A 56,831-nucleotide genomic window follows, 5' to 3' on the forward strand; every position below is an offset into this window, starting at 1 on the left:
CCTGGCCGTGCCCCGCCAACGCGCGGCAGCGGAACTGGCCGACGCCCACCAGATCGCCACCTGCCTGCCCGCCACCCTCGCCGCCCTCGACCACGGCCACCTCGACCTGGACCGCGCCACCGCCATCGCCCGCAAAGGCGCCGGCCTGGCGCCCGAGGCCTTGGCAGGGTACGAAGCCAAGGCCGTTCCCGGCGCCGGGGCCATCACCCTCGAATCCGTTCAGGCCCGGGCCCGCACCGCCCGCGACCGGCTGCACCCCGAACCCCTCGAAACCCGGCACCGGGCAGCGATGGAACGCCGCACCGTCCAGTACCAGCCCCAGGACGACGGGATGGCCGAGCTTTACATCCGCACCAGCGCCGACAAGGCCCTGCTCGCCTACAACCTCATGCAGGCCCACGCCCGCAGACTGCAGACCGCCGACGAAACCCGCACCCTGGGCCAACTCCGCGCCGACGTCTTCACCGACATGCTTCTCCGCTACCCCGGCCACGCCTACCAGCCCGCCACAAACACCAAAACCACCGAAACCGCCAACGGCGAAACAGCCGCCAACGGCGAAGCAGCCGCCAACGGCGAAGCAGCCGCCAACGGCGAAGCAGTCGCCAACCAAGCGGCAAGCGGTCCGGGAACAGCAACCGATTCCGGAACGGCAATCGCCACCGGCGGAATTGCCCCCAGCAAAGCATCAGCCGACCCGGGACTAGCGACCGATTCGGAAACGGCGGCCGGATCCGAAACCTTAGCCGCCACCGCGCGGACTGTACCGAGCACCACCAAAGAAACAGGCTCAGAGGTCCCGGCCGCCACCGGGACAGCGCCAGACGCCGCCCGAGGGACCGCAACCACCGGGATGGCAATGCAGGGGCGCTGTACCTGCGGGGGCGGGAACGTGACCGCCTCCGTCGCCGTCACCGCGCCCCTGCACACCCTGCTCCGACTCGCCGAAGAACCTGGCGACCTCACCGGCTATGGGCCCATCCCGCCCGGAATGACCCGCGACCTCGCAGCCCTGGCCAAGTCCTGGCTGACCGTGCTCACCGACGACCACGGCAAGGCAGCCGCCGCCGCCAAAGACCTGCGCCACCCGCCCGAATGGCTCAAACGCCTCGTCCGGCTGCGCGACCGCCACTGCCGCGACTACGGCTGCACCATCCCCGCCGACCACTGCGACATCGACCACACCATCGCCTGGGAAGACGGCGGCAAAACCGTCCCCGAAAACCTCAGCGCCAGATGCAAACCCGACCACAAAACCAAACACCACGCCGGCACCACCGTCACCCAGGACCCCGACGGAACCCTCCACTTCACCACCCGCTCCGGCCACACCCACACCACCACCCCCGACGACGGCTGGACACTCACGCTCCCCTCGGCGCCCAGCGAAGGAAATGCCACGGAAAGCCCCGACGACGGAGCCAACAGCTCCCAAAGCAACACCGGCGGCGACGGAGATGCCACAGAAAGCCGGGACGAGGGAGATGCCACTGAAAGCCCGGACGACCGGGCAAACAGTCCCCGAGACGAGAGCGGTGGCGACGGAGCCGCGGACGCGGACGACCCGTGGGACGGTACCCCGCCACCGTTCTAGGTACTCACCGATCTAGATCTCCGTCAGGGGAGCGGCCTGTCGCTCCGGGAAGTTTCCCAGCTGGCCGGACCGCTGCTGCCGGCTTCGTATTCTTCCAGCGGAACCTCGTCCTTTTCCCAGGCCCTCAGCACGGGCTCGACTATCCGCCAGCAGTCCTCGGCGATATCCCCGCGGACGGACAGGAGCGGGTCGCCGCGCAGCACGCCTTCCAACACTTCGCCGTAGGGCAGCAGGTCGGCCGAGTGCAGGTCGGCGCTCATGACCGCCCGGTCCAGCGTGAAGATGTCGCCCGGACCGTTCACGTCGATCTCCAATTGGAGGGTTTCCGGTCCGAGGCCAATCCGCAGCCGCGTCGGGGCGTCTATGCCCTTGAAGCCCGTTGGCAGGTGGTTGACCGGTTTGAAGGTGATGATCACTTCCTTCTGCGGCTTGCCCAAAGCCTTTCCCGAGCGCAGGATGAACGGCACGCCGGACCACCGGGAGTTGTTGATCGAAACTTCAACCTCGGCCAAGGTCTCGGTCTTCTTGGCCGGGTCCACGCCCTGTTCGGCGGCGTAGTCCGGGATATCGCGGTCGCCGATCCGACCGGCCGTGTAGCGGGCGCGCCGCGTGCTCTTCGCGAAATCCGGGTTGACGCTGCTGGCACGGAGGACGCTGCCGATATGGTCGCGCAGGTCCCGCTCATGGATGGTGGCCGGGGCGTTCAGGGCGGTCAATGCCATCACCTGCAGCAAGTGGCTCTGGATCATGTCACGCAGCGCGCCCGCGCCGTCGTAGTAACGGGCGCGGCCCTCCAAAGCCAGCGACTCATCGTAAAAAATCTCGACTTTGGCCACATGTTCATTGCTGAGCAGCGGCTCCAGCAGGCGGTTGGCGAAGCGCAGGCCGAGGATGTTGAAGACCGTCGCCTTGCCCAGGAAGTGGTCCACCCGGTGGATATGGTCCTCCGGCACCAGCTTCAACAGCGTCTTGTTCAGCGATGCGGCCGATTCACGGCTGGAGCCGAACGGCTTTTCCAACACCAACCGGGTCCCCTCCGGCACGTCCTCGGGCCGGAGTATCTCGCAGGCTTTCTGGCTGACCGCGGGCGGCAGGGCAAAGAACACGGCAACCGGGCCATCCAGTGCGGCCAGCAATTCCGCCAGGGCACCTTCCGCAGTCACGTCCACCGAGTGGTACCGGGTGTTTTCCTGGACGTTGATCAGTTGCCGCCGTCCGTCGTCGTTCGCGGCACCTGCGCAGGCATCGAAGGCGCCGCGGACGCGTTCCTGCCACCTGCCCTCGTCCCAGTCGTCCGAGCCAGCGCCCACCACTTTCAGTCCGCTGGTCCTGCCTTGGGCGATCAATTTGCCCAGCCCGGGCAGCAGCAGCCGGCCGGTCAGGTCGCCGGAAGCCCCCAAAATCAGCAACGTCCGGATCTGCAGCGGCCCGTCGGCAGCGGGGGAGGACTTGGCCTCGGTGTGGGTCTGTTCCTGTGTCTGGGTTTGTTCAACGCTCACCTTTCCCACCTTGCCACGGCTGTACCGTTGGGGGGAACGGTCTGTCGGCCGCGGGAACACCCGGCCGCCCGGCGTACTCCTTGCCCGCCCGCGGCGTCCTCCTTCACGGGCCGGCCAAAGGCACTAGGTCCGCACGAGCGTCAACCGGGGTGGCCGGCGCGACTGCTGCCGCGGCCAGTTGATACCCTTAAGTGCTGAACTCCGGCGCGGCCCGGGGACTGTGAACCAGATCGACGAAAGTAGACACGGCGCGTGTTCAATTCACTCTCTGACCGGTTGGCCTCAACCTTCAAGAATCTGCGCGGCAAGGGACGGTTGTCCGAGGCCGACGTCGACGCCACCGTACGCGAAATCCGGCGTGCCCTGCTCGACGCCGACGTCGCCGTGCCCGTGGTGCGCGAGTTCGCGGCCCACGTGAAGGAACGCGCGCTCAGCGAAGAAGTCTCCGCGGCGCTGAACCCCGCGCAGCAGGTCGTCAAGATCGTGAACGACGAGCTGGTCAACATCCTGGGCGGCGAGACCCGGCGCATCAAGCTGGCCAAGACCCCGCCGACGGTGATCATGCTCGCCGGCCTGCAGGGCGCCGGCAAGACCACCCTGGCGGGCAAGCTGTCCAAGTGGCTCAAAAGCCAGGGCCACAGCCCGCTGCTGGTGGCCGCCGACCTGCAGCGCCCCAATGCCGTCACCCAGCTCCAGGTCAACGGCCAGCGCGCCGGCGTGCCGGTCTACGCCCCGCACCCGGGCGTGCAGTCCGAGTTCGACGCCGTTACCGGTGATCCGGTGGCCGTGGCCCGCGACGGCGTGGCCGAGGCGCGGCAAAAGCTCTACGACGTCGTCATCGTGGACACCGCCGGCCGCTTGGGCGTCGACGCCGAGATGATGCAGCAGGCGGCTGACATCCGCGCCGCCGTCAACCCGGACGAAGTGCTCTTCGTGATTGACGCGATGATCGGCCAGGACGCGGTCAACACCGCGCAGGCCTTCAACGAAGGCGTCAACTTCACCGGCGTGGTCCTTTCCAAGCTCGACGGCGATGCGCGCGGCGGCGCGGCGCTCTCCGTTGCCTCGGTGACCGGCAAGCCGGTGATGTTCGCTTCCACGGGCGAAAACCTGGACGACTTCGAGATCTTCCACCCGGACCGGATGGCCAACCGCATCCTGGACATGGGCGACATGCTCACCCTGATCGAGCAGGCGGAGAAGTCCTGGGACAAGGGCGAAGCCGAGCGGATGGCGCAGAAGTTCGCCGACCAGGAAGACTTCACCCTCGACGACTTCCTCGCCCAGATGCAGCAGATCCGCAAAATGGGCTCGATGAAGAAGATGCTCATGATGATGCCGGGCGCCGCCAACATGCGCCAGCAGTTGGAGAACTTCGATGAACGCGAGATCGACCGCGTGGAGGCGATCGTCCGGTCGATGACCCCGCACGAGCGCGTTGCCCCGAAGATCATCAACGGCTCCCGCCGGGCCCGCATCGCCAAGGGCTCCGGCGTGCACGTCTCCGAGGTCAACGGCCTGCTGGAGCGCTTCGGCCAGGCGCAGAAGATGATGAAGAAGATGGCTCAGGGCGGCGGCATCCCGGGCATGCCCGGCGTGGCCGGTCCGGGCGGCTTCGGCGGCGCACGGAAGAAGCAGCAAACCGCCAAGGGCAAGAAGAAGGCCCGCTCCGGCAACCCGGCCAAGGCGGCCCAGGAGCTGCGCGAGGCCGAGGAGCGCCGCAAGAACAAGGCCTCCATTCCCGCGGGAAGTGCCTTCGGCGCCCCGCAGGACGGGCAGGACTTCGATCCGTCGGCGCTGAACCTGCCCAAGGGCTTCGAGAAGTTCCTCGGCAAGTAGCCGCGAAGACTGTTCCGCTGCACGTAAGTGCCCCGTCGTTATCCGGCGGGGCACTTTCCATGCGCCGGCGGGGGCGCTTGCCCTGCGCCGCGCGGCACTTTGCATGCGCCGGAAGGTAAGCTGGTTGTCGAATCGTTTCACCGTGGACACGGGACCGGGTGATCACGCGGATCGTTGGCCGGGCGGCACTGTTCGCCCCGGCGAGCATCGGTCCCACCCGCGGCAGCGCAGCGAAGGAGTTTTGTGGCAGAGCAGGCACGCGGCGCCGACGGCGGCAGGCCCGGAACGCGGCGGGACACCGTCGCGGTGATCGTGCGCAGTGTGGGCGGTTCCGTAGTGCTGGTGAACAATCCCGGCGGTCCCACTCTGCCGGCGGCGCCGGTCCGGCCCGGCGAGGACCCGCGGGCGGCAGCGGCCCGGGTGCTCGCCGAGTCCTCCCTGCTCGTACCACCCGGACGCATCCTGGCGCTGGATTACCAGCTGATGGACGGCGAAGCCGCGGAAGCCATCACCTTTGTGTACGACGGCGGAACGTACGACGGCGGCGAACTCGCCGCCGGTGCCGGGGGACAGGCGGTCTTCCTGCCCGTCGAGCAGGCCGAGGCCGTCCTGGACCCCGCGCAATCCGCCCAGCTGGCCGCGGGGCTCCGCGCCCACGAACTGCTCACCGTAGTTGAACTGCGCCACGGACAGGTGCTCCGGACCGGGCAGCTGCGCGTCCCGGAACGCGAATTGGTGCCCCACGTCTGGGCGCTGGAGGCCGCCGGAGACTCCAAGGGAACCGTGGGTTCCGGCGTCTAGTATTTCTCCCATGGCAGTCAGAGGCAGCGGAGAGCGGGTGGTCTTTGTCCACGGCACCGACAGCTTCGGAGCCGCTGCCTGGCCGCACCAGCACCGCCTGGCCGGACGCTACGACTGCCTGTTCGTGCGCCGCCACGGGTTTGACCCGCAAACAGAACCCCGCCCGACCGACTTCGACGAGGACGCCCGGATCGTCGGCCGGCATCTGGGACCGGGCGCCCACGTCGTGGCCCACGCGCAGGGCGCCGTCGCGGCGATGATGGCCGCGGTCGAGCACCCGACCAGGGTGCACTCGCTCACGCTGTTCGAACCCGCTTGCCTATCCCTGACCGCGGACTTGCCGGCCACCCGTGCCTACCGCGAACGGCTGGAGCCGTTGTTCGACGCGCGGCGGGAGCTGACCGACGAGGAATACCAGCGCGCCTTCGTCCGGCTGGTGGTCGGCGCCGAGGCGCTGCCGCTGGCCTCCGCGGCCGACCGTGCCCAGGCGACGCGCGTCCGGCTGCAGTCTCCGCCCTGGCAGGCGCCGCTGCACATCGTCCCCGGCTTGCCCACCCTGGTGGTCACCGGCGGCTGGGAACCGCTGTACGAGGAAGTGGCCGAATACCTGGCCGGGACCGGCGCCGTCCACCGCCACGCCGGCGGGCACCACCGGCCGCAGGACACCGACCGGGGCCATGCCCTGCTGACGGCCTTCCTGGCCGGGGCAGCACTGCCGGACTGATCATTGGTTGCTAGCGTTGAGCTATGAATGAATCAGGCTGGGAACCAGCGTCAGGACAGCTGTGGTGGCCGTGGCCGCTGGACGAAGCCGGCGTCGCGGCCCTGCAGCAGCAACTCACCGACCGCTCGCTGCTCGGCGCCTTTGCCGGCGGCGCCCCGCAGGCAGGCGACAGCGTGGTCTCTGTGCTGCTGGCCGTGAACGGGGAACAACGCGCCGCCGTCCTGGATCCGGCCGGACAGGCAGTGCCGGGGCCCGACGTCGCGGCCTTGGTCCGCGGGCTCTCCGCCGACCTGGGGGCGGCCGTGGAGATTGACGGCGTCGAATACGAGGCACCCGCACCGGATGCTGCGCTGGAAGTGGACGCCGTGCCGGAACCAGACGAGGCCGAGGAGTCCGCAGTGCCGGACGCGGCCGAGCTGCGCACCGTGCTGGTGGGCAAGTTCCGGCGCGAGGACCTGATGATGTTCGGCGCCCTCAACGGCGTGGAACTCCATGTCCTGGAGCCCGACGCGGGCCGTCCCGACGGGGCCGCACCCGGCCAGCGGATCGTGTTGGTCTATGGGGAGGCGGCGCCCGGGCTCTACAACTGGCCGGCCTCGGCCAAACCGATCGTGGCGCTGATGGACCTGGACGGCTTCCGCGCGGTCGAGGCATGGCTGCCCGGCACGCGGAGCGACCCGGACACCAGCTTCTGGCATGCCTGGGAGGCACCGGCCAAGCCGTTCCCTTCGGCGTCCCGGGCCGACGCCGAGGCGCTGCGGCTGCTCGGCCGGATTGTGCATCCGGAAGGACCCGACACGCAGCGGCTCAGCGATGTGCTCGGCCTGGAACCGGGCGCCGTCGAGGGGCTGCAGGAACTGATGGCCTCCCCGGACGAGCCCGGGATCCTGGCCCGCGCGGGCCAACTGCTGCAACTGCCCCCGGTCGCCGCCCGGCTCGCCGAAGGGTCGCTGCAGCCCGACCGGGTCCCTGGGATGGAATCGATCCCCGTCCAGTCGATCGGCAAGGCACTGCTGGAACTGGCCAGCACCCCGGCGGAAGGCAGGGGACCGTTGGCGGCGTGGCAGCGCGCCGTCGTCGCGCGCCCCGGCCTGCTGGCCGGCAGTGCCGCCGCGGCTGCCACCGGCGCCGCCCTGCTGTTCCGCGCCGCCGGACGCCGGCCCGCCAGCTCCCGGTTCTTGCGGGCTGGCGCCCTGGGGCTGGTGCTGCAGGCGGCCGGAGACGTGGCGCTGGGCAGCTATCTGGCGTACCGGCGCCGCCGCTGAGCCCGGATGCGGCGGCCGGAGCCCCGGACTGGAATAAACGTGAAGCTTCAAGTATTGTTGATTGCATGAACATTCAAGTAAATCCCCAGGACCTGCTCTCCGGCGACCTCAGCATGGGCACCGTGATGCTCAAGGTCGGCGACATGAAGAACATGACCAACTACTACCAGCAGGCGCTGGGGCTGGATCCTGTCTCGGAGGGACTGGGCGGGGTTTTCCTGGGCCGCGGCACCACGCCGCTGCTCCACCTGGCTCCGGCCAACGGGCTGCAGCTGCCGTCCCGCGGCGAGGCCGGGCTGTTCCACACCGCCTTCCTGTTCGAGAACCAGTCGGACCTGGCCGCCACCGTGGCCACCGCGGCGCAGACCGATCCCTCCAGGTTCGCCGGCAGCGCCGACCACCTGGTCAGCGAGGCGTTCTACTTCACTGACCCGGAGGGCAACGGCATCGAGCTCTACTGGGACCGCCCGCGCGACCAGTGGTCCTGGAATGAGACCGCCGACGGCAAGGAGGTCCACATGGACAGCCTGGCCCTCAACCCCCAGACCTACCTGCAGAGCCACCTGACCGAGGAGTCCCTCTCCAGCCAGCGCGAGGCCGGCGCCGGAATCGGCCACGTGCACCTGCAGGTCGGCGACACCAACGTCGCCGAGGAGTTCTACGTGAAGACCCTCGGTTTCGAACGCACCGCCGGCTGGCACGGCCAGGCGCTGTTCGTCGCCGCCGGCGGCTACCACCACCACATGGCCATGAACGTCTGGAACAGCCGCGGGGCCGGGCCGCGCAAGGACACCCTGGGGCTGGGCGAGGTGCTGATCCACGTGCCGACCGAGGACGAGGTCGGCGCCCTGACCGAACGCCTCACCAGCGCCGGCATTGCCAACCACCACACCGGGGCCGAGCTGCGCTTCGAGGATCCGTGGCGCAACCAGCTGCGCGTCGCCGTCGGCTGAGGCGGAATTCCGCCCGGTGCGGCTAGGCTGAAGAGGAACCACTTGGTCTAGCCGCGGAAGGACCTGCAGATGTCCGGAACCACCGAAATCTTTGTCGCCACCCACGATGTCGCCGTCCGGCGCGCCGCCGAGCTCGAGGCCAGCGTCGACTCCCGTGGGGAAACCGACGGGCCAATGGCCCAGGTCGAGGATGCGCCCAGTCTTCGCCTCAACGGGGTCACGGACCTGGAGATTGAAATCCTCGGCGGCCTGGCTGCCAAGGCCGTCGGCGCCGCCGGCGGCGAGGCCCTGGACATGGCCGACGTCTCCAGCGACTACCTGATGGTCGCCCCGGATGCCATGGTCCAGTCGCTGGCGGAACTGCTGACCTACACCGACGACGACGGTGCCTCCTTGATCCCGGAGGTCGCCTCCCGGTGGGCCGCCGAAGAGGACATGCCGTTCAGCGGCGCCATCGCCGAAGACAACGTGCGCCGGATCGCGCAGCTGGCGTCGCAGGCGGAGCAGGCCGAACGCCAGCAGCTCTACGTCTGGTCCACGACCGCCGAAGCCTGACGTTCCCGGGCCCAACGGCCCCGGTGCCCGCCGCCAAACCGGTGGCAACGCGCCGCCGTCGCCAAGTCGCGCGGATTGGTTCCTATCTGGCACAATAGACAGGTACTCGATCTGCGCGGCCCCTCTCTCCGCGTGTGTATCTTGTCCTTTGAACCCCAACCATGGCCCGCCCCACGGGAGCAGACATACGGGTTCGCCCATTTTCAGAACCAGGAGTGACCACAACAGTGGCCGTAAAGATTCGCCTTAAGCGCTTCGGTAAGAAGTTCTCTGCCCACTACCGCGTCGTTGTCATGGATGCCCGCGCCAAGCGCGACGGCCGTGCCATCGAAGAGATCGGGCAGTACCACCCGACCGAAGAGCCCTCGTTCATCGAGATCAACTCCGAGCGTGCCCAGTACTGGCTCGGCGTCGGCGCCCAGCCGACCGAGCAGGCCGAAGTTCTGCTCAAGATCACGGGCGACTGGCAGAAGTTCAAGGGCATTGAGGGCCAGGAAGGCACCCTCAAGACCAAGGCTGCCAAGGAGGCCTTCGTGGCTCCCGAAAAGGATTCCGTGATCGTCCCCGAGGCCATCACCCCGAAGGCCAAGAAGGAAGAAGCTGCCGAGGCTCCGGCCGAGGAAGCAGCCGCAGACGAAGCCGAAAAGGCTGAGTAATGCTGGCCGAAGCGCTCGATCATCTGGTCCGCGGGATCGTCGACAGTCCTGACGACGTCAAGGTCACGCAGAAGAGCAACCGCCGCGGTGACATCATCGAGGTGCGTGTTCATCCGGAGGATCTGGGCCGCGTCATCGGCCGCCAGGGCCGCACTGCCCGCGCACTGCGCACGGTAGTGAACGCCTTGGCCGATGACCAGGTCCGCGTGGATGTGGTCGATACCGACCGCCGCCGCTGATCCGGATCGGCGCCCGCCCGGCATCGAGCCGGGCACCCATTCCATAACCTCCGGCCCCTGTACCAGATAATGGTCCAGGGGCCGGACGTTTTTCTTCCAAAGGAGTCTGCATGCAGGTACAAGTTGCCCGGATCGGCAAGCCGCACGGCATTCGGGGCGAGGTTACGGTCCAGGTGCTGACGGACGCTCCGGCCGATCGCTTCGTTCCCGACGTCGAGCTGACCGTGGAGCCGGCCGGCCTGGGGCCGCTGACGGTGCGCAGTGCCCGCTGGAACAAAGACATCCTGCTGCTGGGTTTCCATGAAGTCGCCGACCGTAACGGTGCCGAAGAACTCCGCGGCGCCAGGCTCTTCGTCGACACCGAGGACGTCGAAGACGACGACGACGCCTGGTACGAACACGAGCTCGTCGGCCTCGACGTGCGCATCGGGGAAGACGTGGTCGGCAAGGTCTCCGGACTGAACACCATGCCCGCCCAGGACCTGCTGATCGTGGAGGACCTGAACGGCGGGGAAGTGCTGGTGCCATTCGTCGAGGAGATCGTGCCGGAAGTGGACGTGGAAGCGGGCTTCGTCCGGCTCACGCCGCCGGCCGGGCTGTTCGAGCTGAACTCGCCGGATGCGCAGGAGACCCCCGACGACGGCGAGGGGGAGCGCTAGGTGCGCATCGACGTCGTCAGCATCTTTCCGGAATACCTGGCGGCGCTGGATTTGTCGCTGATCGGCAAGGCGCGCCAAGACGGGCTGCTGCAACTGCAGGTCCACGACCTGCGCGACTTCACCACCGACCGCCACCGCACCGTCGACGACACCCCGTACGGCGGCGGCGCCGGCATGGTCATGAAGCCCGAGCCCTGGGCGCAGGCGCTCGAGTCGGTCGTTATTGCCGCGGACTCCGGCACAGACCTGCCGGCCCGCCCGGATCCCGCGGCGGACCGGGTCCCCGAGCCCGCCGCCGCGCGACCCGTCCTGATCGTCCCGTCCCCGGCCGGCGAGGTCTTCAACCAGGCCCTCGCCTACGAGCTCGCCGCCGAAGACCACCTGGTCTTCGCCTGCGGCCGCTACGAAGGCATCGACGAGCGCGTCCTCGACTGGGCGGACGGGCATTTCCGGGTCCGCCCGGTCAGCCTCGGCGATTACGTGCTTAACGGGGGAGAGGTGGCCGTGCTGGCGATGGTCGAGGCCGTGGGCCGGCTCATTCCCGGCGTCGTCGGCAACCCCGACTCGCTGGTGGAGGAGTCCCATTCCGACGGGCTGCTGGAGTATCCGGTCTACACCAAACCCTCCGACTGGCGCGGCCGCGGGATCCCGGAGGTTCTGCTCAGCGGCAACCACGCCAAGATCGCCCGGCACCGCCGCGACGAACAGCTGCGCCGCACCGCCGAGCGCCGCCCGGACCTGATCCTGGCACTGGATCCGGAGACCCTGGACAAGCAGGACCGCGCAACCCTGGCGGAACTCGGCTACACCGTCACGCCCGATCAGGTCGTGCCGGTTCCGTCGAGGTCAGCGGATGCCGTCAGGAACACCCCCCATACCTCCTGACCTCGCAGGCGGAGCCGTGTTTCGGCGCAACTGAATTTTTGGCCGCGCGGAATTAGAGCTTGGGGCGTGCCGTGTGGCAAAATAGAGGATTGTGTCCGCTGGGCACGTTCCTGCCACAGGGGGAGCGTTGCCAACAGTTGGACTCTCCGGCCGCCGATTCCCGGATGGCCGGTTCTTGAATTTCGGCAGCGACGGTTGCAGGCATGTGCCTGACCGTCGCGCCGTGACCAAAGTGAATGACCTGTGGCGTTCACCAGGAGTGAGCAATGCATATCCTCGACTCTGTTGACGCAGCATCCCTGCGCAGCGACGTTCCCGAGTTCCGCGCCGGCGACACCGTCAAGGTGCACGTGAACATCATCGAAGGCAAGACCGCCCGTATCCAGGTTTTCCAGGGTTACGTCATGGGCCGCCAGGGCCATGGTGTCCGCGAGACCTTCACCGTCCGCAAGGTTTCCTTCGGCGTGGGCGTGGAGCGTACCTTCCCGGTACACTCCCCGATCATCGACCACATCGAGGTCGTAACCAAGGGCGACGTGCGCCGCGCCAAGCTGTACTACATGCGCAAGCGCCACGGCAAGGCAGCCCGCATCAAGGAGAAGCGCGACTTCGGCACCGCCAAGTAAAGTTGCCCACCGGCAACTTCTTGACCTAGGCAGTGCAGCACCTCTCTGGTTCCCCCGAAGCTTCGGGGGAACAACCAAGACGCCGGCCCGGACTTCCGGGCTGGCGTTTTGTGTTGGCCGTCGTGGCCTGCGCCGTGGTGCTCAGCGCCGTCGTGCGCGCCACACTGCTGGACGTGTACTACATCCCGTCCGGGTCGATGGAGCCGCTGCTGGAGACCGGCGACCGTGTCCTGGTTTCACGCACCGACTACCACTTCGGCGGGATCCGGCGGGGCGACCTGGTGGTCTTCGACGGGCGGGGCTCGTTCGCGCCCTTCAACAGCGGCAATTCCCCGTTCGTGGACGCCCTCCAGCAGGCCGGCCAGTGGCTCGGGGTTGCCGGGAGCGACACCATCTATGTGAAACGGGTGATCGGCCTGCCCGGGGACTCGGTCGAATGCTGCGGTCCGGACGGGCGCCTGCTGGTCAATGGCGAACCGGTCCAGGAGGATTACCTTTTTCCCGGCGACGCGCCCAGCGAGATGAAGTTCTCCGTCCAGGTGCCCGAGGATAGATTGTGGTTAATGGGGGACCACCGGTCGGCCTCGGCCGATTCGCGTGCCCTCCTCGGCGCGCCGGGCGGCGGCATGGTCCCCGTCGAGCGCGTCATTGGCCGCCCGCTGAGCATCATCTGGCCGCTCGACCGGATGGCCGGGCTGGACCGGATACAGTTGGATGCCCAGCCAGCGGAGAATCGAGGATAGTGAGTATGGACCAGGACCCGAAGGATACTGGCGGGTACCAGCCGGATGCCTCCGGGCCGCGGAAGCGCGAACGCCAGAGCGAACGCAAGAGCGCCGGGCGGAACTCCCTGTTGTCGTGGCTGAAGGAGATCGCCACGATCGTCGCGGTCGCCGTCGTCCTTTCTTTCCTGATCAAGACTTTCCTCTTCCGCGCCTTCTTCATTCCGTCGACCTCCATGGAGGACACGCTGGAGGTGGACGACCGGATCTTCGTGAACCTGTTGGTCCCGCAGCCGTTCGAGCTCAGCCGCGGCGACGTGGTGGTTTTCCAGGACAAGCTCAGCTGGCTGCCTCCGAACGGCGTGGACGACGCCGGCAACTGGTTCCAGCAGATCCTCACCTTCGTCGGGCTGATGCCTGATGCGTCCCAGCAGCACCTGGTGAAGCGCGTCATTGGCCTTGGCGGCGACCAGGTGGTCTGTTGCGACGCCGATGGCCGCATCTCGGTCAACGGGGAGCCGCTGGACGAGGATCCCTACCTTGCGCCGGGCTCGGACAACACCCGGATTCCCTTCGATGTGACTGTGCCCGAGGGTAAAATCTGGGTCATGGGCGATAACCGGAACCATTCCGCGGACTCGCGCGAACATCAGGACGAGGCGTCGCAGGGCTTCGTGGACCTCGAGTCCGTCGAAGGCAAGGCCAGCGTCATCGCCTGGCCGCTGGACCGGCTGGGCTTCCTGGGCAATTATCCGGAAGTGTTCGACGGCGTCCCGGAACCGTCCGAGGCGTCCGGCACGGAGAAGCCGGCCATGGCCCGGCAGGACGAGACACAGTGACCGGCAGGGCCCCCACGCTGCGCTTTGAGCGGTCCTTCATCGAGGCCGGCCATCGGCTGGTCGCCGGTGCGGACGAAGTGGGCCGCGGAGCCCTGGCCGGACCGGTCAGTGTAGGGATGGTGGCCATCGACGCGACCTCGGCCAAACAGATCCGCGGCGTCCGCGACAGCAAACTGCTCAGCCCGGCGGACCGGGTGGCCCTGGTGCCCAAGATCCAGAAGTGGGCGACGGCCTACGGGGTGGGGCACGCCAGCGCGGCGGAAATCGATGCGCTGGGCCTGATGGCGGCCCTGCGGCTGGCCGGTGCGCGCGCCTGGGGCCAGGTGCTGGCCACCGCCCGACCGGACATCGTGATTCTCGACGGCAACCACGACTGGCTGTCGGCCGGGGAACCGTCGCTCTTCGACGACGTCGCGCAGCCCGGCTGCGACGCGCCGGTGCGGACCAGGATCAAGGCGGATCTGCAGTGCCTCAGCGTGGCGGCCGCGAGCGTGCTGGCCAAGGTGGAGCGCGACGCCATGATGACCGGCTACGCCTCCGACTATCCGGACTACGCCTGGGACATCAACAAGGGCTACGCTACTCCCGCGCACCGCGCCGCCCTGCAGGGCATCGGCCCCTCGGAGCTGCACCGCAGAAGCTGGCGGCTTACCCCCGAGCAACCGCTGATGCCCGCCGTCGAACTCGCGGAGTAAACGCCGCCGGGCAATCTGGGGCAGGATGGATACATGAGCGCCGAAGACCTTGAGAACTATGAGACCGACATGGAGCTGCAGCTCTACCGGGAGTACCGCGATGTCGCCGGCCTGTTCAGCTACGTCGTTGAAACCGAGCGCCGCTTCTACCTGGCCAACCACGTGGACCTGCAGGCGCGCTCTGCCGACGGCGAGGTCTACTTCGACCTGACCCTGCAGGACGCGTGGGTCTGGGACGTCTACCGTTCCGCCCGGTTCGTTAAATCCGTCCGCGTGATCACGTTCAAGGACGTCAACGTCGAGGAACTTGCCAAGAACGACGACCTCACCCTGCCCAAGGACGGGCTCGGCAGCTGACGGGCTACTGGCCGCCGACGCCGTCCAGGGTGATGTAGGTCTTCCGGACGGTCTCGTGGACGTCCCACGTGCCTTTCCAACCGGCGGGCATGACAACGGTGTCGCCGGCGCGCGCTTCCACCGGCGTCTGCCCCTCCGCGGTGATGGTTACCCGCCCGGTCAGGATCTGGCAAACCTCGTGGTAGCCGTCCCGCACCGCGGTGAACAGACCGGGGGAGCACTCCCAGACGCCCACGTTCAGGCTGTCCGCGCTCCAGACCTCCCGGGATGCCTCGTGCTGGCCTTCGGTGACCGCCGTGGGCTTGGGCGCGGGCGCTCCGAGCACGGCGCGGGGCGCCGAGGGGAGGTGGATGGTGTCGATGGACATGGTTGATCCTTTCTCAGGGATGATCCGCGCTGGTCGAGCAGGCCGTTGCTTCCGCTGCTCGACCAGCGGGAGGTACTTCAGGCGCGGCCGGAGATGAGGTCTGCGGCCTTGGCGATCGGGGATGTGGACGTGCGGCCGGAGTTTTCCGACTTGTCTGCGGCGTAGTACGCCGCGTACAGGGCTTGGACGGCAATCCACCGCAGCGGTTCCACTTCCCATTTGCGCACCCGGCGGTTCACCCACGGCATGGTGGTCAGTTCGCTCTCCGAGCCCAGGACCAGGTCCCGCAGCGTCCGGCCGGCCAGGTTCGTCGCGGTCACGCCGGTGCCGACGTACCCACCGGCCCAGCCGATGCCGGTCTCCCGGTCCAGTCCGACGGTGGCCTTCCAGTCGCGCGGCACGCCCAGCACGCCGGCCCAGGCGTGGTCGATGCGTGCACCGCGGGCCGCCGGGAACATGTCATGCAGGATCGCGGCCAGGTTCTGGATGGTTTCGGGCTGGGTGGCCCCGTCCGTGTCGGTCTTGGAGCCAAACCGGTAGGGGACGCCGCGTCCGCCGAGCGCAATCCTGTTATCGGCCGTGCGCTGGGCGTACATGTAGGCATGCGCCATGTCGCCCACGGTGTCGAACTCATTCCACCCGATTGCGGCCCAGACGTCGTCACCGAGGGGCTCGGTGGCGATCATCGACGAATTCATCGGCAGCCATTCGCGGTGCGACCCCTTCAGGTTCGCGGTGAAGCCCTCCGTCGCCCGCAGGATGTACTCGGCCTGGACATTACCTTTCTCCGTCCGCGCCAGACGGGGGCTGATCTCGGTGACGGTGGTGTCCTCGTAGATCCTCACCCCGAGTGCTTCCACCCGCTCCGCCAGGCCGCGGACCAGCTTGGACGGATGGATCCGGGCGCAGTGCGGCTGGTGAACGGCGCCGAGCGTGCCGGCGATCCGGACCCGCTCGTTGCTTTCCGCCTCGCTCAGCAGGCGGACGCCCGCCTCGGGCCACTGGGCTTCGGCTGCGGCAAAGGCCTTGAGCCGTGCCAACTGGGCCGGGTTGCGGGCCACGTTCAGCTCCCCGCCCTTTCGGACACCGGCGTCGATGCCCTCCGCGCCGGCGACGGCGATGACCTCATCCACGGTCTCGTTCAGCAGCGTCTGGAACCGGCCCACCAGCGCACGGCCGTGCGCCTTCACGTACTGGCCGCGGCCGCCGGTGATGCTGTTGGTCAACCAGCCGCCGTTGCGGCCCGAGGCACCGAAGCCGGCAAAGCGGCTCTCGAGCACGACGACGTCCAGCTCCGGCCGGGCCTTCTTGAGGTAGTACGCCGTCCACAGCCCGGTGTAGCCGGCGCCGACGATGGCGACATCCGCCGTCGTGTCCCCGGCCAAGGCCGGCCGGGGCGCGGGCAGCCCGCCCTCGGCAAACCAGAAGGAGACGTTGCCGTTGACCGTCGAGGCCGTCTCGTTGATTAGCTTTTTGCTCATGGTGTTGTTCCTAGGTCGTGGAGACGAGATCGGAGTCTTCGAGCAGCACGCCGTCCTGGGCGGACCAGTAGACAAAGGCATCGTCTCCGGGCTTCAAGCCGTTGCTTTCGGACAGCGGGGTGCGGACGATGCCGGTGGAACCGTCGGCCAGCTGCAGCTCGTATTTGTGGCCGGAGCCCAGATAGATGTTCTGGACCACCTTGACCGGGACGGTGACGGCCCCGCCGGGAGCTTCCTCCGCCTTCGGTGCGACGCGCAGCTGTTCGGGCCGCAGGACCAGGGCGCCCTTGCCGGAGACGCTCCGGCCCGCGGGGCCGCGGAGCCTGGCCCCGTGGAAGTCCATGGACCACTCCCGGCCGGATGTATCGACATCGGCACGGAAAATGGTGGACTCGCCCATGAACTGGGCCACGAACAGGCTGGCGGGGCGCTCGTAGAGCTCCGCGCTGGTACCGACCTGCTCGATCCTGCCGTTGTTGAAGATGGCGATGCGGTCGCTGAGGATCAGGGCTTCCTCTTGGTCATGGGTGACGAAGACGAAGGTGCGGCCGACTTCCTGGTGGATCCGCTTGATCTCCAGCTGCAGCTTCTCCCGCAGGTTCTTGTCCAGGGCGCCCAGCGGTTCATCCATGAGCAGCGCCCGGGGATTGAAGACCATGGCGCGGGCGAAGGCGACGCGCTGCTGTTGGCCGCCGGAGAGTTCGCGCGGGTAGCGGTCCTCATAGCCGGACAGGCCGACGGTCTTCAACGCCTCGCCAATCAGCGTTTTCTGCTTGGACTTGGGGGTCTTGCGCTGCTGCAGCGGAAACGCGATGTTCTCCGCGACGCTCATGTGCGGGAACAGCGCGTAGTGCTGGAAGACGACGCCGAGCCCGCGCTTGTGCGCCGGCACGTTGTCCACGCGCTGGCCGTCGATTTCGATCGAGCCGCTGGTCAGGTCGGTGAAGCCGGCCACGAGATTCAGCGTGGTCGTCTTGCCGCTGCCGGACGGGCCCAGCAGCGTGATGAATTCACCGGGCTCGATGGTCAGCGACACGTCATCCACCGCGGTGGATTTGGCATAGCGCTTGGTGACATTCTGGATCTCGATCCGGGTGCCGGCCCCGGTGAGCTTACTGGACACGTTTCCTCCTACGCATACTGAGCAGCCCGACGGCAATGATGATTGTCGTCAAGAGCATGATCATGGTTGCCGCGGCCGCGATGGTCGGGTCCGTGTCCCTGGTGACGGACGAATACATCTTGACGGGCAGCGTTTCCAAGTACGGACTTTTGATGAAGATGGACAACACGACCTCGTCGAACGAGGTCACGAAGGCGAAGAGTGCCCCCGAAACGACTCCGGGCAGAATGGCCGGCAAGATGACCTTCAGGAAGGTGTTCCACCGGTTCGCGCCCAGGCTTGCGGCCGCCGTCGCCAACCGCTGATCGAAACCGCTGAGGGCCGCCGTAACGGAGACGACCACGAACGGCACGGCCAGGACCGTATGGGCCAGCACGAAACCGGTCAAGGTGCCCAGCATCTGCAGCCGCAGGAAGATCGCGTAGATGCCGATGGCCAGGATGATCGCAGGCACCACGATCGGGGCCAGCAGCAGCGCCTGCACCGTCTTGGCGGCCCGGCGCCGCACAAACTTTTGCAGGCCCATGGACGCCGCGGTGCCGACGACCGTCGCCGCGACGGCAACGATGACGCCGATCAAGATCGAATTGCCGAGGGCCGACATCCACGCCCGGTCGCTGAAGAAATTCTCATACCAGCGCAGCGACCAGCCCGACGGCGGGAAGCTCAGCGAGGCCTTGTCCGTAAAGCTCAGCGGAATCACGATCGACGTCGGCGCAATCAATATGACGGCCACCAGTCCCGCATAAACCAACAGCAGGGACCGGGTCAGCACGGAATGTTTCACAGCAGCCCTCCTTCATCGCCGGCGGCACGTTTGCTCTTGCGCAGCAGCAGCGCCAGCAGGCCCAGCAGCAGCAGGGTGGCAACCAGCAGGATGACGCCCAGTACGCTGCCGCGCCCCCACTGAAGCTGGCCATTGACCTGCACGTAGATGTATTGCGAGATCAGCATCTCGGACGGCGAGCCGAGCAGCGCCGGCGTGATGTAGAAGCCGAGCGCCTGGATGAAGACCAGCAGGGAGCCGGACACCACGCCGGGCATGGCCAGCGGCATGAAGATGCGGGTGAAGGAGACGAAGGGAACGGCGCCCAGGCTGCTGGAGGCCTGCATCAACCGCAGGTCCACGTTCCGCATCGACGCATACAGCGGCAGCACCATGAAAGGCAGCAGCACCTGGACCATGCCGATCAGGACGCCGGTGGTGTTGCGGATCATTTCGAATGGCCCCAGTCCCAGGAACCCGAGCATGCCGTTGATCAGGCCGTTGTCCTGCAGCAGGATGATCCACGCGAAGCTGCGGATCATCAGCGACGTCCAAAACGGTATGAGGACGATGACGACCAGTGCGGCGCGCACCTTCGGGCCGGAAATCACCATGAAGTACGCATACGGGTAGGCCAGCACCAGGCAGATGGCTGCGGACAGCAGCGCCACCCACAGCGTGCGGCCGAGGACGGCCCAGTTCCCGGCGTTGGCGACAAACCACTCGTAGTTCTGCGGGCCGGGCACGGGGTCCGCTACGCTGCGCCACATTGCCTCTGCCAGCGGATAGGCGAACACGCCGACCATCAGCGCCAGCGCCGGCAGCAACAACAACAACGGACTCAGCCGTGTGCGCCTGCCGGCCACCGGCGCCGCACCCTCGCCATTCCCCGTCCGGCCGGCCGAGGCTGCCGGCCGGACGGGGTCTTTGACTGCATTGCTCATTAGGAGACCCAGGCCGTCCAGCGTTCCAGGGTCGAGGCATAGTTCTCGCCCCACCAGGCGAAGTCGGAAACCAGGACCTTGTCGGCGATCTCCGGCTCGGTGATCAGGAACTTCTTGCCGTTCTCATTCACCGCCGGCTTGGCGTCCACGTGGACCGGGGAATACGACGTTTCCTCCGTGAGCTTCTCCTGCTGTTCCTTGCCCAGCGCGTAGTTGATCAGGGCCATCGAGGCCTTCGGGTTCTTGGCGTTCGTGGGAACGGCGAGGACATCCATGACCACGACGCCGGTCTCCCAGACCGGCTCGAACGGGGCGCCGTTTTCCACGGCTCCGTAGGCGCGGCCGGACCAGACCAGAGCCATGTCCACTTCCTCGGCCTCCAGCATCTGCTGCGACTGGGCACCCGTGGTCCAATACACGAGGCTGTCATTGATCGTGTCCACTTTTTTCAGCGCCCGCTCGACATCGAGCGGGTACAGGTCCTCCTCGGCCACCCCGTCGGCGATCAGGGCGCCCTCCAGGAGGCCGCCTCCGACGTCGGCGCCCTGGACGGCCCGCTTGCCGGGGAACTTCTCGGTGTCGAAGAAATCGGCCCAGCTTTGCGGTGCGTTGCTGAACTTCTCGGTGTTGTACACCATGACCGTGGCGTACTGCATGGCCGGGACGTAGCAGTCGCTGGTCAGGCCCTCCGGGACGTTGGACTTGTCGATGATCGAGAAGTCCAGCTTCTGCAGGAGCTTCCCGCATTGCCCGGCCGCCCAGTTCGAATCGGTGTCGACGACGTCCCACGTCACGTTGTTCGACTCCACCTGTGCCTGGATTTTTGCGTACTCCATCGGCCCATCGGACAGGATGTTCGCCCCGGACTCCTCGGCGAACGGCGTCACTGCCGCCGCCATCTGTCCGTCCTGGTACAGCCCGCCGTATGAGGCAAAGGTCATGTTCAGGCCATCCAAGGCGCCGGGCTTGACCGTGCCGGCCTCCGCGGGACCGGTGCCCAGGTCGATGTCGGCGGAGGCCGCACTGCCCCCGCCGCCGCAGGCCGACACGAGCAGGGCAACTGCTGCCGCCATTCCAACCGGCACGGCCCGCCGGCGGCGGGGTGTGGTAACTGCTGACATTATTTCTCCTCTTTCGTGTGGAACGCTGAGTGCGGCAACGCCGGCTGTCCAACTGCGGACCGGCTGCTTTAGATAGTTGGAGGGCTGATGATCCACATGACCTCGGATGTGCCGTGGGCCAGGTTCCGAAGGCCGTGCGGCGTGGACGAGAGGTATTCGACGCTGTCGCCGCCTTCGAGGACATGCGACTCTTCGGAGAGGCGGACCTCCACCCGCCCGGTCAGGCAGACGAGGACCTCCTGCGCATTTCCGTGCGCGTACAGCTCCTCGCCGGTCCCGCCGTGCACGTCGAGTTCGCCGGCGTAGACCTCCAGATTCCGCTGCGGCGAGCCGGTGAGCAGGTACTTGTTGAGGCCGTCGCCGGCATGGAAAACAGGCCGGTCGGCCTTGCGCAGTACCCGGCCCTCGGGCCTGGTGCCGTCGATCAGCTCCGCCGTCGTTGTTCCGAGGGCTTCCGCGATTTTCTTGAGTGTGGCGACGCTGGCGTTCGAGTGCGCGTTTTCCAGCTGGCTCAGGAACCCCGAGCTGACGCCGGTCAGCTGAGCCAGGCTGCGCAGGGAGATGCTCCGCAGTTCCCGGGCCGCACGAATGCGCTGGCCGATCGGCTGCTCGTTATCCGCTGTACCGCTCATCGAACACCTCCTTTAGTCATCCCTAACACGGTGATTTATGTCACTTATCACTGTGTTTAGTAGACCTTAGCCCGGGGGTGCAGCCGAAACAAGCGTTTCACCGATCTTTTTGTGAGGAGCGTCTCGGTCGGTCCCCGGAAGCCTGTGGGCGTGCCCGTGGAAGATTCAACCGGCGAGGTCGGTGCCGAGCTGAAGGCGCGCCGCCGCCAGCAGCAGCGAGTTGATGTAGTCCGGCGTCATTTTCGGGTCTTTCGTGGCCACGGCCATGATCAGGCCGTCGATGAGTGCGACCAGGGTGTCCACTATCTGTTCCACCGGGATTGCGGGGGTGAAGCGGCCGGCGTCCGTGCCTTCGGCAATGGCTGCCCACAGCGCCTGCCGCCACATGATGTTGGTGTGCAGCACCACGGGCTGCACCTCCCGGTGCCGGCTGGCGGCCGCGCAGGATTCCAGCCAGACGGTGCAGTGCTCCGGATCCGTGACCGCACCGGCGAGGAGCGCCCGGACCTTCGCGACGGGGTCCTCCTGCTGCTGCGCGGGCAGCTGCCATTCGGTCGCCCTGCGCTCACACGCGGCGACCAGCATTTCGCGGACCACGGCGTCCCGGCTGGGGAAGTAGTGCTGGATCATTCCGATGGAGATCACGGCTTCCGTGGAGATGTCCCGCAGACGGATCCCGTCAAATCCGCGGGCCGCCAGCAGGCGTTCCGCCGCTTCGAGGATGAGCTGGCGCCGCGGCTGATCCTCGATGGACAGTGCGGGGCCGGGGGCGGCAACGGGGCTCATGTTTTCCCTTCGATGTGCTGTGATACGGTTCACAATAATTCATTATTAACGCTAAGGACAGCGCGCGGAGCGCCTCGTCCATTGCGGCGCCGGACGACCGCATGGCGGGCCCGTGACCTGCCCTCAACTGAAGCGAGGAAACCCATGGACCGGCTCGTAGACCGCACCATCAGCGCGTCCGCTTTCACCCATGAAGCCCGCCAGCCGCTGCCCGCCCGGGCGCGCACCGTCGTCGTCGGCGGGGGAATCGTAGGGGCCAGCATCGCCTATCACCTGGCGGCGGCGGGGGTGACGGACGTCATCCTGCTCGAAGCCAACGTCCTGGGCAGCGGCACCACGTGGCACGCGGCAGGCCTGGTAACCGGCGGGAGGACCACGACGGCGATGACCAAGCTGGCCAAGTACGGCCTCGAGACCTACGGCGCGCTCGAAGAACGCTCCGGGCTCGACGTCTCGTTCCAGCAATCCGGCTCGGTGATGGTGGCGCGGACCGCAGGCCGGGTGGATGAAATGCGCTACGCCTGCGACGTGGCCCGCCAGAACGGCACCGAGGCGGAGATCCTGGAAGCGGCCGGCCTGGGCCGGCTGTGGCCGCTGGCCCGGACCGACGGCGTGCTCGGCGCGCTCTACCTGCCGGGCGACGGGCACATCAATCCCGGCTACGCGGCGCTGTCCTTCGCCAAACTCGCCCACGAGCTCGGCGCCGACCTCCGCGAAAACGTGTCTGTCACCGGCATTCGTCAAGTTCGGGGCCGGGTGACGGGGGTTGTCACGGATCAGGGGACCATAGAGAGCGAACGGGTGATCCTCGCCTGCGGGCTGTGGACGCGCGACCTGGCCGCGACCGCGGGAGCGCATGTGCCGCTGTACGCCGCCGAGCACGTGCACGTGAGGACCGAGGAGATCGACGGCGCCGTGCCCGAGCTGCCTGTCTTCCGGGACCTGGACAACAGCTACTACATCCGGCATGAGCTCGGGCGGCTGCTGGTCGGCGCCTTCGAGCCGGACGGGTTGCCGCGGCCGGTGAGCGAGATCGGCCGAGGCGGTTTCGCAGAGTTCGAGGCCGACTGGGAGCATTTCGCGGGAATCCGCAGCAAGGCCGAGGCGGCGGTGCCGGTACTGGCGCAGAGCCGTTACGACCGCTTCCTCAACGCCCCGGAAAGCTTCACTCCGGATTCCAACTTTGCGCTCGGGGAGACGTCCGAGGTGCGCAACCTCTTTGTTGCGGCCGGCTTCAACTCCCAGGGCATCATTTTCGCCCCCGGCGCCGGCCGGGAACTTGCCGAGTGGGTGATCTCCGGATCGCCCGGCTTCGACGCAGCCGCGGTGGACGTCCGGCGGTTCTCGCGGCACCAGAGCAACCGGCGCTACCTTCATGCACGGACCCGGGAGGGGCTGGGACGCCTCTACGCCATGCACTGGCCGCAGCTGCAGCCGGCCACCGCCCGCAACGTCCGGCGCTCGCCGCTGCACTCCCGGCTCGCCGGGCTCGGCGCCTGCTTCGGGGAACTCAACGGCTGGGAACGGGCCAACTGGTATGGCGACCCCGGGACCGCGCCGGACTATGAATACAGCTACGGCCGGCAGAACTGGTTCGACCGCGTCGGCGAGGAGCACCGTGGCGCACGGGAAGGGGTGGTGCTGTTCGACCTGAGCTCCTTCGCGAAGATCGAAGTGGCGGGTCCGGGCGCGCTGGAAGTCTGCCAGCGGGCCTGCACCGCGGACGTCGACGTACGTGTCGACAAGGCCGTCTACACCCTGATGCTCAACGAGGCCGGGGGGATCGAACTGGACGGCACCGTGACCAGGCTCGGCACCGACAGGTTCCTCGTGGTGACGCCTGCCTTCAGCCAGGACAAGACACTGGGGTACCTGCGGCGGCTGGCGCAAGACAAGGCGGCCGCGGTCTTCGATGCGACGGCCGGCCTGGCGACCATCGGGGTCATGGGGCCCAAGAGCCGGGAACTGCTCAGCCGCGTTTCGCCCGAGGACTGGTCGGACGCCGCCCAGCCCTACACCGAAGGTCGGACCGTGGAGGTTGCAGACGGTTTCGCCTACGCACTGCGGGTGAGCTTTGTCGGCGAACTCGGCTACGAGCTGTACCCGGGCGCGGACACGGCCGTCAATGTGTTCGACGCGTTGTGGGAGGCCGGCCAAGACCTCGGCGTACGGCTGGCCGGCTACCACGCCCTCGACTCATTGCGCAGCGAGAAGGGTTTTCGCCATCTCGGGCACGACATCGGCCCCGCCGACGACCCGTACTCCGCCGGACTCGGCTTCACCGTGGCGCTGGATAAGCCGGGCGGCTTCGTGGGCCGGGACGCGGTGGCGAAGCTGGACCCGGCGGCGCCCCCGTACCGGACCGTGTACGTGGCGCTGGACGACCCGGAGCCACTGTTCGTGCACGACGAGACCGTATTCTGCGACGGCGTGCCGGTGGGCCGCATGACCAGCGGTAGCTACGGCTACACGCTGGGACGCGCTGTTGGGCTTGCCTCGGTCGCCGGGGATGCGGACCTCTCCGGAACATTCACGGTCGAATGCAAGGGCCGGCCCGTCGCGGCCACGGTTTCCCGGCGCCCCTTCTACGATCCGAAAGGTGAGCGGCTGCGCGGCTAGCAGACGGCTTGCTGGTCGAGGCATGACCTGTTCGACCGAGTGCGCCGGGGTGTTCCGACCGTCCGGTCAGCGGCCCAGCGCGGTCGGAACACCCCAGTCGGCGCTTCCCTCGGCCTCGAAGCGACTCAACCGGTAGGGGCTGATGTCAGCCTCGGGCTGCCTGTCCTCGACCAGATCGGCGACGATGATGCCCATCAGCGCCGAATACTTGAACCCCTCGCCGGCATCCCCGCAGGCAACCACGACCCCGGGGAGCGGCGAATCGACGACGAACCTGCCGTCGGGGGTGTCGGTCCAAACGCAGACCTGTGCATCGAGCACATCAGGCTGCAGCGACAACAAATCACGGCGCACCCGTTCCCGGATGATGCCGGTGCGCAACTCATCCGGGGACCTGTCGCCGTCCCCCTCCGTGTAGTGTCGCAGCGGACTGTCCAGGCCGACCTTGTAGCCCACCCCGGGGCTGCTCATCGCGTAGATGCCCGGCGCTTCATCTGTGGGGCCGTCGAAAAAGCAGGGATAGTTGTCGGCGGCGCCCCGCCGATGTGCATTACCGAAGTGGACCACCTGCTCCAGGTACGGCCGAAGCGGCGCGGGCAAACCAAGCTGTGCGAGCAGGACGCCGCTCCCCGGACCGGCCGCAATCACCAACACGTCCGCATCGACGCGCCTGCTATCCGAGAGGGAAGCGCTGACGGTCCCTGCAGCTGCCGAAACCTCCGAGACCGTGGCCCCGTGCAGGAAGGTGCCGCCGGCCGCGGAGAACAGCCGAAACTGAGCCTGCAGGCTCACGTCGGCCAGGACCACGCCGGCGTCCCGCTGCCAGACGGCATCCCGGCCGTCCGGCCTCAAGCCGGGCAGGAACCGTGCAACTTCGCTTGCGTCGACCTCCTCGAAGGGCACCTCTTCGGCGAGAAGGGTCGACCGCAGGCGCGGCAGCGACATCGTGTCGCGCCACAGCAGGCCCTTTCGGTGGTAAACGGGTTGCCCGGCCCTGCTCGAGAGCCGCTTCATGGCTTCCAGCCCCAACCTGGACAGCCGGACCCGACCGGGGTCCGGGTCGGCAATGCGCCACATGCGGGTCGGTCCATAAGAGGACGACAGCGGGTTCGATACGCCGAAGCGGTCGATCAGGGTGACGTGATGCCCCCGACCGGCCAGCTCGGCCGCTGCCGGCAATCCCCACGCACCGGCTCCGACGACAGTTATCCGCACTGCGAGTCCTTCCTGTTCCCTGAACCGTTGCTGTCAGGACCTCCGAACATGTCGGCAGCCCGCACCAGATGACGCGCATGCCGGTGCCCCGAGGCCGAGATAGAGCGCGGGCCAGGGTGTGCCGCGCATCACTTCTTTAGCGTAACTGAGGCTGCCGCCCTGTCCTGCACAGGCTGCCGCCTGGGGTGGGCTGTCCACATCCTGGGGTTACGTGAAGATTCCTTTTGCTGCCCGCCGCCAGGCTGGAGGGCATGAGAGCGAAAGACGAACTGGGCCGGCGCGGCGAGGAAATGGCCGCGGCCTATCTTTCCGGCGCGGGCCAGCGGGTCATCGACCGAAACTGGCGCAGCCCCGACGGCGAACTGGACATCGTGGCCGTGGACGGGGCGTCCATCGTGGTCTCCGAGGTCAAGACCCGGCGCAGCACCGACTACGGCCACCCTTTCGAAGCCATCACCGACGCCAAGGTCCGCCGTCTCCACTTCTTGGGACTCCAGTGGCTGCGCGACCACGGCATGACCGGTACGGCGATGAGGGTGGACGCCGTCGCGGTGCTCTACGGTCAGGGGCGTTGGCCCGTGATCGAGTACATGAAGGACGTCGGCTAATGGGGCTCGGTCGGACGTTCTCGGTGGCGCTGGTGGGCCTCACCGGACACATCGTGGAAGTCGAAGCGGACATCGGCCAAACCCTCCCGGCCTTCATTCTTCTGGGGCTGCCGGACGCTGCCCTGACCGAGGCCAAGGAACGGATCAAGGCCGCGGCGAAGAACGCGGGGGTTCCGCTTAGCAGGCGGAAGATTACAGTCAACCTTGTCCCCGCTTCGCTGCCGAAGAAGGGCTCCGGCTTCGACCTGGCCATCCTGATGGCCTCGCTCCAAGCGGCCGGAGACGTCCGGCCCAGCGGCCGTACCGTTTTCCTGGCCGAAATGGGACTCGATGGGAGGCTCCGGCCGGTCAGGGGTGTACTGCCGGCGGTTATTGCGGCAGTCGAGGCCGGGTATCCGCATGTTGTCGTAGCCGAAGCCAACGCCGCCGAGGCCGCGTTGGTGCCCGGCGCCCAGGTGCGCAGCTTCGGCAACCTCGTTGAGGTGTTGATGGCCTTCGGAGCCGACGCGCACCGGCTCAATCTCGCCCCGTTGGAGCGGTTGCCCTCGTCCGTGCCGGCCACAGCTCCTCCGGCGCCCGCCCCCGACCTGGCGGACGTGGCCGGGCAGCATGAAGCCCGGGCCGCGCTGGAAGTCGCGGCTGCGGGCGGCCATCATTTGCTGCTCGTCGGCCCGCCCGGTGCCGGCAAGACGATGCTGGCCGAACGGTTGCCGGGCATCCTGCCAGATCTTCCCGATCACCATGCCATGGAGGTCACCGCCATCCACTCCCTGAGTGCTACGGCGGCCCCGCTGACCGAACTGGTACGGCGGCCACCGTACGAGAGCCCGCACCACACGGCAACGGCGGTTTCCATCATCGGGGGCGGCTCCGGCATGCCCCGCCCAGGAGCGGCCTCGCGGGCACACCGCGGGGTGCTGTTCATGGACGAGGCGCCCGAATACGACCGGCAGGTGCTCGACGCGTTGCGCCAGCCGCTGGAGAGCGGGCGGCTGGTGGTGCACCGGGCGGCGGGCAGCGCAGCCTACCCGGCACGCTTCCAGCTCGTCATGGCGGCGAACCCCTGCCCGTGCGGGCTCTCCGGGGGCAAGGGTTTGGAGTGCACCTGCACGCCCGACCAGAGGCGCCGCTACTTTGGCAAGCTCTCCAACCCCTTGACCGACCGCATCGATCTGCAGCTGACTCTGCCACGGCTGACGGTGGGGATGATGGCCGCGGGTGCGCGTCGGGAGGACAGCGCGGCCGTCGCCGCCCGGGTAGCGGTGGCACGGACGGCCCAGCGGGTGAGGCTGCAGCCTTGGGGCATCGGGTTGAACGCGGAGATCAGCGGCGAACTGTTGACCGGGAAGCTGCGGCTTCCGGCCGCTATCACCAGGGACCTGGACCGGGCCATGGAATGCGGAGTGCTGACCGGCCGTGGCTACTCGCGTGTCCTGCGCGTTGCGTGGACGCTCGCCGACCTGTCCGGCCTGGACCGACCGGACCGGGACTGCGTCAGCACGGCGCTGGCCTTCCGCCAACAGGTCAAGGCGGCCTGACCATGCCTTCGCCATCTGCGGCCGCCGGCCAGGAGGAGATGACCAGAATGACGCAACTGCCGTCCACCGATGAACGCCTTGCCAGGGCGGCGTTGTCCCGGCTGATGGAGCCGTCTGACTGGATCGGCCAGGCACTGGTCGCCGCTACCGGCGCGCACGACGCCCTGAGAGTCGCCACCGGCCAGATCAAGGCCGGGCATGGTTTGCAGGCGGAATTGCTGCGCGCCCTTGACCGCGAACCCACTGCCGGCAACGCTCAGCCGCTCAACGACGCCCTCGAACGATGGGCGCCGCGCATCAAGGACCTTGCGCCGGAACGCGACTTGGCCGTGATCGGCAGGCTCGGCGGCACCGTGCTCATTCCCGGAGATGCCGTGTGGCCGGGGTCGTTGGCAGACCTCGGGCTGGGCGAACCGCTCTGCCTCTGGGCGCGGGGAAGGTTCACGGACGGCATCCCGGACGTCCGGTCGACGGTGGCCGTTGTCGGCTCCCGGGACAGCACGAATTACGGCAACCAGGTGACCGGCGACATCAGCGGCGGACTCGCGCAGCGCGGCTATTGCGTGATTTCCGGCGGGGCATACGGGATCGACGCGCAGGCCCATCGGTCGGCCCTGGCGGCGGAGACCGAACATGTCGCCACCATGGCGGTCATGGCCGGTGGCCTGGACCGGTACTACCCGGCCGGAAACGAAGAACTGCTCCGCGCCATCGCCAGCCGGGGGATCCTGCTGGCGGAAGTGCCGCCCGGCGCCGCACCAACACGTTGGAGATTCCTGCAACGAAACAGGCTCATCGCAGCGTTGGCCGCCGCAACCATCGTGGTGGAGGCCCGCTGGCGCTCCGGGGCACTGAATACCGCCCATCACGCCGCGGGGCTTGGCCGCGGCGTGGGCGCCGTTCCCGGATCCGTCTACAGCGCGAACTCGGCCGGTACCCACCGGCTGCTGCGCGACGGGAGCGCAACTGCCGTCACCGATGCCGCAGAGGCGGCCGAGCTCGCGGGACCGCTGGGAACAGTGCAGGCCGGGAGCCAAGAGGTGCTCGCGGACCACGACGGACTCGGTGTGGACGACCTGCTGCTGCTCGACGCACTCCCGGTTCGACGGGGAAGCACTGTAGACAAGCTCGCCACCGTCGCGGGGATTCCGGTCCGCACCGTCCTCGCGGGACTCGGCCGGTTGGAAGCGGCAGGACTTGCCGTCCAGGACGCCACTGGCTGGCGCCGCGGGCGCAGGGACTGAGTAGGACGCAGGGAAGGAGGCGCGGCGGCAATTCGGCCACGTTCCCGTGCGCCTCCTTGAGTTCGGCGGGCCGGGCCAGCAAAGTGAGGGGATGAGCTCTGCAGACCAACCCGAACCGCAGGGCACCGAGCCGCTCCCGAAGGCCTTCGACGCGGCCCTGGATGGCTTCGCCCGCTATTTGAAGGCGGAGCGCGCTCGCTCGGAACACACCATCCGCGCCTATGTGACCGACGTCCGGCACCTGCTCGGTTACGCAGCGGAAACCGGTGCCCGGGAGCTGCCGAACATTACGCTCGGGACCCTGCGGTCCTGGCTGGGCGCGATGAACGGAGCCGGCATGGCCAGATCCACGCTGGCGCGGCGCACGGCCACCGCCCGCACGTTCATGGGCTGGGCGCTGCGGGAAGAGCTCATCCACACCGATCCGTCGCTCCGGCTGAAGGCGCCCAAACGCAACGGCTCGCTGCCCACCGTGCTGCGCCCGGCCCAGGTCGATGAGTTGTTCCGGACGCTCGCCGCGGAAGCCGCCGAGGGGGAGCCGATGCCCCTGCGGGACCGGGCGATGATCGAACTGCTCTATGCCACCGGCGTCCGCGTCAGCGAGCTCGCGGGCCTGGACATCGACGACGTGGACAACGAACGCCGGACCATCCGCGTGCTCGGCAAGGGCAACAAGGAGCGCACCGTCCCGTTCGGGCTGCCGGCCGCCGTCGCCCTGGACGACTGGCTGCGCCGCGGCCGCCCAAGGCTCGCCATCGCGGAAAGCGGTCCCGCCCTGTTTTTGGGCCAACGGGGCAGGCGGGTGGACCCCCGCCAGGTGCGCTCCGTCGCGGCGAGGCTCTTCGGCCTGCTTGGCGACACCTCGGCCACCGGGCCGCACGCCCTCCGGCACAGCGCCGCCACGCACCTGTTGGATGGGGGAGCGGACCTGCGGGCCGTCCAGGAGATCCTCGGCCACAGCACTTTGGCGACCACCCAGCTCTACACCCACGTCTCGGTGGACCGGCTCCGCCGCAGCTACCAGCAGGCGCACCCGCGGGCCTGATCCCGGAGACAGGTGGCGGACGCGAACGGCCGCCCACCCGGAAGGGGGCCGCCGAGCGAGCCCCCAAACCGGCTTGCACCAGCGGAACCGGCGACACGCCATAACACATTGGTAGTTACACTGGCGCAATTCGATGCCGTACGGCACAATGAGGAACGAAGCGTCGGAAACAGCAGTACTGACAAGTTCCATCCGTTGACAGGCTGAAGGTCGTTGGGGAAGACGTACCTACAGCAAATGGAGGATGGGATGTCTGTTGTGATGACGCGTGGAGTGCTGTTTGTGCATTCAGCACCTTCGGCGCTGTGCCCTCATATCGAGTGGGCCGTCGGATCCGTCGTGGACAAGCGAACGGATCTCGAGTGGACCCCTCAGCCCGCCGCGCCCGGAATGTACCGGGCTGAGCTGTCGTGGGTCGGGGCGCAAGGGACCGGTGCCATGCTGGCTTCCGCCCTGCGCGGCTGGGCCCACCTGCGCTATGAAGTCGCCGAAGAGCCGAGCGCCGGTGTGGACGGCGGCCGCTGGTCGCACACGCCCGAACTCGGCATTTTCCACGCGATGACCGACGTCCACGGAAATATCATGGTGAGCGAGGACCGCATCCGCTACGCCTACGAAGCCGGTGCCGGCGATCCAGCAGCGGTCTACCACGAATTGTCCCTCGCCCTGGGCGAGGCCTGGGACGAAGAGCTCGAGCCCTTCCGCCACGCCGCCGAAGGCGCACCGGTGCGCTGGCTGCATCAGGTCGGCTAGCCCCGCAACGCCCCCGCAACACCGCATCCTCCATCCACGCAAGAGGGAGGGCGACCGGTAATAACCGGCCGCCCTCCCTTTTGTGCTGCCCGGAGGCAATCACATGATGAACGGTGAACTGCTAGACGTTGCGGAACACGACGACGGCGTTGTGGCCGCCGAACCCGAAGGAGTTGTTCAATGCGACGATGTCGCCTTGGGGCAGGTCGCGGGCAGAGGTGACCACGTCCAGCGGGATCTCCGGATCCTGGTTCTCCAGGTTGATCGTGGCCGGAGCGCGGCGTTCGTAGACAGCCATCACGGTCATGACGGACTCCACGGCACCCGACGCGCCCAGCAGGTGGCCGGTCTGCGACTTGGTCGCGGAGACGGCAACGTTGTCCACGTGGTCTCCGAGCGCGGCCTTCAGGGCGGTGTACTCCGGCTTGTCGCCAACAGGGGTGGACGTGGCGTGGGCGTTCACGTGCACTACGTCGGTCGCTTGTGCCCGCGCGTCGAACAGCGCGGCCTTCAGCGCACGGGTGGCGCCAAGTCCTTCGGGATCCGGGGCGGTGATGTGGTAGGCGTCGGCGGTGACGCCGGAGCCGGCAAGTTCGGCATAGATGCGGGCACCGCGGGCCAGGGCGTGTTCCTCGGCCTCGAGCACCAGTGCACCGGCGCCTTCGCCCATCACGAAGCCGTCCCGGTCCAGGTCGTACGGACGCGAGGCACGCTCGGGGTCGTCGTTGCGCCTGGACAGCGCCTGCATCGCGCTGAACGCGGCGATGGGCATGGGGTGGATAGCGGCCTCGGCGCCGCCGGTCATGACCACGTCGGCCTTGCCGGCGCGGATCAGGTCGATGCCCAGTGACATGGCTTCGGTGCCGGACGCGCAGGCGGAGACCGGGGTGTGGGCGCCGGCTCGGGCACCCAGATCCATGCTGACGGCGGCGGCGGGGCCGTTCGGCATCAGCATCGGTACGGTCATCGGCAGCACCCGCCGCGGCCCGCGGTCGCGCAGGGTGTCCCACGCGTCCAGCAGCGTCCACACGCCGCCGATACCGGTGGCGAAAGCTACGGCCAGGCGGTCGTGGTCCACCTCTTCGATGCCGGAGTCTTTCCAGGCCTCACGGGCCGCCACGACGGCGAACTGGGTGGAGGGGTCCATCCGCTTGGCTTCGACCCGGGTCAATACTTCGTCCGGGCGGTTGCTGGCCTGGGCGGCGAACGTCACCGGCAGCTCGTACTGGGCCACCCAATCATCTTCGAGGGTATGGGCCCCGGAAACGCCCTTGAGGGCATTCCGCCACATCGTGGGGACGTCGCCGCCGATCGGGGTGGTGGCGCCGAGGCCGGTGATGACTACTTTGCGTGCCATTGATTCATTCTCTCAATAGTGATTGGGCAATAAATCCAGTGCGGCGGCCGGACCGGGGGTCACCCGCCGGCCGCCGATCCCGGGAAGCCCGGGCGACGCGGAACTAAGCCTGGGCGTTCACGATGAAGTTGACGGCGTCACCGACGGTCTTGAGGTTCTTGACCTCTTCGTCCGGGATGCGCACGCCGAACTTCTCCTCGGCGTTGACCACGATGGTCATCATCGAGATGGAATCGATGTCCAGGTCATCGGTGAAGGACTTGTCCAGCTCAACAGCCTCCGGGGCCAGGCCGGTCTCTTCGTTGACGATCTCGGCCAGACCGGCCAGGATTTCTTCGTTGCTAGCCATGGTGGCTCCTTTTCTTGTGCTGCCGGACGGTGTCCGGACGGGTTGTCAAACCGCGGTCTGCGGCCTGGTTCTGGTTGGAATGTGGGGGAGGCCCGACTACCGGAAGGCAGTCTACGGCAGGACGATGACCTGCGCGCCGAACACCAGTCCGGCGCCGAAGCCGATCTGCAGGGCGAATCCGCCGGAGAGCCCGGGGTTCTCCTGCAACAGGCGGTGCGTGGCCAAGGGGATGGACGCAGCCGAGGTGTTGCCGGCATCGGCGATGTCGCGGGCCACAACCACGCTCTCGGGCAGCTTCAGCTGCTTGACCATCTCGTCGATGATGCGCATGTTCGCCTGGTGCGGCACGAACGCGGCGAGGTCTTCCGGCTGGAGGCCGGCCGCCTCCAGCGCCTGCTTGGCCACCTTGGCCATTTCCCAGACCGCCCAGCGGAACACGGACGGGCCGTCCTGGCGCAGCGTGGGCCAGAGCTTGTGGTCATTCTCATCGAAGGTGTCCGAGACGGCCGAGAGCGAGCCGGCGGCCTCTGCGGCCAGCGAGAGCTCGCGGACGTGGTTGAGCGAGTGGGTCATGCTGATGGTGTCCCACTTGCTGCCGTCGGAGCCCCAGACCGGCTTGCTGATGCCCGGCGTGTCGGACGGGCCCACGATGACGGCGCCGGCGCCGTCGCCCAGCAGGAAGGAGATCGTCCGCTCGGTGTTGTCGATGACGTCGGACAGCTTTTCCGCCCCGACCACCAGCACGTAGTCGGCGGTGCCGGAGCGCACCAGGGCATCGGCTTGGGCGATGCCGTAGCAGTACCCGGCGCAGGCAGCGGAGATGTCGAAGGCGGGAGCCGGGGTGGCGCCTATCCGGTCGGCCAGGGCAGCGGCGGCCGACGGCGTGGCGTAGGGATGGGAGACGGTGGAGACGAGGACGGCACCGAGCTGGTCGCCGGTGATGCCGGCCTGTGCCATCGCTTCCTTGGCGGCGCCTTCGGCCATGTCCAGCACGGACGTGTTGGCGTCCGCCCGGTGGCGGGTGACGATCCCGGTCCGCTGGCGGATCCATTCATCGGAGGAGTCGATCCACTGGCAGACGTCGTCGTTGGTGACGATGACGTCGGGACGGTACGCTCCGATTCCAAGGATGCGCGTGAAGTCGCGTAGCGGGGTCTGCTGGATGACGGGTGTGCTCACTGCTCGGATTCTCCAGACGTGCTGTTCATGACGGGGGTCTGTTCGGTGTGCTCGGCGATGAACGCCCGGGCTGCTTCCAGGTCTTCCGGCGACTTCAGGGCCATGGTCGCCACGCCCTTCATGCCACGTTTGGCCAGTCCGGCCAGGGTGCCGGCCGGCGGCAGTTCCAGCAGCCCGGTGACACCGACGGACACCAGCTTCTCCATGCACTTGTCCCAGCGCACCGGACGCGAAACCTGCGCGATCAGGCTGTCCAGGTTCTCATCGCCGCCGAAGACGGGTTCGCCGTCGTAGTTGGAGAGCAGGGTCAGCATCGGCAGGGCCGGCTTCAGCTGGGGACGCAGGGTTTCCAGGGCGCTGACTGCGGGAGCCATGTGTTCGGTGTGGAAGGCGCCGGCGACCTTCAGCGGGATCACCCGTGCCTTGGCCGGCGGATTCGCGGCGAACGCCTGCAGCTGCTCGAGCGTGCCGGCGGCCACCGTCTGGCCGCCGCCGTTGGCGTTGGCCGGGGTGAGTCCGGCCGCTTCGATCGCGGCGAGCACTTCGTCCGGGTCCCCGCCGAGCACGGCACTCATGCCGGTCGGCGTCTGCGCCGCGGCACGCGCCATAGCGTTGGCCCGCTCGCGCACGAAGTTCATCGCATCGTTCTCGGTCAGCGCGCCGGCAATGGCGGAGGCCGTAACCTCACCCACCGAGTGGCCGGCGACGACGGTGGACAGGTCGAGGGGCTCATCGGCGGTGAGGGCGCGGGCGGCCAGCAGGCCCGCGGCCACGATCAGCGGCTGGGCGACGGCGGTGTCCTTGATGGTCTCCTCATCCGACACGGTGCCGTGCGTGAGAAGGTCCAGCTGGGCGATGTCGCTGAGCAGTCCGAGGTGTTCGGGCACACCGGGGACCTCGAGCCAGGGATTGAGGAATCCGGGCGTTTGGGAACCCTGGCCCGGGCAGACTATTGCAAGCACGTATTCAAGCTTTCCAAAGAGGAGGCGGTTTCCACGGTGTTTCGGCACACGAAGCTCGCCGAACCGCTTTGTAGGAAGTCTACAAGGTGCCGCAACTACTGCCGAGCCGCCGCGCGGTCCTTCGGGCTCCGCGCGGGAGCCACGAGGCGTCCCACGCCGAGGGCGGTCTGGAGCACGAAGGCCTCCCGCGGCAGCAGCGGATCCCAGCCGGTCACGTCGCATACCCGGCGCAGCCGGTAGCGCACCGTGTTGGCGTGGACGAAGAGTTCCCGTGCCGTGGCTTCCAGCGAATGCCCCAAAGACAGGTAGCTGGAGAGCGTTTCGACCAGCCCATTGCCGGCATTGAGCAGCGGCACGTAGATGTACTTGTAGAGGTCGCGGCGCGCGGCGTCGTCGCCGGACATCACCCGTTCGGGCCACAGGTCGTTGGCCGCGACGGGACGCGGTGCGGCCGGCCAGGCCCTGGCTGCGTTGAGCCCGGCGAAGGCGGCCTGGGCCGAGGTGCTGGCATCCACCAGCGAGCGGGCTTCCGGGCCGTAGACCACCGGCCCGGGTCCGAAGAGCTCGGCCAGCCGCACGAAGGCGGTGTCCTGGTCCGACAGGCCGCCGAGCACCAGGATCAGCCGCTCGCCCTGGATGCCCACCAGCGTGTCCGCGGCGTAGCGTGAGCTGGCGCGGCGCAGCTCGGTCACGAAGCTGGGGCCCGGTTCACCGGGGGAGCCGCCCACCATCACCGTGATGGGGCCGGTGGTCTTCCAGCCGACCGCGGCGATCCGGGAACGCAGCGCGTCGGAGCTTTCGCCGCGCAGGATCGCGTCCACAACGAGCGCCTCGAGGCGGGTGTCCCACGAGCCGCGGGTCTCGGCGGCGCGGGCGTACACGTCCGCGGCAGCGAAGGCGACCTCGCGCGAATAGCGCAGCACCGCTTCGCGCAGCTGGGCCTCGTCGCTTTCGCCGGCGAGGTCCGGCACTTCGTCTTCCACGGCTTCGACCACCACGCGGATCAGCTGCAGGGCGCGCTGCAGGCTGATGGAACGGGTCAGCTCGGTGGGGGCGGTGCCGAAGACATCGTTCATCACCCAGGCCGGGGACGTGGGGCGTTCGTACCACGTCACGAAGGACGCGATGCCCTTCTGCGCCACCAGGCCCAGCGCGGAGCGTTCGTCCGGCCGCAGCCCGCGGTACCAGGGCAGGTCCGAATCCAGCCGCTTCAGGGTCACCGTCGCCAGCGCACCGATCTTGGTCCGCAGCCGTTCCAGCGTTGCCGGGTTGCCGGTGGCCGCCCGATCGCCCTTCCGCCCGGCCCCGGCGCGGCCCCCGCCGGCGGCTGATGCCGACGACGGTGCCTGCCGTGCCGTGGTTTTCTTGGCGGCCGTCGTGCCCGGTGGGGCAGCCGTCTTGGCGGGGTCGGTCCGGGCGTGGGGCATGCAACGAGCATACGCACTTGCCCGGGCAAGCTCCATTCCATCTTTTGTGTGGTTCCTACTAAAACAGGCGGCGGACCCGGCCGGAAAAGGCCAGATCCGCCGCCTGTCTGGTGGCGCGCTTGCCGCGGTTAGGAGTCGCCGCCGGCGTTGCCCGAGGTGCCCGCGTTGACGTCCATCAGGCGGTACTTCTCGAACGCATCCCGGGGCACATTCTGGTCGATCTCGCCGCGGCGGGCCAGCATCTGCAGTGCCCGGACCACGATCGAGTGGCTGTCGATCTTGAAGAAGCGCCGGGCCGCGGCCCGGGTGTCGGAGAACCCGAAGCCGTCGGCGCCCAGGGTCGCGAACTCGTTGGGCAGGTACTGCCGGATCTGGTCCGGCACGGCGGCCATGTAGTCGCTGACCGCCACGATCGGGCCGGTCGCCCCTTCGAGCTGCTGGGCCACAAAGGGCTTGCGCGGCTCGGAGCCGGGGTTCAGGAACGCCTCCTCCTCGGCAGCCAGGCCGTCGCGGCGCAGTTCGTTCCAGCTGGTCACCGACCAGACATCGGCGGAGACGCCCCAGTCATCGGCCAGCAACTGCTGGGCTTCCAGCGCCCACGGCACGGCCACGCCGGAGGCCAGCAGCTGGGTGCGCGGCCCGTCGACCTTGGCCGGAGCCAGCAGGTAGATGCCCTTCACCAGGCCGTCGACGTCCAGTTCCTCCGGTTCGGCGGGCTGGAGGATCGGCTCGTTGTACACGGTCAAGTAGTACATCACGTTGGGATCCGGGTGGTTCCCGCCGTACATGCGATCCAGGCCGGCGCGGATGATGTGCCCGATCTCGTACCCGTAGGCCGGGTCGTAGGTGACGACCGCCGGGTTGGTGGAGGCCAGGACCGGGGAGTGCCCGTCCGCGTGCTGCAGGCCCTCGCCGGTCAGGGTGGTCCGTCCCGCGGTTGCGCCGATCACGAAGCCGCGGGCCATCTGGTCGGCGGCGGCCCAGAAGAAGTCGCCGGTGCGCTGGAAGCCGAACATCGAGTAGAAGATGTAAATCGGCACCAACGGCTCGCCGTGGGTGGCGTAGGAGGTGCCGACGGCGGTGAAAGCGGCGGTGGAGCCGGATTCGTTGATGCCGGTGTGCAGGATCTGGCCCTGCGGGGACTCCTTGTACGCCAGGACCAGATCGCGGTCCACGGAGAGGTAGTTCTGGCCCTTGGGGTTGTAGATCTTCGCCGTCGGGAAGAACGAGTCCATGCCGAAGGTCCGCGCCTCGTCCGGAATGATCGGGACCACGCGGGCGCCGAATTCCTTGTCCCGCATCAGGTCCTTCAGCAGGCGCACGAACGCCATGGTGGTGGCCGCCTGCTGTTTCCCGGAGCCGCGCTTGGCAACCTCGTAGGCCTTGTCCTCGGGCAGGTGGAGCTGCTGGTGCGCGGTCCGGCGTTCCGGCACGGCGCCGCCGAGCGCTGCGCGGCGCTCCATCATGTACTTGATCTCAGGGGTGTCCGGCCCCGGCCTGTAGTACGGCGGCCGGTACGGATCGGCTTCGAGCTGCTCGTCCGAGATCGGGATGCGCAGGTGGTCGCGGAAGTCCTTCAGGTCCTGCAGCGTCAGCTTCTTCATCTGGTGGGTCGCGTTGCGGCCCTCGAAGTGCGTGCCCAGGCCGTAGCCCTTGACCGTCTGGGCGAGGACCACCGTGGGCTTGCCCTTGAACTCGGTAGCGGCGCGGTAGGCGGCGTAGACCTTGTGGTAGTCGTGGCCGCCGCGCTTGAGGTTCCAGATCTGCTCGTCGGTCATGTCCGCGACCATTTCCTTGGTCTGCGGGGTCTTGCCGAAGAAGTGCTCCCGGACGAACCCGCCGGATTCGGCCTTGTAGGTCTGGTAGTCGCCGTCGAGGGTGGAGTTCATGATGTCCACCAGCGCGCCGTCCTGGTCCTTGGCGAGCAGTTCGTCCCACTCACGGCCCCAGGTCACCTTGATGACATGCCAGCCGGCACCGCGGAAGAAGGCCTCAAGCTCCTGCATGATCTTGCCGTTGCCGCGCACCGGGCCGTCGAGGCGCTGCAGGTTGCAGTTGATCACGAAGGTGAGGTTGTCCAGCTTTTCGTTGGCTGCCAACTGCAGGAAGCCGCGCGACTCCGGTTCGTCCATTTCGCCGTCGCCCAGGAACGCCCAGACGTGCTGGTCGGAGGTGTCCTTGATCCCGCGGTTCTGCAGGTAGCGGTTCAGCTGCGCCTGGTAGATGGCGTTGGCCGGGCCGATACCCATGGAAACGGTCGGGAATTCCCAGAACTCGGGCATGGAGCGCGGGTGCGGGTAGGAGGGCAGGGCGTGGCCTTCGCGGGACTTCTCCTGCCGGAAACCGTCCAGGTCCTCCTCGGTCAGCCGGCCTTCGAGGAAGGCGCGCGCATACATGCCGGGGGAGGCGTGGCCCTGGAAGAAGACCTGGTCGCCGCCGCCGGGGTGGTCCTTGCCGCGGAAGAAATGGTTGAAGCCCACTTCATAGAGGGTGGCTGCGCCGGCGTACGTGGAGATGTGTCCGCCCACGCCGATGTCCGGGCGCTGGGCCCGGTGCACCAGCATGGCGGCGTTCCAGCGCATCCAGGCGCGGTAGCGGCGCTCGATCTCCTCGTCGCCCGGGAACTCCGGCTCCTGGTCGACCGGAATGGTGTTCACGTAGTCCGTGGTGGTCACCATCGGCACGCCGACGCTCTGCGCACCCGCACGCTGCAGGATGGAGCGGACAATAAACTGGGCCCGTTCGGTGCCCTGGCTCTCCACCAGACCGTCGAAGGACTCAATCCATTCGGCGGTTTCTTCGGGATCGCGATCCGACAGCTGGCTTGTCAGCCCGCTCAGGATGTGCGAGGTATCTTCTCCTGCGCTCACGTCCAACCTCTCATACGTGCAGATTGTGTCTGCGCCTTACGTGGCATAGCGACCCGGCGCATGGTCCGGCCGGGAGATATTCTTCAGTGCCACTCTAACTGTTCAGGGCATTACAACGCAGCCGGAGCCGCCCGTGCCAGTTGTTACGACGACGGCGGAGGCCGCGCCGCCGTCACCCCGGTAAGGCGCACCGCCGCCGCTCCCGGCAGGCGCACGCCGTCGTCCCTTAAGAAGAGGCGTAAAGAGGCGGCGCGGCGCGGCAAAAATCCGCAGCGGCTTGCGGGTGGCTTGAAGCGACGGCGATTAGGGTGTTGGCTTGTAACTAGCAACACGCCCATCCTCATCGGTGAGGCGAATCAAATACGTTCCATACAGGAGGAGCACAGTGGGCGAGGCCGAAGCCGCCGCGGTAGAGAATGTGGCAGGCAATTTGGGTTTCAAAGACGGGGACCTGATCCAGGAATTCGGCTATGACGAGGACGTGGACTTCGATCTGCGTGACGACATCGAGGACCTCACCGGCTCCGAACTGCTCACCGAGGACGACCACGACGTGGTTGACGCGGTGATCCTGTGGTGGCGCGACGGCGACGGCGACCTGGTGGACGCGCTGGTCGACACGCAGACAACCCTCGGGCCGGGCGGAGTGGTCTGGGTGCTGACGCCGAAGTCCGGCCGGGACGGCTACGTGCCGCCGGCCGACGTCCAGGAAGCGGCGCCGACTGCCGGCCTGCATGTGACCACTTCCGCCGGCGTATCCGGCGATTGGGCTGCCACCCGGCTGGTCAGCAAGCGGACCAACAAGTGACCGCGGAAGCCCCCAGGACAGGGCTGCCCGCACCCGACTTCGAGCTGGCCAACCAGTTCGGCGAACCCATCAGGCTCTCCGCCCTGCGCGGCCAGAACGTCGTGCTGGTGTTCTACCCGTTCGCCTTCTCCGGCATCTGCACCGGCGAGTTGTGCGAGCTGCGCGACGACCTGGGACTTTTCCGCAGCGAGAATGCCCGCGTCCTGGCCGTCTCGGTTGACCATAAGTTCGCCCTGCGGGCGTTTGCGGAGCAGGAGGGCTACGAGTTCGACCTGCTGGCCGACTTCTGGCCTCACGGCGACGTCGCGAAGGCCTACGGCGTGTTCGACGACGACTCCGGCATGGCCCTGCGCGGCACCTTCATCATCGACGCCGAAGGCACCCTGCGGCACGTGATCCGAAATCCGCGCAGCCAGGCACGCGACATCCAGGAATACCACCGCGTGCTGAAAGAGCTCTAACCTGCCATGGAGTTGCTGCGGCCGGCGCTCGAGATCCTGGCTGGACGGCGTCTGGCCGTGTTGACCGGCGCGGGCCTCAGCACCGATTCCGGCATCCCGGACTACCGCGGCCCCACCTCCGTTCCGCGCACTCCGATGACGTACCAGCAGTTCGTGGGCGACGAGGACCTGCGCCGCCGGTACTGGGCGCGCAACCACATCGGCTGGCGGCACATGCACCACGCCGCGCCCAATCCCGGCCACTATGCGCTGGCAGCGATGGAGGAGAACGGCCTGCTCAGCGGCCTGATCACGCAAAACGTGGACCGGCTGCATGAGGACGCCGGCAGCGCGAACGTCATCGACCTGCATGGGCGTTTCGACCGGGTGATCTGCCTGAACTGCGGGGACGTGACCAGCCGCTCCTCGCTGGCGGTGCGGCTGGAGGAACTCAATCCCGCCTACGCCGCCACCGGAGACGCCGGCGACGTCGCTCCCGACGCCGACGCCGAGGTCGCCGATACCACCCGCTTCGTCGTGGCCGACTGCCTGGTCTGCGGCGGCATGCTCAAGCCGGACTTCGTCTACTTCGGCGAGAATGTCCCCAAGGACCGGGTGGCGGCGGCCTACGCCATGGTGGACGACGGCGAGGCGCTGCTGGTCGCCGGGTCCTCGCTGAGCGTGATGAGCGGCCTGCGGTTCGTCCGGCACGCCTCCAAACAGGGCAAACCCGTGGTGATCATCAACCGCGGGGCCACCCGCGGCGACGAACTGGCCGACCTGAAGCTGGAAACGGGCGTCTCCGAAGCCCTCGGCCACCTGGCGGCGGAGTTGCCGGGCCGGCTCCCGAAACCGGCCTGAGACGCGACCAAAGGACTTGCAGGGCCCTTCCGGGCGCCGACCGTTCCGCGTGAGGGGGTCTCAGGTTACAGGTTGCATCGTGTTTATTCGCACGAAAATTTGGTTGGCGTTCACGCCGGTTTATCCGGTAGAGTGAGTCCTCGTGATGTTGCGGCGGATAACGCTCCGCGGTCCCGCTTTCGACATTACAACGGGTCTTTAGCTCAGCTGGTAGAGCGCCACGTTTACACCGTGGATGTCATCGGTTCGATCCCGGTAGGACCCACCGGGCAAACCCCGCACTGTCAGGCAATCAGCCTGGGAGCGCGGGGTTTTTTCGTTCCCAGGCGGTTCTTGAAGTTCCTCCGCTGCCACCTAGTCAGTCTCTGCGCAAAGGTTCCGGTCATCCACGACCAACTGCCCGGTCGCGCACGCCTCTTTCACCTGCATGGCCAACGTTGGGGCGTAGTTAGTAGCTGCGTCTGCCCCCGGCCACCGCGCCCACGCGAACGTGCCGATCAACAGCTGCGCCGCCTCTGCTTCCACACTCGTGGTCACCTCCAGGGGTGGTTTTCTAAGCCTGCAGGAACGAGGCCGGGTGAAACGATTACAATAAACTGCTTCAGTAGCTTTTCGGCCCTACCTCGGGGGAAGCAGTGCCCTTACGTCGCATCCGTACCGTTGCCCGCAACCTTCAAACCGTGGCTGACGGGGTGAAGAAGCTAGCGGTGACCGCCGGGGAGCAAGAGCAGCTGACGGGCCGGCAGAACGAACTCTTGCAGCGCCAGAATGAATTGCTGCTGCGCCAAAACGAACTGATCGTCAAGGAGTTGCAGGAGTCGCGCCGGCACGGCAAGGCACTGGAGAAGATCCTGTCGGAGTCGTACCAGGCGCGCCGCATTCAGGACAGTATGCGCGTCACTATGGGCGCCCCGGTGTTGGATCACATGCAGGCGTTCCTTGCGGAGCGGCAACTGGGCATGGTCGAAACCCTGCAACTCGTGCGGGATGAACGGTTGAGTTTCGCCCGGTTCGGTGACGGCGAGTTCAGGCTGATGACCCGGCTCGCGTACAACTCCAAGTTCCAGCGCAACTCGCATGAGTTGATGGGCGCCCTGCAAGCCACACTGGACTACGGGACCGACAACCCGGACACGCTGATGATTGGTTTGCCGTTCGGTTACCGGGACGTGTTCTGGGGTGGCTTCTATGGTGAGACGTGGCGGCAAATCCACCCGCTCTTGGAGCCGATCAAGCGGTTCGGGAACTCCCATGTTTCCCGCCCGATCTGCTTCAGCGTCCACGGGGCTGAAGCGGTGGAGACGTGGCGTTCCGTGTGGGATGGCCTGAACGTCACCGTTGTCACCGGGGAGGGCTCACGGTTCGAGTTGGCACCCGGCCTGTTCAACTCCGCGGCGTCCATCGGCTTTGAGTACACGGTGCCGCAGGACGCGTTCATGGAACTGCCTGCCATCCTTGACCGTCTCACATCGGATAGTTCCGACCTGATCCTCATCAGTCTCGGCGCGGCCGGCACAGTCCTCGCCAAAGACCTTGCCGCTGCCGGCAGATGGGCGCTCGACATCGGACACCTCAGCAGCAGCTATGAGTACGAGATCCACGACGGGAAATACCCCGAACACTCACCGATGATCCGCGAGCCCCGCTAGACTGCGGTCCCTGGCAAAGTCGTGGGCCAAGATTCGACCGTGTGCCAAAAGAAGCTCGTTCGTATCTTGTCCGTCGCGGTCGCGTTGAACATCACCAAGCGCTGCGACATATCCACGGTGATGGTCCGCACCGTGCTCGCCGCCTCATCCAGGCACCTGTCGTCATGACCCAACCCGCCTTCTTCGACGCAGCAGCGAAACCCGACGACGACGGATCAATGCTGGCCTGACTAATCCGCCCACTCGAAGAAAAACCCGGCGGCTTCCGCACCGGCAGATGGACCCGCTGCCACCGTTGGCTGCTGAACGGCGAACGATGCTGCGTTCGTCCACGGACAGGTCCACCTCGAAGCCGGCCACAAGTGCGCCCAGGACGGGAAGGTCGGAGCCTGGGGCCGGGCCGAAACCGCGCGCCGGCTCATCGACGTCGACTACGTCTTTGAACACCTTCCCTGGGTCAACAGCCTCGACGAGCTGGGCCGACGAATTTGGTGTCACACCCGAAGTCCTCGAAGACCGACGCAACTGCAGCACTCCCGAGGAATAGGAACGTCTCCGGGAACTCGAAGCCGAAGGGAGCGCCTGGTGGGTCGCATAGTGGACCTCTGGCACAACAAAGACCGCAGCCGAACCGCCCGGTATGGCGACGCCCAACTATGGCAGGCAGTTTGGTTCGAGAACGGCGACGTGCGGAAGAAGGCCTTCCCGACGAAGGATGCGGCGCCGAGCGCCCCGACCTGGGTGCAGCATCACCAGATATCCGGCACCTACGTCAATGCGGACCGCGGCATCGTATTCGTCAAGGACCTGATGGCCAAATGGGCGGAACGCTCGTGCATCTCAAAGCCTCGACGGCTGTCGACCACGAAGTACGACGTCGACGCCACGCTGATGCCCGACTGAGGGTGCATGGTCCTCGCGGACATCACCCGGGCCGACGTCCAAGCATGGGTGTCCGGTTTGGCCGAGGCGGCCCGGACCGTCGACACGATCTACGGGCGGTCAACACCTTCCTGAAGTGGTGCGTCGAAGAGCAGTACCTGCGCACGAACCCGGCCACCGGCGTCAACCTTCCCCGCGGCAGGTCGCCGCCCTGAGGCGATCGACGACAGGTACACGGACATGATCTGGCTGCTGGCCACGACCGACCTGCCGATGGGAAGGCGTGCGACTCTGGACAAAGGACGTTGACCTCAGGCGCCGGTGCCTTAACGTCTCACGGGCGGTTACCGAGGCAGGCGGTCGGCTAGTGATCGGAACGCCGAAGCGCCGGATCCACGCGGACTGTCCCGCTGGCCCCTTCGACGGTCGATACGCTGCGCGCCTGAGTCAAGGGTCGGGAGCGGGAGGACCTGCTGTTCACGACGATGAGCGGCCGCGAAATCCCGGCCAACTAATAGTGGAGTGATAGTATTCGCCAAAATTGATACGTGATGTGGGGGAGATCACATGTCTGTCGAATGTTGTCCGGAATGCGGGCATGCACCAGAAAAACCGCAGAGCGCGCTCATACGCCTGCTTTGGCTGAACCCGCCTCTGGGTGTCTGTTACATATCGGACGGCGGGGCAAATCCCACAGGACTGCCAGAAGAGTGCGGGTGCACGTCTGAATATCACTCCGTCCATGCTCTGGGAGCTTAGGGCCATAGCGCCACAATTGATCCGCTTGTGCGTGAGTGCCCTGTTGGTTGGAAGTGACGCCGCATGTTGAGCTGTGATGCACAAACTGAAAGCCTCACCTTTGCTGAAGGCAGACTTGGTCCTTACCCGTCCTGCCCCGAGCGCCGCCCTGGGAGCGCGGGTTTTTTCGTCCCCACGCCCCCGAATGCGCTGAGCCGCAGCCTCCGATTTCTGGATTATGGGTACCGATTCCTGAGCAAATCTTGGGCTTCAGCGGGCGCCTGCGGGTGTAACGTGGGGCTCCCGGTGGTCGCTGCAGGGGGCAGGGAGCCGGATGGATGAGGTAACGGCCCCGCCCGCTGTTGGGGGATGGGCGGGGCTGTCCCTCAGAGTTGGGGATGCCGGCTGAAGTGTTCGTCCGCGCGCACCATCCGACCGCGCCGGAACCCTTTCCCGCGATGCACGCGACACCCGGGCCCGCAGCCGTGTCTTCCACACGGCCCGGCCAGCGGCACGCCGTACTGCCGCGCTGCCGCGTGGTCTCCGGGGGAAATGGGAAAAGCAGCCAGCCATACTGGTCGGTCGCGACGATCCCGGTCCCCGGGATTGCAGTCGATTCACAGCTCCAAAGGGAAAGGCACTGTCCCGCGAGGGACAGTGCCTTTCGGGGCAGCCGTTAGATGGGGGATCAACGGAACTGCCAGGGGATAAGCGGTGCAGCAACCAGGAGATGGGGGCTCCCGGGCGTTCAATGCCACCGCCAAGCCACAGTCTGCCATGACCCGTGGGCATTTCTCAACCACCCTGATTGAACTGTTAAACGTGTCTGTCATTATCAGCAAATCCGGGCCAAAATGCGGCGACAGCCCTACCATTCACGCCCCATCGAACGGTGCTGTCGGGCGTCGATTGCGCCGATCTTATGCCAAGACAAAGCCGCTGCTGCGTCATGCAATAACGGTTAAGCAACGCGGCTTGCCAACCCTCCACAACCGGCCTCCGGTCTGCAACGCTGTACCGATCATGCTGGTTTTCGTGAGGGGCAACAATGGAGAAGTTCTGCCGGAGTGCAGGCCGCACTTTCATCCCTGTGCACACCGCCTCGGCGCGGCGCTGTGCCTGCTGCGGCACGCACCGCCGGCCGTGGTCGGAGGATGCTGGCCGGATGCCCGGGCGGGACCTGCTGGATGAAATCGGCCTTCCCGCGGCAACGCCTCGTTCCTTGACTACCCGCCCGGATCCCGGCGCGGATGCCTCCGCCAGCGTGGGTTTCCCCGCCGAGGACGACGCGGACGATGACGAAATCGACGCCTGGCTGCGCTTCCGGCCCTCGACTGCCGCCAGCGAATGAGTCATACCTAACGTCTGCCCGCTTAGCCGGTGCCGCCGGTCGGGATTAGGCTTGATGAGGAACCTCGGCCCGCTCGGGCTGTACGCTGACGTCCCTGACCGCGGGGACCGCACATATGGAGACTCAATGAGCGCACACATCGGTGTGACAGGTCTGGCCGTCATGGGCGCCAACCTGGCACGGAACTTCGCCCGCAACGGCTACACGGTCGCCCTGCACAACCGCTCGGTGGAAAAGACGGACGCCCTGCTGTCCGCCCACGGCGACGAGGGCGAATTCATCCGCACCGAGTCGCTGCAGGAGCTGGTGGACAACCTGCAGAAGCCCCGCCGCGTGCTCATCATGGTCAAGGCCGGCAAGCCGGTCGATTCGGTCATCGAGCAACTGGTGCCGTTGTTGGAAGAGGGCGACATCGTCATCGACGCCGGCAACTCGCACTACGAGGACACCCGGCGCCGGGAGGCCGCCCTGGCGGAGAAGGGACTGCACTTCGTGGGCATCGGCGTCTCCGGCGGCGAGGAGGGCGCACTCCTGGGCCCGTCCATCATGCCCGGCGGCTCCCGCCAGTCCTACGACTCACTCGGCCCCATGCTTGAAAAGATCTCAGCCAAGTACGACGGCAAACCCTGCTGCAGCTGGGTGGGCACCGATGGCGCGGGCCACTTCGTAAAGATGGTGCACAACGGCATCGAATACGCGGACATGCAGGTGATCGGCGAGGCCTACGACCTGCTCCGCACCGGTGCAGGCCTGGAACCGCAGCAACAGGCCGAGATCTTCACCGCCTGGAACAAGACCGAGCTGTCGTCCTTCCTGATCGAGATCACCGCCGAGGTGCTTGCCCACACCGACGCCAAGACCGGCAAGCCGTTCGTGGACGTCGTGGTGGACTCGGCCGGACAGAAGGGCACCGGCCGCTGGACCGTTGTCTCCGCGCTGGAACTGGGATCGCCGGTCTCGGGCATCGCCGAGTCGGTATTCGCGCGCGGCCTTTCCTCGCAGCGCGGCCAGCGGGCGATCGCCCAGGATGTGCTGGCAGGGCACGAAGAGGACGTCACGGTGCCGCAGGGCTTCGTCGAGGACGTCCGCCAGGCGCTGTTTGCCTCCAAGCTGGTCAGCTACGCCCAGGGCATCGACATGCTCGGCTCCGCCGCCGGCGAGTACGGCTGGGACCTTAAGCTGGACGAAATCGCCTCGCTCTGGCGCGCCGGCTGCATCATCCGCGCCGAGCTGCTGGACGACATCATGAAGGCCTACGCGGGGGATTCCAAGCCGGAGAACCTGCTCTTCGCCCCGGCCTTCGCCGAAGCGATTGGCGCGGCCGTGCCGGCCTGGCGCCGCGTCGTGGCCACCGCCGTCCAGCTGGGCATCCCGGTGCCGGTATTCTCTTCGTCGCTGGCCTACTACGACGGCCTGCGCCGCAAGCGCCTGCCCGCCGCCCTGACCCAGGGCCTGCGCGACCTCTTCGGCGCCCACACCTACGGTCGGACGGACGCGGAAGGCACCTTCCACACCCTGTGGAGCGGCGACAAGTCCGAAGTCTCCGCCGTCGACACGCACTAGGGCTGAGCAAGGGCGAACGCCCCGCACCTGCTGAGGCAGGTGGGGGCGTTCGGTGTTTTAAGCGTGGGGTGAGTAAAGCCATGCGAAGTGATCAGTCGACGGGGAACATCGCTCTAGCGGTGCGGCCTATAACGCCGGTCGTAGTCGCGTCCACGGCTCCGCCGACCACTCCGCCGATAAGCGGTACACCTTTCGCCAAGGTGACGACCGAACGCTTCGTGCCGTACTTGGCCAAAAGCATGAAACCAGCCTTCTTGTTGATCTCGCGAATTAGCGCCACCGGGAGCTTTTTGATCGCCTCCATCGCCACCTTTTCGCCAACCTTGATGCCGACTGTCCTCGCAATCTGTTGTCCATTGGAGCCCACTGCGATGAGCGTGGCCACCGTGCGGACGTGCGGGTCTGTGGGGTCGTACCCTCGCAGGTAGGCGATTGCCGCAGCAAGACGTGCATTGATCACGAGTGCGCCTGCCATGTTCGCGGGGATGGTCACTGGCATCGCGATGAACCCTCCGAGCCCGGTCACGAAACCGTTGACACCGGCAGCTTCCACCGACTCAACAATCAGCCTCTTGATCGCCTTTTCAATATCGTCGTGCTCGTCCGGCCTGACTTTCCGCGTCGGGTCGGCAGTGGGCTCATAGCGGCTTCCTTGAACCCGCGCCAGCCGATCCTCCGCCCACATAATGGAGCCTGTCAGTGGACCGACTCCAGTGTCGATCACTTTGCCCACCAGTTTAACGAGCTGCCCGGACGCTTTCTCTGCAGCAGTCGCCGGCGTCTCATCGGGTTCGAGGACGGTTGCGTCGTCAATCGCGACTTCTGGATCCGAGTCTGCGGCCATCTTTTCTTCAGCGCTAGTTCCGACGTCTGCCTGAGAATGCGATGTCATTTTTGCCTTCCAAGTCTTGTCTGCAAATTGCTGAGCACGAGGGCCTGTTCGACTTCAAGCTTTGTTGCACAGTTCGTCTGTACTATCGACCAGCAGACGTCGATCGTTCGCTTCTACTGGGGTGAAATTGTTATCCTATTCCGGCTTTCTGCCCGCGGGGTCACAATGAACCGAGGCGTAGGTCAATTTTGACAGTCGAAGCGCTTACTCTGTCTTTAGTCCTGATATTGGCAGGGCATGTGAACCTTTAGTTGGGGAAGAGGACATAGATGTCTGATAACGCTGGACGCACTGAAGCCGCTCAATCTTGGCGAAAGAAATCCCTTTCTGCGCTAGCTGTGGTCGCGTTACTTGGCGGTGGAATTATTGCAGCGCCATCCGCCGTCGCTACACCCAGCGGTGGCTTGGATGTGGCCACTACGGTCACCGGTTCGAGGGAGTTATCGGTAACCGGTTCGGTCGTGGCTGGCTCCACCGTCCGTCTGGCTCTCAAGGATCTGGAGCAGACAGCCGACCGGCAAGCCAATTGGTATCTGGACGGAATTCGGTACGAGGCTGACGATACTGACGACTATCCCTTTTCCTTCACCATTCCTTTGGACGCTGTCGGGCAGGAACTCACCGTAGGTGCGTCTGTTACATGGACGGATACGGGGTACCAGGCGTATAGCCTTAACATCGGCACCGTGGTGGGCCAGTCATTCGTGACCGCTCCCCAACCGACTCTGTCCGGCTCTGCGGCGGTCGGCAACACGCTCACGGCCCAAACTGGTACATGGTCGCCGGAAGGCGCGCAGTTCAAGTACCGGTGGCTGCGCAGCGGCAAAGCGATCAGCGGGGCAACCAAGTCGTCTTACACGCTGACTGCTTCCGATCACGGACTTCCGATCGCCGTCAGCGTGACGGCGATGAAGACGGGGTACGCCGCGACAACCACTGTGTCCTCGTCGAAGACCGTTGCAGCCGGCACGATCACCGCACCAAAGGCGGTGTCCATTAGCGGCACCACTCGCGTCGGAAGCAAGTTAAGCGTCCAGGCAGAAACGTGGGCGCCCAAGGGAATTACGCTGTCGTTCCAGTGGCTGCGAAGTGGAGAAAAGATTCCCGGCGCCACAAGACCCAGCTATACGCCTTCCTCCGCAGACCTCAACAGGCTGCTGTCGGTGAAGGCAAGCGCCAGCAAAGCTGGCTACACGACCGTTTCCAAGACTTCTGCGACCAAGAAGATCACAGCGGGCTCTCTCAAGCCGCGTACAGCAGTCAAGGTCAGTGGTACGGCGAAGTACGGGTCCACCCTGAAGGTCGCCGCGCCGTGGCCGAGCGGAGTCACGACCTCGTACCAGTGGTACCGCGGCTCCACCAAGATCAAGGGCGCCACCCAAGCCGGCTACAAGTTGACCAAATCGGATATCGGCCAGACCATGAAGGTTTCAGTCAAGGCAACTAAATCCGGCTATTCCACCTACTCCACATCCGCCAAGTCGGCGAAGGTAGGGAAGGCCACGTTCTCAGCCAAGGCAGCCCCGAAAATCTCCGGCACAAGTCGTGTCGGATCCACGCTGAAAGTCAGCAAGGGCAGTTACTCGGCCTCCCCTTCCTCATACAGCTACCAGTGGTACCGGGGCTCATCAAAGATCAAGGGCGCCACGAAGTCGAACTACAAGCTCACAACGGCGGATGGCGGCAAAACAATTTCTGCGCGCGTCACGCTAAAGCGCAGCTACTTCTCCACGAAGAGCTTCGCCAGCGCGATGGTTTCGATTCCCGTTCCGCCTAGGACTGTTATCAGCCACGACGGCACGTACAAGGTTGGCTCGGGAATCAAGCCTGGGCTGTACAAGGCAACTGGCGCAGGAAATGGCTGCTACTGGGAAACGCTTAACGGGTTCTCGGGATCCTTCGACGACATCAACAACAATTACTTCGGGAGTGCCAATACGTACGTACGCATCACTTCCGCAGACAGAGGATTCAGCACCAGCGATTGCGGCAAATGGACCACTGTTCCAAGCCATGGTGCCCAAGCCAGCAAGATCACCAAGGACGGGACCTATCGGGTTGGTATCGATATCAAGGCCGGCACCTACATCGGCAAGGGATCGGGCGACTCTTGCTACTGGGCAACTTTGGACGACTTCACCGAGGATTTTTACGACGTACGGGACAACTACTTCGGACCGGCCAGGACGATCGTGGAAATCCCCAAGAGCGCCAAAGGCTTCCAAATGCGCGGCTGTGGCACGCTGGTCCGTGAGTAAACACGAGTAAGCCGGCTACGTGGCAGAGGCCCCTCCGAAGTGTAGCGGAGGGGCCTCTCACAGGCTTGATGGTCGAGCCAACCAGCCGACGACGAGGGCTACAGCAGCTCGGCGCGCAGTTGGGCCGCCGATTTGGGGGAAAGCAGGCCGGGCGGTACGTCGAAGACGGTGATGGCGCCGAACCTGCCCTGCTGGTGCAGGCGGTGCACGGCCCGGGCGTAGGCCACCAGGACGCTGGCGGTGAACTCCGGGTTGCTCTCCAGCGTGAGTCCGTACTCGATGACCTGGGCGTGCTCGGCGCTGGTGTTGCCGCTGCGGATGGTCATCCCGCCGTGCGGCATGGCGCTGTGGTCGCGGGCCAGTTCTTCGGCCGAAATGAAATGGACCTCGGTATCGTACTGGTCGAAGTAGTGCGGCATGGTCACGATGGCCTCGCGGACTGCGTCGGCGTCGGCGCCGTCTGCCAGCACGACGAAGCATTCACGGGTGTGCTTCTGCCGCGTTTCCAGGTGCGGGCGGCTGCCGTCGCGCACCTGCTCGATGGCGGCTTCCGAAGGGGAGGTGTACTGCACGCCGGCTGCGACACCGGGTACCCGGCGGACGGCGTCGGAGTGCCCCTGGCTCAATCCGCGGCCCCAGAAGGTGTAGGTGTCGCCGTCGGGCAGGAGGGCTTCGCCATAAACCCGGTTGATGGAGAACATGCCCGGGTCCCACCCGGCGGAAATCAGCGAAGTCTTTCCGGCGGCCCGCGCCGGCGCGTCAACGGCGTCGAAGTATTCCGGGATGCGGGCGTGCGTGTCGAAACTGTCCACCGTGTTAAAGCGGGCCGACATGACCGGTCCCTGCTGCGGGAGGTCTTCCTTGGAACCGCCGCACAGGATCAGCACGTCGATGCTGTCTTCGTGGGCGGGTAGGCCGTCCATGGCGTACACGGCAGTCTCCTTGCGCAGCGTGGCAAGGTCTGCGGGGGACCGGCGGGTGAAGACCCCGGCCAGTTCCATGTCGGGGTTTTTGGCTACCGCGGCCTCCACGCCGCGGCCCAGGTTTCCGTAGCCGGCTATGCCGATGCGGATCGATTCACCCACGGCTTGTCCTCTCGTCCAGGTTCAACGTTTATCAGGCAGCAGTGGACGTTAGATCCACATCGCCGGGTCGATGTATTCGGCCGGGTCGACGGCGGGTTTCGTTTCGCGCTGCGGGTCGCGGTGCCGGAAGGTGGCCGGGATGCCGGTGATGATGGATTCCGGCGGAGCGTCCTTGACCACCACAGCGTTGGCGCCGACGGCGCTGTCCGCGCCGATGACCACGGGGCCGAGCACCTTGGCGCCGGCACCGATGACCACCCGGTCGCCGATGGTGGGGTGGCGCTTGACCTTGTCCAGCGAACGGCCGCCGAGCGTGACGCCGTGGTAGAGCATCACGTCGTCGCCGATTTCGGCGGTCTCGCCGATCACCACGCCCATGCCGTGGTCAATGAAGAAGCGGCGGCCGATGGTCGCGCCGGGATGGATCTCGATGCCGGTCAGGAAGCGTCCCGCCTGCGAGATCAGCCGGGCCGGCAGCCGTAGGGACGGGTTGGCCCACATCCTGTGGGTCAGCCGGTGGATCCAGATGGCGTGCAGCCCGGAGTAGGCCAGGAAATTCTCCACGCGGCCCCGGGCCGCCGGGTCGTGCGACCGGGCGGCCTCGAGGTCTTCACGCAGTCGCGCTAGGAAACCCATGTGCTCTTTCTGATTGAACAGCGCCGCTCGGCGGCGAGGAAGCTGGTTAGCCGCGGATGTCGTCGTACAGGATCGTGGAAATGTAGCGCTCACCGAAGTCGGGCACCACGGCCACGATCAGCTTACCGGCGTTCTCCGGGCGCTTCGCCACTTCCAGCGCCGCCCAGACGGCCGCACCCGAGGAGATGCCGCCGAGGATGCCTTCCTTAATGCCCAGGTCGCGGGCAACGGCGACGGACGCCGAGGTCGGCGCGTCGAGCACCTCGTCGTAAACGCTGGTGTTCAGTACCTCCGGCACGAAGTTGGCGCCCAGGCCCTGGATCTTGTGCGGGCCGGGGTTGCCGCCGGTGAGGATGGGGGAGTCTTCCGGCTCGACGGCGATGATCTGGACGCCGGGCTTGCGCTCCTTCAGCAGGCCGCCGGCGCCGGTTATGGTGCCGCCGGTGCCGATGCCGGCCACCAGGATGTCGACCTGGCCATCGGTGTCGGCCCAGATTTCCTCGCCGGTGGTGGTGCGGTGGATCAGCGGGTTGGCCTCATTGGCGAACTGCTGGGCCCAGATGGAGTTCTCGGTGTTGGCCACGATCTCCTTGGCCTTTTCGACTGCGCCGCGCATCCCCTCGGAACCGGGAGTCAGCACGATTTCGGCGCCAAAGGCGCGCAGCATGACCCGGCGCTCAGTGGACATGGTCTCCGGCATGGTCAGGATCACCTTGTAGCCGCGGGCTGCACCCACCATGGCCAGCGCAATGCCGGTGTTGCCGGAGGTGCCCTCCACGATGGTCCCGCCGGGCTTCAGCGCACCGGCCTTCTCGGCGGCGTCGACGATGGCCACGCCAATCCGGTCCTTGACCGAGTTAGCCGGGTTGTAGAACTCCAGCTTCACGGCGACCTGGGCCTCCAGGCCCTCGGTGAGCCGGTTCAGGCGCACCAGCGGGGTACGCCCCACAACCTGGGTGACGTCGTCGTAAATCGGGGCCATGTTTTCCTGCCTTCTGGCCGTTGGGCCGTTACAGATGGGAGTAACAAAACTTCTTCCACACTAGTCAGCGCGGCGAGCCGTGAGCTAAGCGGTGAGCCATTCGGCGTAATATTTTCGAGCCTTGGCCAGCTTGGGATTGATGATCACCTGGCAGTAGCCGGCGTCGGGATGCTTGGCGTAGAAGTTTTGGTGGTATTCCTCCGCCGGGTAGAACTCGGGCAGCCGCACAACCTCGGTCACGACGGGGTCTTGCCAGTCCGCCTGCACGCGCTCGATGGCGGCTTCGAAGGTCTGCTTCTGTTCGTCGTCGACGTAGAACATTGACGAGCGATACTGCGTCCCGACGTCATAGCCCTGGCGGTTCAGGGTGGTGGGGTTGTGTGAGGCGAAGAACATTCCCAGGATGACGTCTTCGGGCACCACCGTTTCCTCGAACGTCACGGCGACCACCTCTGCGTGCCCGGTCGTTCCGGAGCAGACCGCCTCGTAGGAGGGATTTTTCATGTGGCCGCCGGTGTAGCCGGAAACCACCTCCGTGACACCGCGCGTCCTGTTGTAGACCGCGTCCAGGCACCAAAAGCAGCCTCCGCCAAGCACAAAAGTCTTCATGGCTTAACAATGTCACGGACCCCTCGAATGTTCCCGGGCCGCGAACGCGGGCAGCGGCTGGTGGGCGGACCACCGCGGATGGGGTAGAAAAGGATTCATGGTCGACGACGAACAGCTCCGCACAGGGGATGCCGAAGCCCCCGAGGGAACCAAAGCCCCCGAGGGAACCGAAGGAACCGGAAAAACCGAAACCGCCGAGGATACCGAAGCCGCCGGGGGAACCGAAACCTCCGTGCAGGACGAAGCGCGGCCGAAGACGCCGGTCCTGGGCGATGTGCTGCTGGCCATCGAGGAGCTCTGGCCCGAATCGCTGGCCGAGCAATGGGACGCTGTGGGCCCCGTCGTCGGCAGGCCCTCGGCCGAAGTGCAGAAGGTCATGTTTGCCGTGGACCCGACAACCGACGTGATCGCCGAGGCCATCGAGTGGGGTGCCGACCTGCTGCTCACGCACCACCCGCTGCTGCTGAAGCCGGTCAATTCGGTCGCAACCACCAGCTTCAAGGGAGACGCGGTGCACCGGCTGATCGAAAGCGGCTGCGCCTTGGTCACGGTTCACACCAACGCGGACAGCGCCGTCGGCGGCGTCTCGGATGTGCTGGCCGATGCGCTCGGGCTGCGGGACGCGCGGCCGCTGTCGCCCGCGGACAACGGTTTGCCGGAAGAAGGCATCGGACGGGTGGGGGAGCTGGCCGAAGCCAAGACACTGGGCGAGTTCGCCGAGCAGGTGTTTAGCATCCTGCCCGCCGTCGCCGGCGGAGTGAAGGTGGCCGGCGACCGCAACGGGATCATCCGTAGCGTGGCCGTGTGCGGCGGTGCAGGGGACTCGCTGTTCGATCAGGTCCAGGCCTCGCGGGCGGACGTTTATGTCACGGCTGACCTGCGCCACCACCCGGCGTCCGAAGCACGCGAAGGAGCCGTGGACGGCCGGCCGTACCTCATCGACGTCTCGCATTTCGGCAGCGAGTGGCTGTGGCTGACGCCCGCGTCCGTGGCGCTGGACAATGTCCTCGCCGACCAGGGCTTCACGGTGGAAGTGAAGGTCAGCGTCACCAACACCGATCCCTGGGATTTCGTCCTGACTCCGGGGTAGCAGCGCTTCGTCAGGACTGTAGGCTAGGACGAGGCTGAACCGCAGCGGTTCCGCAGCGTTTTGAAAGGACGTACATGGCGAAGGCACCGGCTTCCGAGCAACTGAGGCTGCTCGACCTGCAGGCACTGGACGGCAAGCTCACCCAACTGAGCCGCCGCGCTGCAGCCACCGCCAAGAACGCCGACATCGACGCGCTGGTGGAGAAGCTGGCCGCCGCCGACTCGTCGCTGGTCGCCCTTAACACAGAGATAGCGGACACCGAACGCGAGTTGAAGCGCGCCGAAGGCGACGTCGAAACCGTCCAGTCGCGGATCGAACGCGACCAGAAACGTCTGGACAGCGGAGCGGGTTCGCCCAAGGACCTGACCGCGCTGCAGCACGAACTGGTGTCGCTGAATAAGCGCCGCAGCGACCTGGAAGACGTGGAGCTGGAGGTGATGGAGCGACTCGAGGGGCTCCGCACCCGCCAGGCCGAACACCAGCAGGCCAACGACCAGCTGCGCGAAGAACTGTCCGGCCTGGAGCGTGCCCGCGACGAAGAGCTCGCCGGCATCGAAAGCGAACGTGCCGCCGCCGCCGCGGAACGCCAGGAAGTGGCCGGCAGCTTCGAGGCGTCCCTGCTGGCCGTCTACGAAAAGACCCTTGCGCATCGGGGCATCGGCGCCGCCCGGCTGTTCCACGGCAAGTCCGAGGGCTCCGGCATGCAGCTCAGCCCCGGCGACCTGGCCGACATCCGCAAGGCCGCCCCGGACGATATCGTCCTCTGCCCCGACTCCGGCTGCATCCTGATCCGCTCGGAGGAGTGGGGCAACTAAAACAATTACGGCACTCCGTTTTGACAATGCCGCTTGACGTCTCGGATGATGATCGCTGCTCGGGCTATTGAGAGTCCGCCAGAATCAGGAGGAATCTCATCCCACAGTTGCTTCGAGACGCGGACATGACAGTAGTCAAAACCAACGCGCGATCCACCGGAATTCGCCTTGACATTCAGGGACTCCGAGCTGTTGCTGTTTCTTTAGTCGTCGCTTACCACTTCTGGCCCGAATTGATTCCCGGGGGCTATATCGGTGTCGACGTTTTCTTCGTCATTTCAGGGTTCCTCATAACCACCCACCTTCTTCGAAGGCCTCCCGCGACTTTTCGTGACCTCGTAAGTTTCTGGGCAAGACGTATTAGGCGGCTGTTGCCGGCCGCATTCGTTGTGCTCGTCAGCACACTGATCATGACACGTCTTATCGCGCCCCCCACATTGTGGGAGTCGGTGGCAGGCCAAGTGGTCGCTTCGGCTTTCTACGTACAGAACTGGGTCTTGGCAACTTTGTCGGTGGATTATCTCGCTTCTGACGAAGTTGGTGGGCCAACTCAACATTTCTGGTCACTCTCAGTTGAAGAGCAGTTCTACTTGGTTTGGCCCGTGCTGTTTCTGGCTGCAGGATGGCTGTGTACAAGGTTGAAGGTCAGCTTCAGGCACATCGTGAGTCTGTTTGTTGTAGCAGTCCTAGCCCTATCGTTTCTTGCGTCCGTGTACTTTACGTCGGCGGAGCCTGGGGCAGCGTACTTCATTACTCCCACGAGAATGTGGGAAATGGCTGTCGGAGGCGTCGTCGCTTTAACCGGGGCCCTCCACAGTGCCAAGCTTTCTCCCCGTGTTTCGAGCCTCGTGGCCTGGGTCGGCCTTGTTGGAATCGTA

The 56,831-nt window shown here is 66.6% G+C and carries 54 protein-coding genes and 1 tRNA gene (1 of these 55 running past the window's edge); 34 read left to right on the forward strand and 21 right to left on the reverse strand.

The window, feature by feature from the left end; genetic code table 11:
* On the forward strand, window positions 1-1,594 hold a 1,594-nt coding region (locus AC5RVD_RS15090), incomplete at its 5' end, for an HNH endonuclease signature motif containing protein (protein ID WP_494127366.1).
* Between the two features lie 23 nt (window positions 1,595-1,617).
* On the opposite strand, the gene AC5RVD_RS15095 is transcribed toward AC5RVD_RS15090, so the two are convergent.
* Window positions 1,618-3,012: a glucose-6-phosphate dehydrogenase gene (locus AC5RVD_RS15095; RefSeq protein WP_494127434.1), complete on the reverse strand. Its 1,395-nt coding sequence runs from the start codon at window positions 3,010-3,012 to the stop codon at window positions 1,618-1,620.
* Window positions 3,013-3,345: 333 nt separating this feature from the next.
* Between AC5RVD_RS15095 and ffh the strand changes: the two genes are divergently transcribed.
* The 15 genes from ffh to AC5RVD_RS15170 all read left to right on the forward strand — a co-directional run bounded on the left by ffh (window position 3,346) and on the right by AC5RVD_RS15170 (window position 14,908).
* Window positions 3,346-4,932 carry a signal recognition particle protein gene (gene ffh, locus AC5RVD_RS15100; protein ID WP_494127367.1) on the forward strand — a complete coding sequence of 529 codons (1,587 nt, stop codon included), beginning with the start codon at window positions 3,346-3,348 and terminating at the stop codon, window positions 4,930-4,932.
* A 243-nt stretch (window positions 4,933-5,175) separates the two neighbouring features.
* Window positions 5,176-5,733 (forward strand): NUDIX hydrolase, encoded by a 558-nt coding sequence (locus AC5RVD_RS15105; RefSeq protein WP_494127368.1) that lies wholly within the window; start codon window positions 5,176-5,178, stop codon window positions 5,731-5,733.
* Between the two features lie 10 nt (window positions 5,734-5,743).
* The gene (locus AC5RVD_RS15110) at window positions 5,744-6,457 is read left to right on the forward strand and encodes an alpha/beta fold hydrolase (RefSeq protein ID WP_494127369.1); all 714 of its coding nucleotides are present in this window, start codon (window positions 5,744-5,746) and stop codon (window positions 6,455-6,457) included.
* A gap of 23 nt (window positions 6,458-6,480) precedes the next feature.
* Window positions 6,481-7,722 carry a hypothetical protein gene (locus AC5RVD_RS15115; protein ID WP_494127370.1) on the forward strand — a complete coding sequence of 414 codons (1,242 nt, stop codon included), beginning with the start codon at window positions 6,481-6,483 and terminating at the stop codon, window positions 7,720-7,722.
* 65 nt (window positions 7,723-7,787) lie between these two features.
* Window positions 7,788-8,675: a VOC family protein gene (locus AC5RVD_RS15120; protein ID WP_494111938.1), complete on the forward strand. Its 888-nt coding sequence runs from the start codon at window positions 7,788-7,790 to the stop codon at window positions 8,673-8,675.
* A gap of 69 nt (window positions 8,676-8,744) precedes the next feature.
* Entirely contained in the window at window positions 8,745-9,230 is a 486-nt protein-coding gene (locus AC5RVD_RS15125; protein ID WP_493986952.1) for a hypothetical protein, read from the forward strand.
* A 227-nt stretch (window positions 9,231-9,457) separates the two neighbouring features.
* Entirely contained in the window at window positions 9,458-9,886 is a 429-nt protein-coding gene (gene rpsP / locus AC5RVD_RS15130) for a 30S ribosomal protein S16 (protein WP_493977360.1), read from the forward strand.
* Entirely contained in the window at window positions 9,886-10,125 is a 240-nt protein-coding gene (locus AC5RVD_RS15135) for an RNA-binding protein (protein ID WP_493977361.1), read from the forward strand. The genes rpsP and AC5RVD_RS15135 overlap by 1 nt, the downstream gene beginning before the upstream one ends.
* 110 nt (window positions 10,126-10,235) lie before the next feature.
* Window positions 10,236-10,784, forward strand: coding sequence for a ribosome maturation factor RimM (gene rimM, locus AC5RVD_RS15140; protein WP_493986953.1), 549 nt, complete (start codon window positions 10,236-10,238; stop codon window positions 10,782-10,784).
* A complete protein-coding gene (trmD, locus tag AC5RVD_RS15145) occupies window positions 10,785-11,669 on the forward strand; it encodes a tRNA (guanosine(37)-N1)-methyltransferase TrmD (protein ID WP_494111940.1) in 885 nt (294 codons plus the stop codon). It abuts the gene before it with no gap.
* A gap of 266 nt (window positions 11,670-11,935) precedes the next feature.
* The gene (gene rplS, locus AC5RVD_RS15150; protein WP_493977364.1) at window positions 11,936-12,295 is read left to right on the forward strand and encodes a 50S ribosomal protein L19; all 360 of its coding nucleotides are present in this window, start codon (window positions 11,936-11,938) and stop codon (window positions 12,293-12,295) included.
* Between the two features lie 113 nt (window positions 12,296-12,408).
* Complete coding sequence (lepB, locus tag AC5RVD_RS15155) at window positions 12,409-13,038, forward strand: signal peptidase I (RefSeq protein WP_494127435.1); 630 nt, start codon at window positions 12,409-12,411, stop codon at window positions 13,036-13,038.
* A 5-nt stretch (window positions 13,039-13,043) separates the two neighbouring features.
* Window positions 13,044-13,856, forward strand: coding sequence for a signal peptidase I (gene lepB / locus AC5RVD_RS15160; RefSeq protein WP_494127371.1), 813 nt, complete (start codon window positions 13,044-13,046; stop codon window positions 13,854-13,856).
* Window positions 13,853-14,551, forward strand: a complete 699-nt coding sequence (rnhB, locus tag AC5RVD_RS15165; RefSeq protein ID WP_494127372.1) for a ribonuclease HII — start codon at window positions 13,853-13,855, stop codon at window positions 14,549-14,551. Before lepB (AC5RVD_RS15160) ends, rnhB begins: the two co-directional genes overlap by 4 nt.
* Before the next feature lie 33 nt (window positions 14,552-14,584).
* Window positions 14,585-14,908 (forward strand): DUF2469 domain-containing protein, encoded by a 324-nt coding sequence (locus AC5RVD_RS15170; RefSeq protein WP_493986958.1) that lies wholly within the window; start codon window positions 14,585-14,587, stop codon window positions 14,906-14,908.
* 4 nt (window positions 14,909-14,912) lie between these two features.
* Here the strand turns inward: AC5RVD_RS15170 and AC5RVD_RS15175 are convergent, their stop codons facing one another.
* The 8 genes from AC5RVD_RS15175 to AC5RVD_RS15210 all read right to left on the reverse strand — a co-directional run bounded on the left by AC5RVD_RS15175 (window position 14,913) and on the right by AC5RVD_RS15210 (window position 22,128).
* Entirely contained in the window at window positions 14,913-15,275 is a 363-nt protein-coding gene (locus tag AC5RVD_RS15175) for a cupin domain-containing protein (RefSeq protein ID WP_494127373.1), read from the reverse strand.
* A gap of 77 nt (window positions 15,276-15,352) precedes the next feature.
* Complete coding sequence (locus tag AC5RVD_RS15180; protein ID WP_494127374.1) at window positions 15,353-16,756, reverse strand: NAD(P)/FAD-dependent oxidoreductase; 1,404 nt, start codon at window positions 16,754-16,756, stop codon at window positions 15,353-15,355.
* A gap of 10 nt (window positions 16,757-16,766) precedes the next feature.
* Complete coding sequence (locus tag AC5RVD_RS15185; RefSeq protein WP_494111946.1) at window positions 16,767-17,879, reverse strand: ABC transporter ATP-binding protein; 1,113 nt, start codon at window positions 17,877-17,879, stop codon at window positions 16,767-16,769.
* Window positions 17,869-18,666 carry an ABC transporter permease gene (locus AC5RVD_RS15190; protein ID WP_494127375.1) on the reverse strand — a complete coding sequence of 266 codons (798 nt, stop codon included), beginning with the start codon at window positions 18,664-18,666 and terminating at the stop codon, window positions 17,869-17,871. Before AC5RVD_RS15190 ends, AC5RVD_RS15185 begins: the two co-directional genes overlap by 11 nt.
* Window positions 18,663-19,589 (reverse strand): ABC transporter permease, encoded by a 927-nt coding sequence (locus AC5RVD_RS15195; RefSeq protein ID WP_494127376.1) that lies wholly within the window; start codon window positions 19,587-19,589, stop codon window positions 18,663-18,665. Before AC5RVD_RS15195 ends, AC5RVD_RS15190 begins: the two co-directional genes overlap by 4 nt.
* Complete coding sequence (locus tag AC5RVD_RS15200; RefSeq protein ID WP_494127377.1) at window positions 19,589-20,710, reverse strand: ABC transporter substrate-binding protein; 1,122 nt, start codon at window positions 20,708-20,710, stop codon at window positions 19,589-19,591. The genes AC5RVD_RS15195 and AC5RVD_RS15200 overlap by 1 nt, the downstream gene beginning before the upstream one ends.
* A gap of 68 nt (window positions 20,711-20,778) precedes the next feature.
* Window positions 20,779-21,342, reverse strand: a complete 564-nt coding sequence (locus tag AC5RVD_RS15205) for a helix-turn-helix domain-containing protein (RefSeq protein ID WP_494111950.1) — start codon at window positions 21,340-21,342, stop codon at window positions 20,779-20,781.
* 165 nt (window positions 21,343-21,507) lie between these two features.
* Window positions 21,508-22,128, reverse strand: coding sequence for a TetR/AcrR family transcriptional regulator (locus tag AC5RVD_RS15210; RefSeq protein WP_494127378.1), 621 nt, complete (start codon window positions 22,126-22,128; stop codon window positions 21,508-21,510).
* A gap of 144 nt (window positions 22,129-22,272) precedes the next feature.
* On the opposite strand from AC5RVD_RS15210, the gene AC5RVD_RS15215 reads away from it, so the two are divergent.
* The gene (locus AC5RVD_RS15215) at window positions 22,273-24,747 is read left to right on the forward strand and encodes a GcvT family protein (RefSeq protein WP_494127379.1); all 2,475 of its coding nucleotides are present in this window, start codon (window positions 22,273-22,275) and stop codon (window positions 24,745-24,747) included.
* 66 nt (window positions 24,748-24,813) lie between these two features.
* Here AC5RVD_RS15215 and AC5RVD_RS15220 read toward each other — a convergent pair whose 3' ends face one another.
* A complete protein-coding gene (locus tag AC5RVD_RS15220) occupies window positions 24,814-25,962 on the reverse strand; it encodes an NAD(P)/FAD-dependent oxidoreductase (RefSeq protein WP_494127380.1) in 1,149 nt (382 codons plus the stop codon).
* Between the two features lie 251 nt (window positions 25,963-26,213).
* Between AC5RVD_RS15220 and AC5RVD_RS15225 the strand changes: the two genes are divergently transcribed.
* The 5 genes from AC5RVD_RS15225 (at window position 26,214) to AC5RVD_RS15245 (ending at window position 31,150) form a co-directional block, all read left to right on the forward strand.
* Window positions 26,214-26,570, forward strand: coding sequence for a YraN family protein (locus AC5RVD_RS15225; protein ID WP_494111954.1), 357 nt, complete (start codon window positions 26,214-26,216; stop codon window positions 26,568-26,570).
* Window positions 26,570-28,108, forward strand: coding sequence for a YifB family Mg chelatase-like AAA ATPase (locus tag AC5RVD_RS15230; RefSeq protein ID WP_494127381.1), 1,539 nt, complete (start codon window positions 26,570-26,572; stop codon window positions 28,106-28,108). Before AC5RVD_RS15225 ends, AC5RVD_RS15230 begins: the two co-directional genes overlap by 1 nt.
* 38 nt (window positions 28,109-28,146) lie before the next feature.
* Window positions 28,147-29,352, forward strand: coding sequence for a DNA-processing protein DprA (locus tag AC5RVD_RS15235; protein WP_494127436.1), 1,206 nt, complete (start codon window positions 28,147-28,149; stop codon window positions 29,350-29,352).
* A 91-nt stretch (window positions 29,353-29,443) separates the two neighbouring features.
* Entirely contained in the window at window positions 29,444-30,397 is a 954-nt protein-coding gene (locus AC5RVD_RS15240) for a tyrosine recombinase XerC (RefSeq protein WP_494127382.1), read from the forward strand.
* Between the two features lie 249 nt (window positions 30,398-30,646).
* Window positions 30,647-31,150 (forward strand): DUF3145 domain-containing protein, encoded by a 504-nt coding sequence (locus AC5RVD_RS15245; protein ID WP_493977382.1) that lies wholly within the window; start codon window positions 30,647-30,649, stop codon window positions 31,148-31,150.
* A 121-nt stretch (window positions 31,151-31,271) separates the two neighbouring features.
* On the opposite strand, the gene fabF is transcribed toward AC5RVD_RS15245, so the two are convergent.
* From fabF to aceE, 6 genes are all read right to left on the reverse strand, one after another.
* The gene (gene fabF / locus AC5RVD_RS15250; RefSeq protein WP_494112025.1) at window positions 31,272-32,507 is read right to left on the reverse strand and encodes a beta-ketoacyl-ACP synthase II; all 1,236 of its coding nucleotides are present in this window, start codon (window positions 32,505-32,507) and stop codon (window positions 31,272-31,274) included.
* 103 nt (window positions 32,508-32,610) lie between these two features.
* Window positions 32,611-32,856, reverse strand: a complete 246-nt coding sequence (locus AC5RVD_RS15255) for an acyl carrier protein (protein WP_136786952.1) — start codon at window positions 32,854-32,856, stop codon at window positions 32,611-32,613.
* A gap of 111 nt (window positions 32,857-32,967) precedes the next feature.
* Complete coding sequence (locus AC5RVD_RS15260) at window positions 32,968-34,035, reverse strand: beta-ketoacyl-ACP synthase III (protein ID WP_494120869.1); 1,068 nt, start codon at window positions 34,033-34,035, stop codon at window positions 32,968-32,970.
* Window positions 34,032-34,997, reverse strand: a complete 966-nt coding sequence (locus AC5RVD_RS15265; RefSeq protein ID WP_494127383.1) for an ACP S-malonyltransferase — start codon at window positions 34,995-34,997, stop codon at window positions 34,032-34,034. The genes AC5RVD_RS15260 and AC5RVD_RS15265 overlap by 4 nt, the downstream gene beginning before the upstream one ends.
* Before the next feature lie 95 nt (window positions 34,998-35,092).
* On the reverse strand, window positions 35,093-36,424 hold the full coding sequence (locus AC5RVD_RS15270; protein WP_494112028.1) for a PucR family transcriptional regulator: 1,332 nt from the start codon (window positions 36,422-36,424) through the stop codon (window positions 35,093-35,095).
* A gap of 128 nt (window positions 36,425-36,552) precedes the next feature.
* The gene (aceE, locus tag AC5RVD_RS15275; RefSeq protein ID WP_494127384.1) at window positions 36,553-39,294 is read right to left on the reverse strand and encodes a pyruvate dehydrogenase (acetyl-transferring), homodimeric type; all 2,742 of its coding nucleotides are present in this window, start codon (window positions 39,292-39,294) and stop codon (window positions 36,553-36,555) included.
* 385 nt (window positions 39,295-39,679) lie between these two features.
* Between aceE and AC5RVD_RS15280 the strand changes: the two genes are divergently transcribed.
* The 8 genes from AC5RVD_RS15280 (at window position 39,680) to gnd (ending at window position 47,586) form a co-directional block, all read left to right on the forward strand.
* The gene (locus AC5RVD_RS15280) at window positions 39,680-40,102 is read left to right on the forward strand and encodes a DUF3052 domain-containing protein (RefSeq protein ID WP_493986977.1); all 423 of its coding nucleotides are present in this window, start codon (window positions 39,680-39,682) and stop codon (window positions 40,100-40,102) included.
* Window positions 40,099-40,563, forward strand: coding sequence for a peroxiredoxin (locus tag AC5RVD_RS15285; protein WP_494127385.1), 465 nt, complete (start codon window positions 40,099-40,101; stop codon window positions 40,561-40,563). Before AC5RVD_RS15280 ends, AC5RVD_RS15285 begins: the two co-directional genes overlap by 4 nt.
* Before the next feature lie 6 nt (window positions 40,564-40,569).
* The gene (locus AC5RVD_RS15290; protein WP_494127386.1) at window positions 40,570-41,403 is read left to right on the forward strand and encodes an NAD-dependent protein deacetylase; all 834 of its coding nucleotides are present in this window, start codon (window positions 40,570-40,572) and stop codon (window positions 41,401-41,403) included.
* A gap of 192 nt (window positions 41,404-41,595) precedes the next feature.
* Window positions 41,596-41,668, forward strand: a tRNA-Val gene (locus tag AC5RVD_RS15295).
* 415 nt (window positions 41,669-42,083) lie between these two features.
* The gene (locus AC5RVD_RS15300; RefSeq protein WP_494127387.1) at window positions 42,084-43,052 is read left to right on the forward strand and encodes a GT-D fold domain-containing glycosyltransferase; all 969 of its coding nucleotides are present in this window, start codon (window positions 42,084-42,086) and stop codon (window positions 43,050-43,052) included.
* A 585-nt stretch (window positions 43,053-43,637) separates the two neighbouring features.
* Complete coding sequence (locus tag AC5RVD_RS15305; protein WP_494127388.1) at window positions 43,638-43,955, forward strand: hypothetical protein; 318 nt, start codon at window positions 43,638-43,640, stop codon at window positions 43,953-43,955.
* Window positions 43,956-45,837: 1,882 nt separating this feature from the next.
* Window positions 45,838-46,023, forward strand: coding sequence for a hypothetical protein (locus AC5RVD_RS15310; protein WP_494127389.1), 186 nt, complete (start codon window positions 45,838-45,840; stop codon window positions 46,021-46,023).
* Window positions 46,024-46,149: 126 nt separating this feature from the next.
* Entirely contained in the window at window positions 46,150-47,586 is a 1,437-nt protein-coding gene (gene gnd / locus AC5RVD_RS15315; protein ID WP_494127390.1) for an NADP-dependent phosphogluconate dehydrogenase, read from the forward strand.
* 91 nt (window positions 47,587-47,677) lie between these two features.
* Here gnd and AC5RVD_RS15320 read toward each other — a convergent pair whose 3' ends face one another.
* Complete coding sequence (locus AC5RVD_RS15320) at window positions 47,678-48,430, reverse strand: EcsC family protein (protein WP_494127391.1); 753 nt, start codon at window positions 48,428-48,430, stop codon at window positions 47,678-47,680.
* Between the two features lie 317 nt (window positions 48,431-48,747).
* On the opposite strand from AC5RVD_RS15320, the gene AC5RVD_RS15325 reads away from it, so the two are divergent.
* Entirely contained in the window at window positions 48,748-50,736 is a 1,989-nt protein-coding gene (locus AC5RVD_RS15325) for an Rv1352/Rv1906c domain-containing protein (RefSeq protein ID WP_494127392.1), read from the forward strand.
* 98 nt (window positions 50,737-50,834) lie between these two features.
* On the opposite strand, the gene AC5RVD_RS15330 is transcribed toward AC5RVD_RS15325, so the two are convergent.
* The 4 genes from AC5RVD_RS15330 to msrA all read right to left on the reverse strand — a co-directional run bounded on the left by AC5RVD_RS15330 (window position 50,835) and on the right by msrA (window position 54,048).
* Window positions 50,835-51,821 carry a diaminopimelate dehydrogenase gene (locus tag AC5RVD_RS15330; RefSeq protein WP_494127393.1) on the reverse strand — a complete coding sequence of 329 codons (987 nt, stop codon included), beginning with the start codon at window positions 51,819-51,821 and terminating at the stop codon, window positions 50,835-50,837.
* 48 nt (window positions 51,822-51,869) lie between these two features.
* Window positions 51,870-52,457 (reverse strand): serine O-acetyltransferase EpsC, encoded by a 588-nt coding sequence (gene epsC / locus AC5RVD_RS15335; protein ID WP_494112037.1) that lies wholly within the window; start codon window positions 52,455-52,457, stop codon window positions 51,870-51,872.
* Window positions 52,458-52,503: 46 nt separating this feature from the next.
* Window positions 52,504-53,439, reverse strand: coding sequence for a cysteine synthase A (gene cysK / locus AC5RVD_RS15340; RefSeq protein ID WP_494112038.1), 936 nt, complete (start codon window positions 53,437-53,439; stop codon window positions 52,504-52,506).
* Between the two features lie 84 nt (window positions 53,440-53,523).
* Window positions 53,524-54,048, reverse strand: coding sequence for a peptide-methionine (S)-S-oxide reductase MsrA (gene msrA, locus AC5RVD_RS15345; protein WP_494127394.1), 525 nt, complete (start codon window positions 54,046-54,048; stop codon window positions 53,524-53,526).
* Window positions 54,049-54,145: 97 nt separating this feature from the next.
* Here msrA and AC5RVD_RS15350 point away from each other — a divergent pair, with 97 nt between their 5' ends.
* The 3 genes from AC5RVD_RS15350 to AC5RVD_RS15360 form a co-directional block, all read left to right on the forward strand.
* On the forward strand, window positions 54,146-55,138 hold the full coding sequence (locus tag AC5RVD_RS15350; RefSeq protein ID WP_494127395.1) for a Nif3-like dinuclear metal center hexameric protein: 993 nt from the start codon (window positions 54,146-54,148) through the stop codon (window positions 55,136-55,138).
* Window positions 55,139-55,212: 74 nt separating this feature from the next.
* A complete protein-coding gene (locus AC5RVD_RS15355) occupies window positions 55,213-55,953 on the forward strand; it encodes a zinc ribbon domain-containing protein (protein WP_494127396.1) in 741 nt (246 codons plus the stop codon).
* Between the two features lie 125 nt (window positions 55,954-56,078).
* Window positions 56,079-56,831, forward strand: the 5' end (the start) of a protein-coding gene (locus AC5RVD_RS15360) for an acyltransferase family protein (RefSeq protein ID WP_494127397.1). 1,296 nt of this gene lie beyond the right edge of the window; only the first 753 of its 2,049 coding nucleotides appear in the window; its start codon is at window positions 56,079-56,081; its stop codon lies off the right edge, out of view.

The organism is Arthrobacter sp. THG-b23, from assembly GCF_059091265.1.

What these genes read in the sequence shown, in the direction of transcription:
- AC5RVD_RS15120 (WP_494111938.1), top strand. Translation starts at nt 7,788, where the DNA reads ATGAACATTCAAGTAAATCCCCAGGACCTGCTCTCCGGCGACCTCAGC.
- AC5RVD_RS15290 (WP_494127386.1), top strand. Translation starts at nt 40,570, where the DNA reads ATGGAGTTGCTGCGGCCGGCGCTCGAGATCCTGGCTGGACGGCGTCTG.
- AC5RVD_RS15210 (WP_494127378.1), bottom strand. Translation starts at nt 22,128, where the DNA reads ATGAGCCCCGTTGCCGCCCCCGGCCCCGCACTGTCCATCGAGGATCAG.
- AC5RVD_RS15135 (WP_493977361.1), top strand. Translation starts at nt 9,886, where the DNA reads ATGCTGGCCGAAGCGCTCGATCATCTGGTCCGCGGGATCGTCGACAGT.
- rplS (WP_493977364.1), top strand. Translation starts at nt 11,936, where the DNA reads ATGCATATCCTCGACTCTGTTGACGCAGCATCCCTGCGCAGCGACGTT.
- AC5RVD_RS15270 (WP_494112028.1), bottom strand. Translation starts at nt 36,424, where the DNA reads ATGCCCCACGCCCGGACCGACCCCGCCAAGACGGCTGCCCCACCGGGC.
- AC5RVD_RS15195 (WP_494127376.1), bottom strand. Translation starts at nt 19,589, where the DNA reads ATGAGCAATGCAGTCAAAGACCCCGTCCGGCCGGCAGCCTCGGCCGGC.
- AC5RVD_RS15175 (WP_494127373.1), bottom strand. Translation starts at nt 15,275, where the DNA reads ATGTCCATCGACACCATCCACCTCCCCTCGGCGCCCCGCGCCGTGCTC.
- rimM (WP_493986953.1), top strand. Translation starts at nt 10,236, where the DNA reads ATGCAGGTACAAGTTGCCCGGATCGGCAAGCCGCACGGCATTCGGGGC.
- gnd (WP_494127390.1), top strand. Translation starts at nt 46,150, where the DNA reads ATGAGCGCACACATCGGTGTGACAGGTCTGGCCGTCATGGGCGCCAAC.
- AC5RVD_RS15200 (WP_494127377.1), bottom strand. Translation starts at nt 20,710, where the DNA reads ATGTCAGCAGTTACCACACCCCGCCGCCGGCGGGCCGTGCCGGTTGGA.
- lepB (WP_494127371.1), top strand. Translation starts at nt 13,044, where the DNA reads ATGGACCAGGACCCGAAGGATACTGGCGGGTACCAGCCGGATGCCTCC.
- AC5RVD_RS15355 (WP_494127396.1), top strand. Translation starts at nt 55,213, where the DNA reads ATGGCGAAGGCACCGGCTTCCGAGCAACTGAGGCTGCTCGACCTGCAG.
- AC5RVD_RS15125 (WP_493986952.1), top strand. Translation starts at nt 8,745, where the DNA reads ATGTCCGGAACCACCGAAATCTTTGTCGCCACCCACGATGTCGCCGTC.
- AC5RVD_RS15170 (WP_493986958.1), top strand. Translation starts at nt 14,585, where the DNA reads ATGAGCGCCGAAGACCTTGAGAACTATGAGACCGACATGGAGCTGCAG.
- AC5RVD_RS15180 (WP_494127374.1), bottom strand. Translation starts at nt 16,756, where the DNA reads ATGAGCAAAAAGCTAATCAACGAGACGGCCTCGACGGTCAACGGCAAC.
- AC5RVD_RS15320 (WP_494127391.1), bottom strand. Translation starts at nt 48,430, where the DNA reads ATGGCCGCAGACTCGGATCCAGAAGTCGCGATTGACGACGCAACCGTC.
- msrA (WP_494127394.1), bottom strand. Translation starts at nt 54,048, where the DNA reads ATGAAGACTTTTGTGCTTGGCGGAGGCTGCTTTTGGTGCCTGGACGCG.
- AC5RVD_RS15230 (WP_494127381.1), top strand. Translation starts at nt 26,570, where the DNA reads ATGGGGCTCGGTCGGACGTTCTCGGTGGCGCTGGTGGGCCTCACCGGA.
- AC5RVD_RS15215 (WP_494127379.1), top strand. Translation starts at nt 22,273, where the DNA reads ATGGACCGGCTCGTAGACCGCACCATCAGCGCGTCCGCTTTCACCCAT.
- AC5RVD_RS15245 (WP_493977382.1), top strand. Translation starts at nt 30,647, where the DNA reads ATGTCTGTTGTGATGACGCGTGGAGTGCTGTTTGTGCATTCAGCACCT.
- AC5RVD_RS15240 (WP_494127382.1), top strand. Translation starts at nt 29,444, where the DNA reads ATGAGCTCTGCAGACCAACCCGAACCGCAGGGCACCGAGCCGCTCCCG.
- epsC (WP_494112037.1), bottom strand. Translation starts at nt 52,457, where the DNA reads ATGGGTTTCCTAGCGCGACTGCGTGAAGACCTCGAGGCCGCCCGGTCG.
- AC5RVD_RS15110 (WP_494127369.1), top strand. Translation starts at nt 5,744, where the DNA reads ATGGCAGTCAGAGGCAGCGGAGAGCGGGTGGTCTTTGTCCACGGCACC.
- AC5RVD_RS15325 (WP_494127392.1), top strand. Translation starts at nt 48,748, where the DNA reads ATGTCTGATAACGCTGGACGCACTGAAGCCGCTCAATCTTGGCGAAAG.
- AC5RVD_RS15310 (WP_494127389.1), top strand. Translation starts at nt 45,838, where the DNA reads ATGCCCGGGCGGGACCTGCTGGATGAAATCGGCCTTCCCGCGGCAACG.
- fabF (WP_494112025.1), bottom strand. Translation starts at nt 32,507, where the DNA reads ATGGCACGCAAAGTAGTCATCACCGGCCTCGGCGCCACCACCCCGATC.
- AC5RVD_RS15255 (WP_136786952.1), bottom strand. Translation starts at nt 32,856, where the DNA reads ATGGCTAGCAACGAAGAAATCCTGGCCGGTCTGGCCGAGATCGTCAAC.
- AC5RVD_RS15350 (WP_494127395.1), top strand. Translation starts at nt 54,146, where the DNA reads ATGGTCGACGACGAACAGCTCCGCACAGGGGATGCCGAAGCCCCCGAG.
- AC5RVD_RS15225 (WP_494111954.1), top strand. Translation starts at nt 26,214, where the DNA reads ATGAGAGCGAAAGACGAACTGGGCCGGCGCGGCGAGGAAATGGCCGCG.
- AC5RVD_RS15205 (WP_494111950.1), bottom strand. Translation starts at nt 21,342, where the DNA reads ATGAGCGGTACAGCGGATAACGAGCAGCCGATCGGCCAGCGCATTCGT.
- AC5RVD_RS15235 (WP_494127436.1), top strand. Translation starts at nt 28,147, where the DNA reads ATGACCAGAATGACGCAACTGCCGTCCACCGATGAACGCCTTGCCAGG.
- cysK (WP_494112038.1), bottom strand. Translation starts at nt 53,439, where the DNA reads ATGGCCCCGATTTACGACGACGTCACCCAGGTTGTGGGGCGTACCCCG.
- AC5RVD_RS15115 (WP_494127370.1), top strand. Translation starts at nt 6,481, where the DNA reads ATGAATGAATCAGGCTGGGAACCAGCGTCAGGACAGCTGTGGTGGCCG.